This window comes from Yersinia sp. FDAARGOS_228 (genome assembly GCF_002073315.2).
GTDB classification, from domain to species: domain Bacteria; phylum Pseudomonadota; class Gammaproteobacteria; order Enterobacterales; family Enterobacteriaceae; genus Yersinia; species Yersinia intermedia.
This window is the reverse complement of record NZ_CP020409.2, coordinates 3,748,647-3,806,317: the sequence shown is the minus strand read 5'-3', so window position 1 is coordinate 3,806,317 and position 57,671 is coordinate 3,748,647. Positions and strand designations below refer to the sequence as shown.

Here is a 57,671-nt window from a genome sequence, read left to right as displayed (position 1 = left end):
TGCGGTTTGGTTATATCTCATTGCGTACTGGCTACCATTCGCTGGCTATGTTGGTGAGTATGCTATTTACCCGCGTGATGATCCGCTATCAACAGATGGTTATCTCGCTGGATATGAAACTTTATCAGGGTGATTTCCACCTGTAAGGCAGGATTTGATGTTAGCCACCAGGCAGTTAGGTTTCAGCTATCAGGATGAGCAGGTATTGCAAGATCTGACGCTGGATTTCAGTCAGCACGCGGTCACCGGTGTCTTGGGTGCCAATGGTTGTGGCAAATCCACCTTGTTTATGAATCTGACCGGTATTTTGCAACCCCAGCATGGCAGCGTGCTGTGGCAAGGCGAGCCGCTGAGTTATAAAAAGGCCAGCCTGCGTGAGTTACGCCAACGGGTGACAACGGTATTTCAAGACCCAGAACAGCAGATTTTTTATACCGACATCGACAGTGACATCGCGTTTAGCCTGCGCAATCTCGGCGTAGAGGAAGCAGTGATCGCCGCACGAGTGGATCGGGCGCTGACACTGGTTGATGCGCAGGGTTTTCGCCATAAATCTATTCAGCACCTCAGTCACGGCCAGAAAAAGCGGGTGGCGATTGCCGGTGCACTGGTGATGGAAGCGGAGTATCTGTTACTCGATGAGCCGACTGCCGGGCTGGATCCGGCGGGGCGTCAGCACATGATTACCATCATTGAACGCATTGTGGCGGAAGGGAAACGGGTTATTCTCTCCAGCCATGATATCGATTTGGTCTATAAGGTTTGTGACTATCTGTATGTCTTATCTCATGGTCGCCTGATGATGGCCGGTGAAACGACCGAGGTGTTTCTGCAACAGGATAAACTGCGTGCTGCCGGGCTTATCCAGCCATGGTTGGTCAAAATGCACTGCGAGCTAGGGTTACCGCTGTGCAAAACGGAAGAACAACTTTTTGCGTTGATGCGTCAGCGTGAAACCGAGGAGGCGCAATGAGTTTATCGGTGATGGTGCAAGGTACCGCATCTGATGTAGGTAAGAGCGTATTGGTGGCTGGGCTATGCCGTATTTTTATGCAGGATGGCTATCGTTGTGCACCGTTTAAATCGCAGAACATGGCGCTCAACTCAGGTATTACGCCGCAGGGTGAGGAAATGGGGCGGGCACAGATTTTTCAGGCTGAAGCCGCAGGTATCGCCCCTGATGTGCGCATGAATCCGGTACTACTCAAACCCACCAGTGACCGTAAGGCGCAGGTGGTACTGATGGGCAAAGTTGCCTGCAATATGGATGCGGTGGAATACCATCAATATAAGCCGCAATTGCAGCAACAAATCAGCGAGGTTTACCACAGTTTAGCCAGTGAATATGACGTCATGGTGCTGGAAGGGGCGGGTAGCCCGGCAGAAATTAACTTGCGTGACCGCGATATCGTCAATATGGGGATGGCGGCAATGGCCGATGCACCGGTGATATTGGTGGCTGATATCGATCGCGGTGGGGTGTTTGCGGCTATTTATGGCACCTTGGCCCTGTTGCATCCGCATGAAAAAGCGCGGGTCAAAGGGGTGATAATCAATAAGTTTCGGGGTGACATTGCGCTGCTTAAACCTGGGTTGGAACAGATTGAAGCGCTGACGAATGTGCCGGTATTAGGGGTAATGCCGTGGTTGGATATTGATCTGGAAGATGAAGATGGTGTGGCGTTACAAAATGGCAAATATCAGCATGCGGCGGAAAAAGCGCTGGATATTGCCGTCATTCACTTGCCACACATTGCTAACTTTACCGATTTTAATGCGTTGGCGGCTCAGCCAGATGTGCGCCTGCGCTATGTTTCGCAGCCTTCAGCCTTGGGTCAACCGGATCTGATTATTCTGCCCGGCAGCAAAAATACCTTGGGCGATTTACAGTGGTTGCATCACAGTGGGTTGGCCGCCGCGTTATTGGCACAACATCAACATCAGGTACCGGTACTGGGTATCTGTGGCGGTTATCAGATGTTGGGAAAACGTATTATTGATGGTGTGGAATCTGGTCTGGAACAGATGGATGGCCTGGGTTTGCTGGATGTGGAAACGCAGTTTGCACAGGACAAAGTGACAACGCGGGTCAGTGGCTATTGTCTGGCGGGCCTGCCGGGGATGCTGGAAAGCTGCGGCGAGCAGCAACTGGAAGGCTATGAAATCCATATGGGTGCATCCCTGCTCGGGGCGGCAGCCAAGCCTTTCGCACAATTGACATTGCGTAACGGGCAAGTGGAGCAATGGCGGGAAGGGGCGGTGAATGCCGACGGCAGTGTGCTGGGCAGCTATATTCATGGCCTGTTTGACAGCCACAACTTCACGCGCACACTGCTGGACAATTTGCGCCAACGTAAAGGGCTGGTGGCATTTGACGGTATGGCGGTTAATTACGCTGAACATAAGCAGCAACAGTTTGATATTCTGGCAGCAAGTATGCGACAACATATTGATATTGAAAGTATTTATAAAATAATGAAAACACATCGACAGGAGAGCGCACAGTGATTTTGATTACCGGAGGTGCGCGCAGCGGCAAAAGTTCGCTGGCTGAGCGGTTAGCGGCACAGGCGGCTGAGCGGGTGTTTTATATTGCGACCTCAGTGGTGACGGATGTGGAAATGGCCGCGCGGGTTGAGTTACATCGTGCCAGTCGCCCGGCACACTGGCGTACCTGGGAAGGTTATCGGGATCTGGGGGCGGTGTTAGATCAGCAAGTGGAACCCGGCGAAGCGGTGATGTTGGAGTGTATTACCACCCTTATCACTAATCTGCTGTTTGAACAGGCAGGTGATACGCCACCGGAGCAGATGGATTTCACGTTACTTGAAGTGGGGATTCAGCAACAGATTACCGATCTGCTGGCCGCTTGTGCTCGAAGTTCAGCACCGATTTATTTGGTGACGAATGAACTGGGGATGGGCATTGTGCCGGAAAATCGTTTAGCACGGCATTTTCGTGATATCGCCGGTCGGGTCAACCAGCGCCTGGCCGCTGCTGCTGACCAAGTGTTTCTGGTTGTTTCCGGCATTGAGGTAAAAATTAAATGAGCTTGCGTCTATTTCTCGCCACCTTGCAGTTTATGACCCGGATTCCGGTGCCGGAGCGCTGGACGCAAGGATTGTCGATGGATCAGTACGAACGCGGCATTATCGGTTTCCCGCTGATCGGGCTGATTGTCGGTATCATCGGCGCGCTGGTTTTTACCCTGCTGGCCCCTTGGTGTGGCATTCCGTTGGCAGCACTGGGTTATGTGTTGGCACTGGCGCTGGTTACTGGCGCTTTCCACCTTGATGGCTTGGCAGATACCTGCGATGGCGTGTTTTCCGCTCGTAAACGCGAGCAGATGTTGGAGATCATGCGTGATAGCCGCCTTGGTACTAACGGCGGTTTAGCCTTGATCTTTATCGTGGTAGCGAAAGTGCTGGTTGTAAGTGAACTGGCACTGCGCGATGTGCCGATGCTGGCGATGCTAATGGCAGCATCAGTGGCCGGGCGCACGGTGATTGTGTTGTTGATGTACCGCCAGCGTTATGCCCGTGCAGGCAACGGCTTGGGTAATATTTACATCGGTAAAGTTACCGGCCGGCAAACTGCCGTCACATTAGTGGGGGGCGCAATACTTACCCTGTTACTGGGAAAAGGGACTGCGCTGCTGGCACTGGTGATTACCATGGCGGTAGTGCTGCTGTTGGCAACCTATCTGCGTAGCCGTTTAGGTGGGCAAACCGGTGATACATTGGGTGCGGCGGCCGAAATAGGTGAGTTAGTGTTTTTGCTGGCGCTGTTGTAGCTGCTTTGCAATGACGGCGTTATTTCCTGAATAATCTCAATATTGAGCCATTCTATGCGACTTTTTCTGGTACGCCACGGGCAAACCGAGGCCAATTTGCGTGGTGTTTTTTGCGGACTGACCGATTTGGCGCTGACACCACAGGGTGTGGAGCAGGCCGGATGGGTGGCAGGTTGGTTGGCGGATGTGGATTTTAGTCAGGGCGTCAGTAGCCAGTTGCTGCGCGCGCGCCATACCGCCGATATCATACTCGCTGGGCATCGGGTGAGCGCCGATAGCGACGGGCAATTAAATGAAATGAATTTTGGCGACTGGGAAATGCGCCATCATCATGATTTACAACGGGAAGACCCAGATGCATGGGCACAATGGGTAGCCGACTGGCAACTGGCAAGCCCCACCGGAGGGGAGTCATTCCCTCAGTTCTCTGCCCGGGTTGAAGAGGTTATCCAGCCACTGTTGTTAGCATCAGGCACTTCACCACAAAGTAGTGATAACAATCGGCTACTGGTTGCCCATCAGGGGGTATTAAGCCTGATGTTGGCTCGTTTGCTGGCCATGCCAGCGGCGGCTATGTGGCACTTTCATTTTGATCAGGGGGCATACAGCGTACTAGAGATCCATGATGGATTTGTCACGCTGCGTGCGTTTAACAGTCGGGCTGTTTGGCAGCCTGCAACACGAGGTTAAGTACATGCAAACACTTTCATCGATTCTGCGCACGATTGCGCCGCTGGATAGCAAGGCAATGGCCCGAGCACAAGTGCGCTTGGATGGCTTACTGAAACCACCGGGTAGCTTAGGCCGCCTGGAGCAACTGGCGGTTCAACTGGCCGGTATGCGGGGGTTATATGGGCATCAGGTTGAGCGCAAACAAATTATTGTGATGGCAGCAGATCATGGCGTCTACGATGAAGGCGTGGCTATTTCACCTCGAGTAGTCACTCTGGTTCAGGCGTTGAACATGGTGAAAGGCGTAACGGGTGTTTGCGTGCTAGCGGCTAATGCCGGTGTTGAAGTGAAAATTGTCGATGTGGGTATTGATAGCGATACGCTACCCGGTGTGGTGGATATGAAAGTGGCACGAGGCAGCGGCAATATCGCCCGTGAAGCGGCAATGACGCGCCAACAGGCGGAGGATCTACTTTGTGCCAGTGCGCTGTTGACATTACGGCAGGCGGCTGAAGGCGTGAAAGTGTTTGGCGTTGGTGAGTTGGGTATGGCGAATACTACGCCAGCAGCGGCGATGGTCAGCGTGTTTACTGATAGCGACCCCGAGTTGGTGGTGGGGATCGGGGCTAATTTCCCTAGCGCGCAGTTGCATCATAAAGTGGCGGTAGTGCGCCGTGCTATCGAAACCAATCATCCAGATGCCAGTGATGGTATTGATGTGTTGGCGAAAGTGGGGGGGTTTGATTTGGTAGGTATGACCGGCGTGATGCTTGGTGCGGCGGCGGCGGGGTTACCGGTGGTGTTGGATGGTTTCCTCTCATATGCCTCTGCGTTAGCGGCTTGCCGTATCGCACCGGGAGTCCGTGACTATTTGATCCCATCTCATCTATCAGCAGAAAAAGGTGCAGTCATTGCTCTAAGTCATCTGCAACTCGAGCCATACTTGCAAATGGGCATGCGGTTAGGTGAGGGCAGTGGTGCCGCAATTGCCATGCATTTAGTGGATGCCGCCTGTGCTATGTATAACAATATGGGGTTGTTGGCTGAAAGTAATATTGAATTACCCATTCCCCTTCGTCCTTGAAATTACAGGGGTGTTAGCTACGTTCATTACTCGGCCCATCCTTGGGCCTCGTCTCGTTGAGGCCGCCGCAAGCGGCGTTCAAATCGGTTCCTGACCGATTTGTCACCCGAATCACTTACATGAGTAAGCTCATCGGGGTTCTTTCTCTTGCTGCTTACCTGTAATCCCAATGACTTTGGGGGGCCTTAGTCCTTGAAATTACAGGGGGTGTTCCCTTCGTCCTTGAAGTTGCAGGGGATTCGCTATATCTACCTGCAACTCGAATGGCTTTGAATTGTTAAGGGGTTTTTAGTCGTTGAATAATCAGATAGTGTTATTATCAAAAAATAAGTTAGGTTACGCATTAACATAATTGGATAGTGACATGCAGAAGCTTCTTTTTTCCGGTCGTATCAATTTGAAAATGATCCGCTATTTCTTAGCCGTATCAGAAGAACTGCACTTTGGAAAAGCCGCTGAACGCCTTCATATCTCGCAACCACCGTTAAGCCTGCAAATTAAAGAGCTGGAAGATGCTTTGGGTTTCCCTTTATTTATCCGGGACAGCCGTAATGTGGTATTAACTCTGGCGGGTGAGATGATGCAGGCTGAGATGAAAGAAGTCTTTGAGAATATAGAAAACTCACTAAGCCGCGTGTCTTATATTGCCCGCCATGAGCAAAGCCACCTCAATATAGGCATTATTGGTTCGGCGCTTTGGCACCAGTTATTAGAGAAATTCAAACTTTTTAAAACGCTTAACCCTAACACCACGTGGTCTTTGCATGAGTTTCCGCCTAGCAAGCAGTATGAAGCGCTATTAAGTAAGAAGCTTGATATCGGCTTCTGGCGTTGTGCTTCCCTGGAGCAGAGCCCGGCGCTGGTCTACCAGTGCGTTGAGAAGCAGCGGGTTGCGGTTGCGGTGTCTAATGAGAGCGCGCTGGCAGATAAAAAAATGCTCTCGTTGAAAGAACTCTCCGGCCAGAATCTAATATTCCTCACTTTTGCTAATTCTGGCTACTCCAAGAATTTATATAATAGTTGCCTCGCCGCAGGTTGTAAGCCGCTGACTATTTATCAATTTGATGAGCCGCAAACCCAATTGGCTTTCGTAAACAGTAATCTTGGTATCGCTCTGGTGCCTGAAAGCATGCAGGAAATCCCATGGCCTAATATTAAGTTCATCCCGCTGATAGATAATCTCTCTGCCGATCTGTTTGCCGTTTATCATCCCGGCAGCATGACGCGGCCACTGGAGCGGTTGCTTGCGTTATTTTAATGCCGCTGTCACTCAGCCTTAACCAACATGACCATGGCAATAACCACTAAAGTGGCCCCTACGGCGATCTCCTGCCAATTTATTGCCTGCCCTAGCACCACATTGGTCGCAATCACCGACAGCGGTATCAGATACACATAACCTGATACTTTGGCCGGAGAGAGCACACCGCAAGCTTTTTGGAACAGGAAGAAACTTAACGCGGTGGCAAAGGTAGCGAGATAGAAAACCCCACTCCAGGTTATAACGCTAATATTTCGCCATTCAATTTCTGGCAGTTGATAGGCGACAACTGCGGTTAATAATAGTGTGGCACAGATCAAACTCCAGCCAGTGAGAACCAACGCCAGTTCGCCACGATGCAACTTTTTCACCACGATGGGATTAAGCGCCATTCCTAAGCAGCCGAACAGGAATAAATAATCAGACGGCATAAGCGACAAATGTAAAAGTTGAGACAAATCGCCCTTAAATATAATGAGCAACGCACCTAAAATCCCCATTAATAAAGCCGCCAGCACTGACCATGTCGATTTCGATTTAAGTAACAGCATGCTCATTATCAGGCTCATTAAAGGCACTGTGGTGTATAACGCACTCGAATTTAATGCGCTGGTGGTTTGAAGTGAAAATATCATGCAAGCAAAATAGAGTAATGGCGGCAAACTAATTAGCGTGTAGCGGCCTAAATCACGCAGTTTAGGTAATTTCAATAACCCCTGGCTTACCAGTAACACCATAAAAAGCAGGCTGGCAATGGCATATCTTAACCAGGTGATAACCATGGGAGGCAAGGCATTGCTGATAGTGGCGCTGGCAATAAAAGAGCCTCCTAGCAGGGCGGTAAACCCCAGCATTTGCAAATGTGCTTTAACTATTTTTGTTGTCATGTGCATACCTATTACCCTCTTGTGATCGACGATAATTGCGTGGAAATGCACCGTGAACCATTACCTTTTCAGTATGGATAAGCGGGATTTTAGTATTGGTTGTGTCATAACCCACTACATATGATGGAGAAGAATATCTATCTCTCTACCTATTTATTATTTAGCCGATTTATTGAATAACCCGGTTACTTGATAAATAAAAAATAATTAAGGGGTTTTATTATGACGACAGTAAATTCAAACAGTAATGCTGGTTTCAGTGAATTACCCTTTCAGGCTGCCGCGTATATTCAGAAAATAAAGCCCGGATTTAAGCCTCAGGCGGCGTTTATTTTAGGCTCAGGCTTGGGCGATTTGGTGGCACAAATTACCAATGAAACCACCCTCAGTTACGCCGATATTCCCGGTTTCCCGGTCAGTTCAGTGCATGGGCATGCGGGGGAGCTGGTTCTTGGTGATCTGTTTGGTGTCCCTGTGATGTGTATGAAAGGCCGTGGCCACTTCTATGAAGGGCAAGGCATGAGCATCATGACCAATCCGGTACGCACATTTAAACTGATGGGATGCGAGTTTTTATTCTGTACTAACGCCGCTGGTTCGCTACGGCCAGAAGTCTTACCGGGTTCGGTGGTGATGCTTAAAGATCACATTAATACCATGCCGGGAACACCGCTGGTTGGTCCTAATGATGATCGCTTTGGTCCACGTTTCTTTAGCCTGGCGAATGCCTATGATAAAGGCTTGCGCGCCGATATGGCTAAGATTGCCCAACAGCTTGATGTCCCTCTGACCGAAGGGGTGTTTGTCTCCTATCCTGGTCCTTGCTTTGAAACGCCAGCCGAAATCCGCATGATGCAAATCATAGGGGGTGATGTGGTGGGGATGTCGGTGGTGCCAGAGGTTCTGTCTGCGGCCCATTGCGGCTTAAAAGTGATTGCGTTAACCGCAATTACCAATCTGGCAGAAGGCTTGTCTGATGTGGTTCTGTCTCACGAACAAACCTTAAAATGCGCCAAATTGGCCTCGGTTAATTTCACCAAACTGATTGAAGCTTTCTTGAAAAGCAAAGCCTCAGCCGCTCGATAAATAAACTATTAACCTTTTGGTCAGTCCCCTACTGGCGTCATTGCGGCTCGCGGGCAGTAGGGGATACCGCTGAAGAGGGAAGTACCCTACAGACTCAATAAGCAAATAATATTCCCTCGACACCTTTGTATCACGGAGAATAAAAATGATAATAAAAAAACGGCTTAAAGTTATGTTCTTCCTCCAGTTCTTTATCTGGGGTGCCTGGCTGGTGACCTTGGGTGCCTATATGATGAATACCCTCCATTTTACCGGTGCGCAGGTGGGGCTAGTCTATGGTGCGAAGGGAATTGCCTGTATTTTAATGCCAAGTATTATCGGTATCATTGCTGACCGCTGGATTAAAGCCAATATTCTCTATGCCTGTTGCCACCTATTGGGTGCTGTTGCGCTGTTAATTGCGGCCAATGTTTCCGACCCTACTGTTATGTTCTTAGTGATGCTGTTTAATGCGATGGTTTATATGCCGACAATTGCATTAGCGAATACGATTTCTTATATCTGTCTGGAAAAGGCCGGGCTGGATACGATTAAAGATTTCCCTCCGGTACGCGTTTTTGGCACGGTGGGGTTTATTTTTGCCATGTGGGCTATCAGTTTATCCGGTTTTGAATTGAGCAATATTCAACTCTATATTGCTTCAGGTGCGGCGCTGGTATTGGCTATGTATGCACTTTCATTACCCAGTTGCCCCACCTCTAATGCTAAGAAAGATCGCTCATGGGTTAACCTTTTAGGGCTTGATGCTTTTGTTTTGTTTAAACAAAAGAAGATGGCTATTTTCTTCTTATTCGCCATGTTACTGGGTGCTTCATTACAGATTAGCCATACGTTTAGCAGCCCATTCCTGCACGATTTTGCCAAGAATCCACTTTATCAGGATAGCCTCGTGGTGCAGTACCCGTCGCTCTTGTTATCGATGGCGCAAATTGCCGAAGTCTTTTTCATTCTGACCATTCCCTTCTTCTTATCTCGCTTTGGTATTAAGCGTGTGATGATGATCAGTATGATTGCCTGGACTCTGCGTTTCACCTTGTTTGCCTATGGTGACCCGTCCGCCAGCGGCATTGTTTTATTGCTATTATCCATGGTGGTCTATGGTTGCGCCTTTGATTTCTTTAATATTTCAGGGGCGATTTATGTCGAAAAAGAAGTCGATCACAATATCAGAGGTAGTGCACAAGGCTTGTTTATGACGATGGTAAACGGCGTCGGGGCGTATGTTGGCGCGATAAGCAGCGGGCATGTGGTTGATTACTTTACAGTCGATGGCGTAAAAGATTGGAATAGTATTTGGTTATCCTTTGCTGCGTATACTGTCGTGCTGGCGATTGTTTTTGTCTTCGCTTTTCACTATAAACATGATCCGACCGAGCTGAAAGAACGCCAATTATCTCATTGATTATATATTATATTTTAACTATTCCTGGCTCTGATTGAGGTGCGTGGAATAGAAAAAAACCGCCAGGTAGGCGGTTTTTTTGTGCTGGTCAGGTAAGCGGCCTTTCCAGCAGGGCTTTGTTAGCAACGTAACGCAAGCGCAATCTAGTGTCGATATTTTGTCTGATTACCACTCACTGTCAATTTTAGTTCAAGAGAATAATTACTTACTCTTGTTCTGAATCCCGCGTGCACCTAAGTTGTTATTATCAACTTGTGGCAAACCAGTGGTTGCTGAAGAGGATAATAAACCGGTTTCAACATAGTTAAACAGCTTTTCACGGGTGTCGGTGATATCCAGGTTACGCATAGTCAACTGACCGATACGATCGTCAGGTGAGAATACGGAATCCCCTTTCTCCATGGTCAGGCGCTCTGGTTTGTAGGTCAGATTGTCAGATACAGTATTGAGAATCGAATAGTCATTGCCACGGCGCAGTTCCAGTGTCACTTCACCGGTAATTTCGCTCGCAACCCAACGTTGCGCAGAATCGCGCAGCATCAATGCTTGTGGATCAAACCAACGGCCCTGATACAGCAGACGACCCAACACCCGGCCATTGGCATGATATTGCTCGATAGTATCTTCGTTATGAATACCGGTCAGCAGACGCTCATAAGCGATATGCAGCAACGCCATCCCTGGGGCTTCATAAATGCCACGGCTCTTGGCTTCGATAATACGGTTCTCAATCTGGTCGCTCATCCCCAAACCGTGACGGCCACCAATACGGTTGGCTTCCATCATCAGCTCAACACTGTCGTCAAACACCACGCCATTTAGAGCAACCGGATACCCACGTTCAAAACGGATAGAGACTTCTTCCGCTTTCACTACTACGTTTTCATCCCAGAACTTCACGCCCATAATCGGGTTAACGATTTTGACGCTGGAATTAAGGAATTCGAGGTCTTTGGCTTCGTGAGTGGCACCAAGCATATTGGAGTCAGTGGAATAGGCTTTCTCAGTCGACATTTTATAGTCGAAACCAGACTGAATCATAAACTCAGACATTTCATGACGACCGCCCAATTCATCAATGAAATCAGTATCCAGCCACGGTTTGTAAATTTTCAACTCAGCATTGGTCAACAGACCGTAACGATAGAAACGCTCGATATCGTTACCTTTATAGGTACTGCCATCACCCCAGATATTGACACCATCTTCTTTCATGGCGGCAACCAGCATGGTACCGGTGACAGCCCGGCCCAGCGGCGTGGTATTAAAGTAGGTCACACCAGCGGTGGTGTTATGGAATGCACCACATTGAATGGCTGCGATACCCTCAGCAACCAGTTGTTTCCGGCAATCAATCAGACGGGCTTTCTCTGCACCATACTCCATTGCTTTACGCGGAATTGCATCGTAATCCTCTTCGTCAGGCTGCCCCAAATTGGCGGTATATGCATAAGGAATTGCGCCTTTTTTCTGCATCCACAACAGTGCTGCACTGGTGTCCAGGCCACCAGAAAAAGCAATACCAACACGCTGATTAATAGGGAGGTGTTTGAGAATAGTTGTCATCAATTAAATCCTGTATGAATTAGGTCTGTCTGGCAAAGGTTTCAATGCCTACATTGATATCGCAAAACCCCTATTCTAGTCAAAGACATTTTGCATATTTATGTATGTTTCATTGCATAAGTATTTCATCACCACTTTGGTGAAATGATGTTTCACTAAAATTTATCGCATGTTCTATTATGAGATCTGCAAGGGTTTTTTACCGAGGACAAAACGTTAAAATTTAACGCGGGCAATCACCATTGTAAATCAGCGCATCGGGATGTTTCACCATAGTGGTGGAAAGCGCTGATGTATGCAAATGGACGTGATTCCAGGGGCAGTTAAGTTGAAAATCTTTCACGCAAACGCGTGGTATAAAAAGCGAAAATCCTATCGGGTGCTGTTTTGGCGTGAGATAACGCCACTGGCTATCCCACTGTTTATTGAAGGGCTTTGTGTGCTGCTGATGGGGGTGTTTAGCACACTGCTGGTGAGTTGGTTAGGTAAAGAGGCCATGGCGGCGGTGGGGCTGGCGGATAGCTTCAATATGTTGATTGTGGCCTTTTTTGCCTCTGTTGCGCTGGGAACATCGGTCGTGGTGTCATTTAGCCTCGGTCAGCGCAAACGCAAACAAGCACAAACGGCAGCACGTCAATCGATCTCTCTACTGGTGCTCATCTCATTATTTTTAGTGTTGCTGGTGCATTTTACCGGTGAGACGATTATTAATCTGATGGCCAGTCAAGCCGATCCCTCCGTTAAGGCGATGGCGCTAACCTATCTGCACTTGACCGTCTGGAATTATCCCGCAATGGCCATCACCTTGGTGGGTTGTGGTGCACTGCGCGGAGCCGGTAATACCCGATTACCGATGTTCATCAATATTATGATGAACATTCTCAATATTGCTATCAGCAGTGTATTGATTTACGGCCTATTTAGCTGGCAGGGCTTAGGCTTTATTGGTGCCGGTATCGGTATCACGCTTTCTCGCTATATTGGCGCGCTGGTGGTGGTGCTAATGCTGATTTTTGGTGCCAATCACACCCTGCGCATCCCGTTCAAAGCGTATTTTATGCCGTTTACCTCGGCGATTATGTTTGAGGTTTTGAGTATTGGTATTCCCGCGAGTGTTGAGTCAGTGATGTTTAGCATTGGCAAACTGATTACTCAGCGTTTTGTGGCGGGGATGGGGACTGAAGTGATCGCCGGTAATTTCATCGCATTTTCAATTGTCGGGCTGATTAACTTGCCGGGCAATGCATTGGGCTATACCTCGACGATTATTATTGGTACGCGGTTAGGGAAAGGGCAGATTTTACAACCGATCCGCCAACTCAAGCATATCTTCTGGTTATCGACGGTTGGAGTGTGTTTTATCGCGCTGTTATCGATCCCCAGCGCAGGTTTTCTGGCTTCGTTGTATACCAACGAGCCGGGCGTCATTACTGTTGTTAAGCATCTCATCTGGATAAATGCACTATTTATGCCGATTTGGGCCGCCTCTTGGGTGTTACCGTCCGGCCTAAAAGGGGCGAAGGATGCCAGTTACACCATGTGGGTGGCACTGGCCGGGATGTGGGGTTGCCGGATTATCGCCGGTTACATTTTGGGGGTGACGCTGGGATTTGGCGTTATTGGCGTGTGGATGGGCATGTTCCTCGACTGGATAGTGCGCGGCGTGCTGTTTTATCGGCGAATGTCCTCTGGCCGCTGGCTATGGCGTTATCGGCCCACAGCCTGACCACTAAGGTTCATCTGCGCCCGTTTGCGGGCCAAGGCACGGCGACTATTATCGTTTTTTAGTGGCCGCAGGTGGCCGGTAAATGATGTGCAATAGCGATGCCAGGCAGCGCTCGGTAACGCACTTTTATCTTAAGTCGAATTATTAAGCATTTTCTCCCGCGTGCCGATAACACTATAAGTTCCACCATGGTGAGAATGAGAAAAGGCAATGGACAGGCGTGGGACGAGAGGGCACCGTGCGTACTGTACTTTCCTGTTCCCGAATGAAAGGGTGAAGCATTAGTTGCCGCTGAGCAGAATGTTATTCCTTATTTTCCGAATGGCTGATATCGCCTTGTTACTGCACATCAACAATTATTTGCATTGGGGAAAGTATGGATAATTTTCAAAAAGAGATTGAAGAGAGAACAAATCTCACCTCATCAAACCGATTTGAACTTTTGCTGTTCCGACTGGGGGTATCTCAAGAAGAAGAAGAGAAATCCGAATTATTCGGCATCAACGTGTTCAAATTGCGTGAAATTGTACCTATGCCTACGTTGACCAAAGCAGCGGGTATGGCATCGCCAATGATGGGTATCGCGAATATTCGCGGAGAAATCATCCCAGTGATTGATCTCCCGTCTATCGTCGGTTGCGTGCCAAAAACCGGATTAAATATCCTGCTGGTGACTGAGTACGCGCGGAGTACACAGGCTTTCGCCGTGGAGTCCGTTGACGATATCGTGCGCCTTGAATGGAGCCAGGTACTGGCCGCCGACGCAGGTGTTAAAAGCCGCAATATTACCAGTATCGCGCGTTTGGATAACGACTCTGCGAGCAACCGACTGGCGCTGGTACTGGATGTTGAACAGATTTTATATGACATTATTCCCGCGAATCGCAATGTTCAAATCGATACTGAGAAAACCAAGGCATTTCAACTTAAGCCAGGTTCAGTCGCGATTGTGGCTGAGGATTCTAAGGTGGCACGTTCGATGCTTGAACAGGGCCTGAATATGATGAATATCCCTGCCGTGATGCATATCACTGGTCTGGAAGCGTGGAATAAGATCAAGAAAATGGCCGATGAGGCGCGAGCCGAAGGGGTACCTATCTCGGATAAAATCGCCTTTGTCTTAACCGATTTAGAAATGCCGGAAATGGACGGTTTTACCTTGACGCTGAATATAAAACGCGATGAGTTTTTGAAAAATATTCCGGTGATAATCCATTCGTCATTATCGGGTAGTGCCAATGAAGACCATGTCCGCAAGGTAGGGGCAGATGCTTATGTGGCAAAATTTGAAGTCAATGAATTAGAAGCCGCTATTCACAGCGCTCTGGATTCAAAGAAAGCGATAAACGCGTAACCGCGATTATTCTTGCGGCCTGTTCCTGCATGCTTACATGAGCAGGAACAGGCCGACTGATCACGCTTGCCTAAAACCGTGATGGCATAGCGCTATTTAGCAACCCGCGATACTCTCCTCGATCGACAATTTTAACTCTCGCACATCTTCCTGTTGCGCTTTTTCCTGCGTGGTGACGAAGAAATATTTCCCACCCGGTAGTGCCATGTTAAACGGGGCGGTAAAGATCTGTTTATCGATAAAATCTTTCGCCAGCAAACTGCTGACAATGGCCACACCTTGCCCGGCGATGGCGGCTTGAATCGCGTGGGTTTCATCGGTAAAACGCAGACCCATCTCGATATTCAGCGCTCCCTTGGCATAATCCGGTGCGGAGAAGATCCGATCCGCATTCATCGTTTTCCCCACGTTTCTTTTCTCGCCAGAAATAGCCAATGGCAATAGTTTGAACTTCATCACGAAAACAACAAAACAAACAAAAACAACAAAATGCCAATTTGCAAAATTTAATCACTCAGTATCTTAGTTTAAAGGAATATTAGTTTAACTTTATGATTATTTAATTAAATTACCAGCATTAATCACTATCATGTTAGTGGAATTAATGGATGGTTTTATGTTGTTTAATGTTGCTTTGAATTGTTATTTCTGTGATGGTGAATTGCAGTTAAAAACATAATAACACTTTCTAACATTTCTTATCTTTTGAGGCCCGACATGAAAAATGTAGCAATACTCGGAAGCAGCGGGGGAAATCTGTTCAATCTCGGTGGTGCCTACCCCGAAAGACTTCTACAAGAAATCTATACCCAACTCCACTCCGCTGGGTTAGGTGTCAGTGCGGTGCAATTTATTGCTGCGGAAGAATCGATGGATGTGGCAAAGCCGACCACCGCCGCTGCTGTTTATTCAATAACCGCGGAGGAAGGGGATAAACCACGGATTAGCTTCCAGGGGAAACTCTCTGAGGTGAATGACGCGGTAAAATCATCGGATGCGGCCATTGCGGCACAAATCCGAGCTGGTGATATTGATGGCATCATTATCATGAGTGCAGACCCCGAACGCAGTAATAAAGACGCTATCTTGGCGGCGATAGAAAAGAAAATCCCCATTGTAGGCACTGGCGGTACCTCGATGGCGATTATCACTTCCAAAGGTGCCAATGTGATTGCCACTTCTGGCACCACTGGCACCAATAGCCGCACACGGGCCATCTCTTTTACCGCCTCGCTATGTAAACACTGGCAAATAAAATATACCCCAGTGCTGGGCAGTAGCGAGGCCAACATGCCAGGCAGTGACAAGAGCCTGCTAAAAAGAATCAATATCCGTAGCATCATGATCCCGGCGTTGCCTGGTTTTATCGCCATGGCCATTGTGCTGGCGCTAAGCCATATCCCAGGGTTGCAATCACTGAATGCCATTTTTGAACTGCTATTGAAGGGGTTGCCGGTTATTGTCGCGGTTATTGCGGCTAAACAGGTTTCTGAGCTAGATGAAGTGTCAATTGTGGCGGGGGTTGTTGCCGGGGTGCTATCGGTAGAAGGTGGCTTAATTGGCGGTATTTTGGGTGGGATCGGTGCCGGTATTATGGTGCGTTATTTGTTTGGGCTTTGCCTGAGATGGCAATTCCCAATGACCACCATCAATATTGTGGCGGGCGGTTTGTCCGGTTTATTCTCCGGTTTGGTGATGTACTACCTGCTTAGCCCATTGGCATTAGCCGCAGGTGACTATATTAAATTAGCCATTGAAGCCACTCTGGCCTTTAGCCCGATTTTAGCAGGATTACTGGCCGGTCTGGTTATTTGGCCAGCCATACTGGGTGGGGTCTATCACGCAGTTATATTGCCACTGGTATTACTGGAAATGGAAAAATCCGGTGTCAGCTTCCTCGGTGCGGTCGATATGGTCGGGCTGGTGATGGTGGCAGCCGGTATTAATCTGGCTAACGTGATTGCTCCGCGAGAAAAAAGTGAAGCTGCGGTAGCCGCCCCAGGGTTGTTAATTAACCTCGGCTTTGGGACGTTCGTCGAATCTGCTTACCCGTTCATGTTTTCTAATAAAGTCGTCTTTGCTGGTGCAATATTCTCCGCCGGCGTTGGCGGCATGTTGCTGGGATTATTAAATATTAAAGGCGTGGCATATGTACCTGCATTCGCCTCTCCATTCTTGTCGAATAACGCTTTTTATATGGCGATAGTCATGGCGGTAACACTGGTGTTGACCTGTGTAATCACCCTATTAGCCAACAAGTTTGTAGCAATTAAAAAAGCAGTACCCGAATCACCAACACCAGGGATATCGGGCTAAGAGTTAACAATTAAAAAAGCCGTTTTATATAAATCAAGTAGAGGTAAATATGTTCAACGCTGATATGAGTAAGAAACGTTCCGTCGCTATGGATAAAGTACGAAATGCAATTTCGTTACATGGCGGTCAAACTATTCTCAGTACTGGAATAACCGGAGATGATGCTCGCTTAGCGAAAGCAGTATGCGATTCAGGTGTTAAATTATTGGAACCTAATCACCCAGCGTTGGCGTTGGCTCGCGGCCATAATGGTGTGACGAATATGCATGCTGCGGAGCGTATTCGTCATGAGATAACCATCGACCAAATGGCACAAGCTGTGCGGGGGGTGCGTAATGTGGTGGCTGACGATATTTTTATTACCGTCGGGATCGCCGGAGGCTTTACTGAAACTGTACCTACACCCGTGACGGAACAAGATATTTTATTGATAGCTCAATCAGGTGCTGATGGTTTACATACCCATAAGTCCAGTTTTGAAGATTTAAAGGAACTGGTGGATTTAGCCCATAAATATGGTTTGACGGTAGATGCTTATATTGGCCACCCAAGTGATTTACATACCTTCGGCATTGCGGCTGAAACCCCCGCTGATGTTGCACAAGTGGCTAAAACGATGGAAATGCTGGGTGTTGATATGATTGGTTTAATGACTGGCATGAGCTACGAGGGTGTCAGCGCGGGTGATATTCCTGATGCTATCAAACAGCGGCTTCTGGCGTTAGTTGGTGCGGTTTCGGTACCAACATTAGCAGAAGGGGGGATCAATCTGGAAAATGCCAAAGCATTTAAAGATACCGGTGTAAATATTCTGGTGGTGGGCACTGCCATTGATAATGTTGTCTGCAATGCGGCAAAGGATGTGGTGTCACGCTTTATTACCCACTGATAGTATGATGTGAGCAAGGAGGGAGAGTGTATTAGCAATAATCTATTCTCCCTTTTTTATTGGAGTCAACGTATGTATAAGTTATTAGCGCTTGATCTTGATGGCACTTTACTCGATAAGGAAAACCAAATATCAGCTCAGAATATTAACGCGATAAAACGTATTATTCAGCAGCACTGCATGGTTGTTTTATGTTCAGCCAGGCCGGTTAAGGCTATTGCGGCCGTCATTTACAATACTGAATTAGAACATCTTATTCGTTACTTTATTTCATTTAATGGCGCATGGATATATGACGCTGTTGAGAGGGCAGATATTCGCTTTACACCACTCAGCCGCAAAGAGGTACAAACTGCCATTGCCATGCTGGCAGAAAATCAATTTCCACATCACTTTTTTACTCGCACTAACATGATGATTTGTTCACCGAATATCAGCTACTATACTCGCTATGAATCTGATATTTTTGCTATGGAAATAGTGTTTACTGAGCCGGCTTATATTGCTCAGAGAGATGATATTGTTAAAATCTCTATGGTTGGCTCAACCGATTTTATTGATAATATCGCCAATAAAATAGATGAGCAGTTTCATCTTCAATACTCACTCAGTAAAACCAGCAACCATTATTATGAAATAATGAAACATGGCATCAATAAGGGGGATGCATTACATTATTTATCTCAACACTTAAATATCAGTGCTCAAGCCGTGGTCAGTATTGGCGATCAGGAGAATGATATCAGCATGTTTCAGTTTTCTGCTGTGGGTGTGGCAATGGGTAATGCCAGTGATTATGTCAAATCTTGTGCGGATAGGGTAAGTCAGGATAATAACCAACATGGAGTTGCTTTTGCCATTAATCAACTCTGGCCGGTGTGATGGAATCGCCTTTTGTTTCATAAAATTATTGCGTAGAATGGCACTATGTATCGCACAGCTTCGGGCAGCTATTCTTATGAATCAGATCAAACGTAAACAGTTTATTTTAGAAAAGCTGGATAGTCTTGGTGAGGTTTCTGTTATTGGTCTTTCCGAGGAGTTGGGTGTGACGTCTGAAACCATCCGCCGGGATCTTTCCTATTTGGAAAAAAGCGGTGAGGTCACTAAAGTCCATGGCGGTGCGATAAAAGTTCAGAATATACAAGAGGGTAGTTTTGCCCAACGAATGGATTTAAATCGCCAGGAAAAAATACTAATTGGTCAATATGCTGCATCTCTGGTGACTGAAAACGATACTTTATTTATTGATTCTTGTACCACCACACTTATTTTTGCTTCATTCTTGCCATTAGTGAAGTTTACTGTTTTTACCAACTCATCATTAATTGCTGATCAAATTAAAAGTAAAAATAATATGGCTGTCGTGCATGTATTAGGGGGTGAATATAATTATACCTATAAAGCTAACTTAGGCATTCAGACCATTGAGCAAATGAACGATATTCATACTGATTTCACTTTTGTTGGGGTTGGCGGAATAGACAGTGATTTTGGCGTGATGGTAAAAAATCTGGATGAAGGGCGTATTGCCAAGAAAATGTTGGCGATGGGCAGGCAGAAAGTTATTTTATGTGACACCAGTAAATTTGGCCAAAGTGGGTTAATGAAAATAAGTGACATCAATGATATTGATATTATTGTCACCGATAAAAAGAAGAATATTCATAAACAAGCAATTGAAGCTATCTATTCAGATAAAATCATTTATGCCAATTAATATGGTATGGCCCTTGATGCACGATATTATGCCTAAATTTCGGGTATTTATCGATTTTCTTCGTAACAGGCTATTTGCGGGCAAATAGCCACTTAACCGATAGGCGAAACGTTTTTGCAGAACGAGAGCTAAAAAAGCCACTTTGTGGTGACTTTTTTACATCTTTATTATGCGAAAATAATACTCGGCAGTTAATTCTAATTAATTGAATTATAGAAAATTATCTACCCGCAGATTCAGTCTACCCAAGGTGATAGCGTTAATGACTGATAACTATTTTGCCCACGTTTTGGCGTGAATCAAAACGCAACCAGGCCTGTTTAGCTTCGGCAAAAGGAAAAACGCTATCAATGACGGGTATGATTTTATGCTGCACCAACGCCCGGTTCATTTGTTCGAAATCTTCACGTGAGCCCACACTGATCACCCGAAAACGCGCGGCACTTTTAAACAGGCTGAAGAAATCTATTGCCACCGCATCCCGAGCGATAAATCCGATCAGCGCCAGTTCACCACCAATGCAAATGGAGCGAATGGACTGATTCAGCGTTCCAGGGCCACCGACCTCGACCACTCTATTAACCCCTTGCCCAGAGGTTAAGCGCAGAACTTCCTCACTCCATTCAGGGTGTTGAACATAATTGATGACTTCATCAGCACCCAGTGTTTTCAACTGCGCGCTTTTGGCTTCACTCGACGTGGTGGCGATAATCCTCGCACCCATTGCTTTTGCTAGCTGGATAGCAAACAAGGAAACGCCACCTGAGCCTAAAGTTAAAACCGTCTCACCGGCTTTAACGGGTCTATCGCCGTTAAGTGCTGCCCACGCGGTCACTGCTGCACAGGGAAGCGTTGCGCCTTGTTCGAAGTTAAGGTAGTCGGGTAATGATAATAGTGATTCCTCACTAACCACTTTATATTCAGTCAGCCAGCCGTCGCGATCACTACCATAAAGTTCATCGCGTGCTGAAGCCTGAAAAGCACCGCCAACCCAGCGTGGCATAAAGGTATTCACCACCCGATCGCCGACCTTAAAACGTTCGACCCGCTTGCCAATTTGAATCACTTCACCGGCGGCATCGGAGAGTGGAATATGCCCCGAGCTGGCAGGTAAGGTGTATTCACCATTCATAATGGCCAGATCACGATAATTCAGCGACGTGGCGCGCACCCGAATGAGTACTTCTCTGGCCTCAGGTACGGGCATATCTTCCTGATAAAGTTCTAAGTGTTCAAGATTGCCAAACTGGCTGAAACGATAACTTTGCATATGGGTATTTCCTATTAAGATAAACGTGATGTTTATAATCAGACGAAATTTAAATCTCGATCAGATACATGGCCTTAGATAAATAGCTTCAGGACAACCAGTGAGAAATTCTAGACAAGGTTGATTAATGAAACTAGATTGATAAATTCAATCTTAAATTCCGAATATGAAATTATGTTGGACGAATTAGCCCTATTTGTAAGTATTGTAGAAACGGGAAGTTTGCGGGCGGCAGCGGAAAAAGCCTCGATTCCAGCTTCTACGTTGACGCGACGTTTACAGAAGTTAGAGCAACATTTAGGTTGCCGCTTGCTGCACCGCAGCGCCCGGCGCATGACACCGACGAGTGAAGGTTGGCAATATTACGAACAGTGTCGCCCGCTAGTACATTCTTTACAGCAAGCAACGGCGAAGCTTGACGTTACATTGAATCAGATCAGTGGCCTGATCCGAATACTGGCTCCGGCGGATTTAGCCAATGATAATCTGGCTCCCGCGTGGGTGTCGTTTTTGACACGATACCCCGAAGTTAGGCTTGAGCTAGAACTGAACAATTACACCCAGGATCTGATTGGTAGCGGCGCTGATGTGGCGATCCGCGTGGGGGCTCAGCCGGATTCATTACTCAATATGAAAAAGCTGGGACACAGCAAGGAAATACTGCTCGTTGCCTCGCCTGATTATCTGGCGAAAAACGGTGTTCCTGAATCTATGGATGCGCTGAGGCTACGTGACTTAGTGATCAGTGCGCCACTATCAACCTGGGTGATACAACACAGTCAGAATGGGGAAACCATACGTTGGCAACCCCAAGGGAAATTCTGTGTTAACGGTATTCATCTGGCGCTACAGGCGGCGCTGGCCGGATTAGGGATCCTGTTTTGTCCATTGAGTTTGTGCCATAACCCACTTCAGCGCGGCGAACTGGTCAGGGTATTACCTGAGTGGCAGGGGGCCCCTCGGGAAATTTATGCGGTATGGTCGCAGCAACGGTACGTTCCGGCCAGAGTCCGGGCGCTGATTGATCATCTGGCCGACTTTTGTCAGCAGGACCCTTATTTGATGATGTGAGTCTTTTGCTTCATCACACTATCGATTAGCAGAATCGACTATTGGCAACCCTAGAGATAGTTTGCCGAAGCTTATTATTCTCGGCAAACTTAATGGCTGGCCTGATATTCGAGCGCCTGTTCCCCCAACAAAATGCTATGTTCATTAGCATGATACTTGATCCTGACATTCGTCATTTTTTCTAAACCCCGTCCGATTTATTGATCCACATAATCGATTTCACAGACTCATTTTATGACCGTATTTTTACGGGTGCTGACACTGGGAACAGTAAGTTCTGCGCAGACAGGGCTATATTCAAACATAATATTCTGCCTGCATTCATTAAATATTGGAGAGTCCGTTTCTCAACGTGAATGGGTTCATCTACATAAATTTACCGCTCACCTCTCTTGGTGGATTGACTGTAATAGCAATGTACAATGATATTATATATCGATAAGCCATTATTACGTTATTAACGGTTAACTGATTCATGGCAGTAATAGTTGGCTCTCTCTCGATCCTTTCTTGTTATAAAATACTTTTGATCCAGATCACACTCTTAAATAAATTAATTGTAGGACCTGGCCTACAGTGTATTTCGCTAATTCTTAGTTTAACTTTAATGATGATTTTTAACATGCTAAGGCACAAGGTTTTTTTTCTGGCATGCAAGAAAGTTCTTATTCTTCAATGCGATGTTGCATTTTTTCTGAAACAAAACTAGTTACACTTTGTAACATTTAACCCATTGGTGTTGCCTGGCTAATGTTTTTACACTGCCGCCACTGGGTATTTAATAGATGCGTTTATGTGTGTGAAAAATACCTGTCAGATACCGTATTATACCATCCTGCGAATGCGAAGGTTATCTACGAACAATTGTTTTCTTATTTCATTGCACCCGAATCATTGGTGAGTGATAGCTATTGTGTCAGGTAATGTAGATTATTTTACGCAGCTTTTCAGGAATGGATTTCCTAAATTCTCGTCCTCTAACAAGGAAAGTCAATGGCCTCGTCAAGCTTCCAAAATGAGATACCCAAAGCGCGTATTAATATTAAATTAGACCTCCATACCGGCGGTGCCCAGAAGAAAGTCGAGTTACCTTTAAAACTTCTGGTGATGGGCGATTACAGCAACGGCCAGGAACAGCGCCCACTGTCTGAGCGTGAGAAACTCAATATTAACAAAAACAATTTCAACAGTGTGTTGGCCGAGCTCCAACCGAGCCTGAAATTAACGGTGCCTGATACCCTGGCCGGGGATGAATCCGATACCGCAGTATCCCTGACCTTCAACGACATGAAAGATTTCGAACCGGAAAGCGTGGCTCGCCAAATTCCACAACTGCGTGCCTTGCTGGCAATGCGCAATCTGCTGCGTGACCTCAAATCCAATCTGCTGGACAACGCCACTTTCCGCCGTGAGCTGGAAAACATCCTCAAAGACGAGGCACTGAGCGATGAGCTGCGTGCTGAACTGGCGGCATTGGCCCCCAAAGACTGTTAATCGCCAGATTGGCTGCTTGTAGAAAGAAGAAAAGGAACATGCTGATGTCTGTACAGGAAAACAGTGCGCAGGGTACTGCGACGACCGTATTAGAAAAGAATAACCCCGTAGTTCAAGGCGTTTATGCCTCTTTGTTTGAAAAAATCAATCTGAGCCCAGTCTCCTCATTGACGGGTCTGGATGCTTTCCAGAATAACGATACCATGGCGGAAGCGACCACTGATGAGCGTGTCACCGCCGCCGTCAGTGTCTTTTTAGACCTGCTGAAGCGATCGTCGAAAAAAGTGGAAAAGCTGGATAAAACCCTGCTGGATGGCCACATTGCGGCGCTGGATGATCAAATCAGTCGCCAATTGGATGCGGTGATGCATCACCCTGATTTCCAACGGGTGGAATCGACCTGGCGCGGCGTAAAATCCCTTATCGATCAAACCGATTTCCGTCAAAACGTGCGTATCGAACTGCTGGACATCAGTAAAGATCATCTGGTGCAGGATTTTGAAGACGCCCCTGAAATCGTGCAAAGCGGTCTCTACACCCAGACTTACATTCAGGAATACGACACCCCCGGTGGCGAGCCGATTGCAGCCGCTATCTCCAACTACGAGTTTGACCGTAGCCCGCAAGATATCGCCTTATTGCGCAATATCTCCAAGGTGGCCGCAGCGGCCCATATGCCGTTTATCGGCTCAGTTGGCCCAGAGTTCTTTGGTAAAGAGAACATGGAAGACGTGGCGGCTATCAAAGATATCGGTAACTACTTTGACCGTGCCGAATACATCAAGTGGAAAGCTTTCCGCGACTCCGATGATTCACGTTATATCGGCTTGACCATGCCGCGCGTGTTGGGGCGCTTGCCTTACGGCCCGGACACGGTGCCAGTACGCAGCTTTAACTACGTAGAGCAGGTGAAAGGGCCGGACCACGACCGTTATCTGTGGACCAATGCCTCGTTTGCTTTTGCCGCCAATATGGTGAAAAGCTTCATCAAAAACGGCTGGTGTGTGCAGATCCGTGGCCCGCAGGCCGGTGGCGCGGTGACTAACCTGCCTATCCACTTGTACGATCTAGGTACCGGTAATCAGGTCAAAATCCCGTCAGAAGTGATGATCCCGGAAACGCGCGAATTTGAGTTTGCTAATCTGGGCTTTATTCCACTGTCGTACTACAAAAACCGTGATTACTCCTGCTTCTTCTCGGCCAACTCTACGCAGAAGCCCGCGCTGTATGACACTGCTGACGCGACTGCCAACAGCCGTATTAATGCCCGTCTGCCGTATATCTTCCTGTTGTCACGCATTGCGCATTATCTGAAGTTGATCCAGCGCGAGAACATCGGTACTACCAAAGACCGCCGTCTGTTGGAGTTGGAGCTGAATAACTGGATCCGCACGCTGGTGACGGAAATGACTGATCCGGGCGACGATTTGCAGGCTTCCCATCCACTGCGTGATGCGAAAGTCACGGTAGAAGATATCGAAGACAACCCAGGTTTCTTCCGCGTGAAGCTGTATGCCGTACCGCACTTCCAGGTTGAAGGCATGGACGTGAATCTGTCATTGGTTTCGCAGATGCCGAAGGCGAAAGCCTGATTGCCCTTTGTCCTTGAAGTTGCAGCGTTGTTGGCTGCCTTCTCTCCCCAGTCATTGGCGTTAGTCAACGCCTGGGGATTCGTTTAGTTGCCATCTAGCTGCAACACCAATGACGTTGGGCATGATTGTACGCAAGGAAGTACCGATGAAGATTTATCGTCCGCTATGGAATGAGGGAGCCTTGCTGTCTCCTCAGCAGTTCCAGCAACAGTCAGAGTGGGAGTCCTTCAGAAGTGCTGGCGTGTCAGCGCTGGCCTCCCCGTTCCCATGGGGTGTGGAAAAGGTGGAGTTTGATGACAATTTACTGTCTTCAGGACTGATACAAATCCGACAACTTCGGCTGTGGCTTGCTGATGGCACACTGGTTGACACACTCAACAGCGATTTACCCCCTGAGGCTCGCGAACTTGATCCCGGACAACTCGCGGGTCAGGAATCGGTAACTGTCGTTCTTGCACTACCGCTGATGCAACCAGGGACGTCTAATGTCCAGCAGGCGGGCTCGATTTCTGAACGTCCGCTCCGCTACCGTGAAGAATGGGTTACCGTTTCGGATGCATTTGGACCTGAAGAAGAATCTATGGCGGTGGCACATTTTAACCTGGCTATCCGTTTCCAGCATGAAAACAATGGATCATGGAAAACTTGTGCAGTTACCCGCCTGGTGCGTGACGGACAGGGTGGATGGCGTCAGGATCCCGCATTTATTCCTCCGATGGCGTTATTTTCCGCCAGCCCAGTGTTGCGTGAACGTCTCGTCCTACTGAACCGCCAGTTGCGCTCCCGCCGTCAGCGTCTGATGTCGATGCGCCGTGAGAGTAACGAACGGTTGGCTGATTTCGCGGTTGCTGATGTTTCCCTCTTCTGGCTGCTCAACGCACTTAACTCTCATGCCCGTGTATTGACGGAATATGAACGTTTTCCTGCGCGTCATCCTGAGCAGGTTTGGGCCGAGCTGGCGCGTCTGGCCGGGAGTATGTTGACCTTCTCGCTTGACAGCGATCTTGATGCCATACCTGGGTATAACCATGCGCAGCCGGGTAATACGTTTCCACCGCTGTTTGATCTTATTACTGGGTTATTGGAAGCCAGTCTGCCATCACGTGTCATTGCTCTGGAAATGTCACGCCCTGATGAACAAACATGGAAGGCATCGCTGCATGATGTGCGCTTGCGTGAGGAAGCCGATCTCTACCTCTCCGTACGCTCTGATATTCCAGCCTGGCAGATTGCCGAACGATTCCCGGCGCTTTGTAAAGCGGGATCTCCAGATGAAGTGAATGAAATCTACAGTGTGGCGCTTAAAGGCATTCCGCTGATTGCCGTGAATCGCGTTCCTGCGGCACTACCCGTTCGTCTGGAGAATCAGTATTTTGCGCTCGATATGGAAAGTGTGGCTGCCCGCGACATGCTTGAGCAGGGGGTATGCATGTTCTATGTTCCTTCTCTTCTGGGGGCTCTGGAACTTGAGTTATTTGCGGTGTTGCGCTCATGAAACAAGAAATCGATATTGACCAACTGATGGCAGAAACCTGGCTAACGGTCACCCTGCTGCGACATGGTGCCACCACGCCTGATGGTAAGGCCCTCTATCAAAATTGCCTAAAACAAGTTGAAAACGTTCGTGACGCACTGAAAAAAGCGGGCTACGACGACAGTAGCATTGAGCATATCTCATATGCCCAGTGCGCTCTACTTGATGAAACGGTGATGAGCCGTAAGCCAAAGGAGGCTGAAGCGGGGGAGGTTATCAATGCGGACGAGGGGCAGCGAGCTTGGCGATCAGCGCCGCTTCAGGCACGTTTTTTCGGCTCTCTGCACGCGGGTGAGGCTATTTGGGATCGTATTGCTGAAGTGTTGCGTCAAACTGCGCCGCCCACTGCTGTATTGACGTGCTATCACCGGGTGCTATCTCTGGGCTTTCAGGGGCTGTACAGCGTGAAAAGCGTGAGCCAGACCCAGCGAGATGAAACACTCAAAGCCCTGAGCGAACGGGTTTCACCGCCTGATATAGGTCTATCTCTGATAGTTAACAAAACCGGTCGTCGTCGTTACAGCCTGCTACGTTCGGTCTGGTTTTGGGTCACCTTTGCGGTCGTACTGACCGGGATCGTCTGGTGGGGGGGGCATCATTGGTTGCAGACGTTGCTATCCGCTCAACTCCCGGAGTTACGACACTAATGCGTAAATCAGCCATCGTCTCTGGGGTATTTCACGTCTTCATCAGTGCTGCTGTGTTGCTATGGTTGCTGTGGTACTTCTTCCCGGTTGCAACTTGGGCCAAAGGACTGCTCACGCTGATGATCGTCATGGTCGGCGGTGCGTTCGTATGGCGTCGTCGTCCGGGGGCAGCCGATACCCTTGCCACACCAGATTTACCGCTCATTGAAAACCAGAGCCCTGTGGTGCTGGTGTGTGGTGATGGGCTGGATGCGCTATTTCCCGACTTACCACTGAGAAAAACCGGGCAAGGTTGCTGGCTTCGCGTCGGCGATGTTGCTGCACTCACCGATGTTGTGCACAACATCCAGGCACAACAGCCCCACCAACTGGGGCAACTTTCAATCATGTACGCCTGTCTGCCGGATCAGCATCAGGATGAGGCTGTTTTGCGGGCATCGCTGAAAGCACTGCGTCAACAGGTCAGGCACCTGAGTTCGCTGACGGGTTTCCGACTACCGGTGGTTCTGAACTGTCAGTTTTCTGGCCCTGAAACACCGTGGAATATCGTTCGTGGTGGCGATGCTTTGGTATGTCCGATTGATGACGCGCCTATTCCACTGCATGAATGGCAACTCATTGCCGGTCATATCACGGCCCTTCCTGTTCTGAGTGAGGCATTCACTTTTATCCGTGAGATCTTACTTGATGAGCTATCGAAAACGGATCGGCTTTGCCCCCCAGTGCATCCTTTTGCGGTAGCACTGCGAACCGGTTATCCGAGAGGCGGAAACCATTCTCTTTGGGCTAATTGGTTACATCGTCGAACCTGTCTTCAGCTTCCTCAAACACGGGGGCAGTCTGAAGCATCGGATCGCTTTCCTGATGTTGTGCTTTCGCTGCTATCTCCTTATGCGGTACCAGCACAAGGCGGGCAAACTTCGCGCCGTCTGGTGTGGCTTCTGATGTTGTGTGCTTTGTGCGCAATAGGATTCTCTGTGGCCAATAACCGGAGCCTTATCCACCAGGTAGGGACAGATTTGCAACGCTGGTACGCCATCCCGATGACTCACTATACGCCCAAAGCACAGGCACTCAGCGCCCTTCAACAGGATGCTTTACTGCTTGAGCGCTGGCAGCGGCAGGGGGAACCTTTGAAATACAGTTTGGGATTATATCCCGGACAACGTCTGTGGTTGGCGCTTCAACAGGCAATTGATACCTATGTCCCGCCACTGTCTCCTGTAACACCGAAGGAGAAAAGTACGGCAACAACGGTACGCCTCGATGCGTTGTCGCTATTTGATACGGGCAAGTTCCAGCTCAAACCAGACAGTACCAAAATGCTGGTCAACGCGCTTATCGACATCAAAGCCAAGCCGGGCTGGCTGATAGTGGTTGCAGGGCACACCGATATTACGGGTGATGGTGATGCTAATCAGACGCTATCACTTAAACGCGCAGAAGCACTACGCGACTGGATGCTCTCAACCAGCGACGTTTCACCTACCTGCTTTGCGGTTCAGGGCTACGGGGCGACACGCCCCATTACAACGAATGACACTGCGGAAGGCCGTGCGCTCAACCGTCGTGTCGACATTAGTCTGGTGCCGCAGGTTGATGCCTGCAAGGCACCAGCCCCCAAGACTCATCAAATGATTGATGAGTGATTAACCTAGAAATGGAGATTTACCCATGGCAATTCCAGTATATCTGTGGCTGAAAGATGATGGCGGTGCGGACATTAAAGGTTCCGTAGATGTTAAAGATCGCGAAGGCAGCATTGAGATCGTGGCGCAGGAACATAACCTGTATATCCCGACAGACAACAACACGGGCAAGCTGACCGGCACCCGTATCCATACCCCGTTCCTGTTCACCAAGGAAATCGATTCTTCCAGCCCGTACCTGTACAAAGCGGTAACCACCGGCCAGACCCTGAAATCCGCTGAGTTCAAATGGTATCGCATTAACGATGCGGGCCAGGAAGTGGAATATTTCAATACCAAGCTTGAGAACGTGAAGCTGGTGAAAGTGGCACCGAAGATGCACGACATCAAGGATCCGGCCAAAGAGAAACACAATCACCTCGAAGCCATTGAGCTGCGTTACGAAAAAATCACCTGGACTTACAAAGACGGCAACATCATTCATTCCGATTCTTGGAACGAGCGTACTACCGCGTAATTACCCGTCATTCTTCGCGCCGCAGGTGCGTTGGCGACGTTCGCTCACCCTGGTCACATAGTTATCTATGCTCCCAGGGATTCGTTCACTTGCCGCCTGCCTGCAACACGAATTATTTAGGGTAACCCGCAGCAGCAGGCGGTTCGCCGTCTGCTTTTTGTGTTTTTAGCTGAGCATCGGGGCATCGGTATTCAGCCAAACGCACTGACATTTTATCAGATGACCTTATGGGCCTTGGTTGACGGCTATGGGCGGTAGCGTGCCCGACGCCAGCTTCATCTGGCTATTTTACTTGCCATTTTGCACCTGGGCAGTGCTCGGCGCTGTCCGTGTACAAACTGACGGCGACAATAACGCCAGTTGAAACCGGCTAACGTACTAGGTTTCGCATACAAGGAAGAAAATTTATGACAACGCATTCAGCACACTTATTACGTCGGTTAAATCCCTATTGCGCGCAGGCACTGGCCGGTGCTGCAACCCTGTGTCAGACCCGCGCCCATGCCGAGATAACCGTTGAACACTGGTTATTGAAATTGCTGGAACAGGGTGAAGGCGATATCACGGTGATTGCCCGGCGTTATGAGTGGGACATGGACAGCCTGTGGCAGGGGTTGCTGGCCCATCTGGATACGTTGCCGCGCACGGTGCAGGGCAAACCTCAGTTGTCAGCCGCGTTACAGCAACTGATCAAAAGTGCCTGGCTGGATGCCTCGTTGCAGGAAAATGCTGATGCGGTGCGTTCCGTTCATCTGTTATCTGCCCTGATAAATTCGCCATCATTATTGACCGCAGAGGCGGGATGGCCGTTGCTCAGCCTGAGCACCACCCAGTTACACCGCCTGTTACCGTTGCTGGACAGCCAATCCGACGAGCGCCCTGAAGTTCAGCAGGCTGCGGCACTGGCAGACAGCCCGGTCAATCTGACCAATGAGGCAGCGACTACTCCCTCTACCAGCGGCCAGCCGCAACTCAATGACGCCCTGCAAGCGGCGCTGGATAAATTTACGTTGGACGTCACCGCCAAAGCGAAAATCGGGCAGATTGACCCAATTTTTGGTCGCGATACCGAGATCCGCCAGATGGTCGATATCCTGTCGCGCCGCCGTAAAAACAACCCGATTCTGGTCGGTGAACCGGGTGTGGGTAAAACCGCGCTGGTTGAAGGGCTGGCGCTGCGAATTGCCGAAGGTAACGTACCGGATAGCCTGAAAACCGTCAGCCTGCGCACCCTGGACTTGGGCCTGTTACAAGCTGGGGCTGGGGTCAAAGGCGAGTTCGAACAGCGCCTGAAAAATGTTATCGAGGCGGTACAACAATCACCGACGCCAGTGCTGCTGTTTATCGACGAAGCCCATACCATCATCGGTGCCGGTAATCAGGCCGGTGGCGCAGATGCCGCCAACCTGCTGAAACCCGCACTGGCGCGTGGTGAACTGCGCACCATCGCTGCTACCACCTGGTCGGAATACAAACAGTATTTTGAACGGGATGCCGCTCTGGAACGCCGCTTCCAGATGGTGAAAGTTGACGAGCCGGACGATGCCAAAGCCAGCCTGATGCTGCGCGGCTTAAAAGGCCGTTACGCCCAGCACCACGGCGTGCACATTCTGGATTCTGCTATTACCGCTGCGGTTACCTTATCGCGGCGCTTCCTGACTGGCCGCCAACTGCCGGATAAAGCGGTGGACCTGCTCGACACTGCCGGTGCCCGCGTGCGGATGAGCATCGACACCCTGCCAGAAGCGCTGATGGAAATTAACGCCGAACTGGCTGCATTGGCGATGGAGCAACAGGCCATTGAACAGGATTTACTCCTGCTGCCGAACATCGGTTCAACGCGCTTATCTGAGATTGATCAACGCCGCACAGCACTGCTGGTTGGACAGCAGCAGCTTGCACAGCAATATGAAGCAGAGAAACGCCTCACCACCCTGATTATCGACGCGCGTCAGGATATCGCCAACGCGGCACATCTGGCCACGTTGCAGACAGAACTCAGCCAGATTCAGGGCAATGCGCCGCTGCTGTCGCTGGATGTTGATGTGCGTACTGTGGCAACGGTTATCGCCGACTGGACCGGCGTGCCGCTGAGTAGCCTGCTGAAAGACGAACAGACCGATTTGTTGCAACTGGAAAACCATCTCGCGACCCGCGTGGTCGGTCAGGATGCAGCGCTGGTTGAGATGGCGCAACGCCTGCGCGCCGCCAAAACCGGCCTGACGTCCGAAAATGGCCCGCTGGGGGTGTTCCTGCTGGTCGGGCCAAGTGGGGTGGGTAAAACCGAAACCGCGCTGGCACTGGCCGACACACTGTTCGGTGGCGAGAAATCGCTGATCACCATCAACATGTCCGAATATCAGGAGGCGCACACCGTTTCCCAGCTCAAAGGCTCGCCACCGGGCTATGTCGGTTACGGTCAGGGTGGCATTCTGACCGAAGCAGTGCGTAAGCGCCCGTACAGCGTGGTGCTGCTTGATGAAGTTGAGAAAGCGCACGCCGATGTCATCAACCTGTTCTATCAGGTGTTTGACCGTGGCTTTATGCGCGACGGTGAAGGGCGCGAAATTGATTTTCGTAACACCGTGATCCTGATGACTGCCAATCTGGGCAGTGATCATCTTATGCAATTGCTCGATGAACAACCGGAAGCGACTCACAGTGATTTGCACGAACTGCTGCGCCCGATCCTGCGCGACCACTTCCAGCCTGCCTTGCTGGCCCGCTTCCAGACCCTGATCTACCGCCCACTGGATGCCACCGCGTTGCGCACCATCGTTGAAATGAAACTGGCACAGGTCGCTAAACGCCTGAACAAACATTACGGCCTGCAATGCACTATTGAAGAAAGCCTGTACGACACGCTGGTCGCTGCCTGCCTGCTGCCCGACACCGGCGCGCGCAACATCGACAGCCTGCTGAATCAGCAAATTTTGCCGGTGCTGAGCCAGCAACTGTTAAGCCGTATGAGCGAGCAACAGCGCACTACCTCGTTGACGTTGGGCTGGGATGAAGCCGAAGGGATCACCTTGGCGTTTGAGGGAATGAATGATGAGTGATTCGATACTGAATAAGGCAGTCGATCAGTTGAAACAGCGCTTGGGGCAGTCACGTTACCATGTGGGTGTACATGATTGCCCACACTTTCTGGATGTGTTGAGTTTTCATGCCGAAGAGTCTTTCAGTCACCCCTGGCAATATAATGTCTCACTTACTTGTAGCGAGTCGGACATTGCCTGCGACACGCTGCTGCTTAAACCGGGTTCCTTTACGTTCCAGACCCCCGTATTTACCGGTGGACCTGCGGTGCCAGTACGAACGGTCTATGGCGTAGTGCAGTCTTTTCGTCGCCTCTCTACTTCGGCCGATGAAACCCGGTATTCACTGACGCTGGTACCCCGGATCGCGCTGTTAAAACACACCAAAAACAATGAGATTTACCTTAACCAATCCGTGACGGAAGTCGTAGAACAGGTTCTGCGCAAGCACGGTTTTGAAGGCCCGGACTTTGAGTTTCGTCTATCGCGTGAATACCCGCCACGGGAGTTGATCACTCAGTGGCGTGAAACCGACCTGGCATTTATACAGCGCTTGTTGGCAGAAGTCGGCATCTTCTGGCGTTTCGAAATGGACAGCCGCGTTGAACAGGATGTTGTGATATTTCAGGACTCTCAGGAGCAATACCAGTTTGATGTCCGGCTTCCACTACGTAACCCAGCAGGTATGAGCGACAATGGGCAGGAGAGCTTGTGGGATATCCAGACAGCCTACAACGTGGTGAGCAGCAGCGTCGCCACGCGTGACTATAATTACCGCCAGGCCCTGACCCCGCAGGACAGTTGTGAAAGCATCAGCAGTGCGGAAGGCATTACAACGGGTGAGGTCTACCACTACGCGGAGCCGTTCCTGTCGGAAGGTGATACGGAAAGCACCGAAACCGGTGCATTTTATGCCCAGATACGCCATGAGCGGATCCTTAACGGCCAGTTGACCGTCAGCGGGCGTTCAACCAGCCCACAGTTGTGCCCCGGCCAGGTGCTGGAAACAGATGGTGTGCTACCCGACGGTTTGAAAGATGGCATTGTTGTGACAACGGTGCGCAGCCATGGCTCACGTAAAAGCAGCTTCCGTTTGGAATTCGATGGTATCCCTTACAGTGACACCGTTTGCTACCGCCCCGCGCTACTTAACCGCCCGGTTATCTCTGGCTCACTTCCTGCCCGAGTAGAAAGCGCGGAGAAAGGCGATACCTACGCCTGGCTTGACGACCAGGGTCGCTACCGCGTGAAGCTGGACTTCGACCGTAACAGTACAGAACAGGGATATGCCTATCTGTGGCTGCGCATGGCAAAGCCGTATGCCGGTGATACTTATGGCTGGCATGCCCCATTGCTCGACGGAACGGAAGTGTCAGTGGTGTTTGACAGCGGCGACCCGGACAGACCGTATATTGCTTATACACAGCACGATTCCGAACATCCTGATCACGTCACCAGTGATAATCATACTCGCAACATCTGGCGTACTCCGGCAAATAATAAGTTGAGGATGGAGGACCTTCGTCAGCAGGAGCACATTAAGCTTTCTACGGAGTTTGGTAAGAGCCAACTGAACCTGGGTCACTTGGTCAATGCACAACGTGAACAGCGCGGAAGTGGGTTTGAGCTACGTACCGACGAGTTTGGTGCAGTGCGCGCGGCTAAGGGTATTTTCCTGACAGCGGACGACCAACTGAAAGCGCAGGGGCAGGTGCTGGAGATGACGCCCGCGGTTAACCTGATTAATCAGGCCAACAGCGAAATGCAGGCACTGAATTCGGCGGCTGAACAGGCCGGGGCGCTAGTATCGGATATTCAGACCCAGATTAACCTGGTAAAAGACCGCCTGTCAGGTTTGCAGTCGGCTGTCGTATTGGCGAGTGCGCCGCTGGGGATTGCCGTCACCTCTGGCGAGCATTTACAGATGACCAGCACCCGCAACACCATGATTAATGCAGGCCAGCACCTCGATATCGGCGCGATGAAAAACCTCTCCATCACAGTTGAAAAGGCGCTGGGACTGTTTGTGCATAAAGAGGGGGCTAAACTGGTGGCCAATCAGGGCGATGTGGAAATCCAGGCTCAGCATAATACGCTGGCACTTTTCGCTAAACAGCAGGTCACCATCACCAGCAGCGAGGATGAAATCATCATCACAACCCCGAAAACGCTGACACTCAACGGCGGGGGATCCTATCTGAAGCTGAGCCAGAGTGGGATAGAGCATGGCTCGGCAGGGGATTACATTGTGAAGGCTCCGCGCTACCAAGTGCCGATGAGTGGCGCGTCATTGAATACAGAAGTGCCTGTCTTTGACAAAACTTCCCTTGAACTTCTTCCCCCTGAAACAGATGGCAACATGTCACGCTAAGGATTGCTGGAATGAAAATATGTTTCCCGGTACGTAAACAGAATGGAAGTGAGTACACCACTCTGGACGAAATGATGGGGCTGATCGGCCGTGAGCCTCACGGTTCCTGGCTGGCGGGTGCTAACTGCTTATGGCATGGCGGAATTCACGTCAGTGCCGTATCTGCCCCCGGTTCGGTACTGACGCCGGATAATGTAGAAACAGCAGTCCCTTTGCAGTGTATGGCAAAGGGAGAGGTGGTGGCATGGCGTCTGAACAAGGATTATCTGACAGCAGATTACAACGGCAAAGAGCTGCGTTACTCCACTACATTTGTGTTGGTGAAGTCCATTTGCAAGCCCGATCCGGAAAAAGAGAATAGCTGGCTGGAGTTTTATTCGTTGTATATGGGACTTGCGCCCTTGTCTGCCTTTCCAAAGGGGAAATGCTTTAAAGCGAAAACAACGGTTGCACAGCGTAAAGCGGATAAATTTGAGAGTAGCGCCTCAGCTGATGGGGTCTCTGTTGCTCCGACAAAGTCCGGACAAATCAAGAAAGACCAACGGATCATTGTGTTGCAGGAAAAACAGTTTCGTAATGGTGATAAGACTCAACCTTTCGGTCTCGCAAAAAAACTGAATCGCGATGGTCAGGCTGAAGGGGATACATTTTGGGTTACGGTAATGCCTGAATACATGGAGCCGGATGGCGAGCAATATTTACAGATGCCCGTGTGGATGCAAAAGGCGGTGGCTCATGGAAAATTTGATGAGGTAGTGAAACCGCCGACAACGCTGGGAATAGAAGCGGGCGATGCCATTGGTTTCCTGGGTGAAGATATTGCGCCTGTCGGCAAGAGCAATGTAGATTCCTGTCACTATGCCCATATTGAGGTTATCAGTACCGACCCGCGGATGTCGAATTTTCTGAATAATCCAGCTCAGGTTACCCACGGAAAACAATATATTCAGGTCCTGTCAGGTAAGTCACTTTATCAGAAAACAGGAGAAGGGAAGGAGAGTATATTTAAATCAATGTCGTGCATTGTTTTAAAAGATGGAGGGATAATTCTCCCGCGCGATAAGTGTAATCCGCTTGAAGATAAAGACGGTAAAACATGGTTTGAAATCAGTCCGCATAGCTGGATTGCACAGGCAGATGTAAAAGAGCTGCATCAGTATGACCTGAAAGAATTGGGATTCACCACTTTGGAAGAAGGCCCCTCGCCCGATGTATCGAAGTCTATGAGCGAGAGCTGGGTAAAAGGAGCATTTGACTGGTTTTCTAAGCAACTAGGTCAGGATCGGGGCATACAACAAAAGCAGGTATCGACCTTTTATAACAATCTGGTCAAAAAAATAGATGCAGACGGTGACGGCGAAATTACAGGAAAAGAGCTGTATAACGCGGTACATCACCCGGAAATGGGCGTCAGGGACATCGCGGCCCGCCTGATAGTGAAGCACGACAGTGAATGGTTTGGTGGTAGCAGCCATCACCGTTGGAGCATATTTTTCCAGAATTATGACCCGCTACGTATTGCTTATGCGAAAAAATGGCTGGACGATATGGAATGGATGAGCAAGGTGGATGCATTCAAGAGCGGAGCGCCAGTGTGGCATTTTCATCCGGTGATGTTTATGAATGCATTGGAAGATGTGTTTGAGGATATTATTACATTAGAAATGATCGTTGCTGCAAATTTGGAATTAGATATAGTGCAATGTCAAGTAGTCCTCCCTTACGTAAATAAATATGCACGTAGTTACAAAATGACAGATAAAAAGGAAATCGCCCATTTCTTGTCACAAATAGGGCATGAAAGTGGTTTTAAGATAGTTGAGGAAGATTTAGGAAGGTATTCCGCAAAACGGATGAGAGAGATCTTTGGATGTAAGGGGGGGAAAAAGAATTATAATTCCTCGACGGATTCTTGTTCACTGGGGCAGTTAAGGGCTAAATTATGGACACAAGAAAGCCATTATGCAGGGAATGCCAGTAATTTAGGTAGTTATGTTTATGCTAGTCGAATGGGTAATGGTGATGAAGCGAGTGGAGATGGATATACATATCGTGGCCGAGGTATGATTCAATTAACTGGGAAAAGTGCCTATCAAGATTTTACTCGGACCCACAATAAAATGAATCCCTCTGATTCCAAGGATTTTGTAACTAATCCTGAGCTTATTATTACTGATATTGAATATGGAGTAGAGTCAGCATTTGCATTCTGGGTAAAGAAAACTAATAGTAGTGGCGAGCATTTAAAAGAGCTAGCCAAACACTCAACAGTTTCTGTTGTTACGCAAATTGTAAATGGCGGACAGAATGGATATGCTGATAGACTTAAGAGATATAATAAAGTAGCCCCTCTTCTTGGCCTTAATATAGAGTTGGAGTGATTGTTTATGATTAAGCATTTCATTATTATTGTTTTTTGTATACTATTACCATGTCAAGCAGCTACCAATGTTGTTCAAGGGCCATTTTCTCTAGATAAAGCTAGTAATATAACCATCTCTTTTATCAGAGAGAAGGATGAGTCTATTTCATTGGTTAAACATAGTGGATTAAAAACAAAGCCCATTGATAGTTATCAGGTGTATGATGGAGTGCCTGAGGTCGAGACGGTTTTTTTTACACCAATAGATGATATCAAAAATGTGATTGTTCTTGTGTCTTGGGATGAGGAAAATATAAATGCTAAGCATTATAAAACCTTTGCATATAAATACTATAATGGTGAACTTTTAGCAAATGAGAAGGTATTAAATGATAAAAACCTGTCTGGCTATGATGGGTACAATTCATCAGGTCTTATCTTTAACTATAAAAACGCAGAGTCTATAAAGGAATATTTAAAAGGGACAGTATTAAATTGAATGCAGTGGTGTTGCTTGATGTTAATGAGTTTTTATTCATTGGTATTTAATGTTTATAATGCCTTCTTGTTTATGTATTTATGTTTTCACAGTTGGCTTTAGCGACAGAGATTACTTTTCCTAGTAATTCCACAAATTAGTAGAACATGTATTTCTCAATGAAAGCACCTATGACTTTTTCATGAAGCTCAATCGAGCGTGAGAAACAGATTGTTTTACGCGTGAGGCATTTGATGCGGGTACGCAGTGTCAGGTTGTTGCGCTCAATGCGCTGGGTGAATATTTTGCCCGTCAGATGATTATCTTTGGGCACTTCTCTGGCATAACTATCCCAGTTATCACAGGTTATCATGCCAATACTGAATGGCGTCAACAGCGCTAGCAATTCCCGGCAGGTTTCATCAGTACGAGGACCAAAGGTGTGGGCCACCACACCGCCTGTTTTCGTATTGTAGGCATACCAGAGCCAGTGTTGCCGGGCCTTGCTACCCACAAAGGCCCATTGTTCATCCAGTTCACAGATGAGCGCGACATACGCATGGGTGACTGGCGAGGTCGTTATTCGCTTTGGCTAAAGTACGGATAACAATATTGATGCCGATTTTCAGCACTCTTGCACTATCCCGAACGCCAGCACCGTTGAAAGCCATTTAGGTAATCTGGTCTTTAACTCCAGGTGTTCTGGCCTCATACGTATAAGTGAGCAGGAATACGCGATGGCACTCACGGCATCGAAAGCGGTTACGGCCTTTAGGGTTCTGCCCATGACGGTAAACCAAGGCTGACTGACAAACGGGGACAATGAACTGTGATAGTGGCCAAAGGAGTACCTTAAAAGCCCGTATTATTCATGACGCATCAACCAATTGGAAGCATTACCACATCACTTTAGTAAGTACACTCATGGGGTATATGATTCTCAATCCGATATTTCTAATCCTGAAGCAGGTGGCTATGGTGCTATATCAGTTCAGTATCCTAAAATGATAAGTGCTTACGGATTAACTAAAAGAGCAGTATTAATGTCTGCGTCATGGGGGAAGTTTCAGATACTAGGTTATAATTATTCTGCCTCTGGCTCTTCGTCTCTAGCAGCGTTTATAATGGCAATGTCTGAATCAGAGAGAAACAATTAAAAGCATTTGTCGACTTTATTAAGTTTGATGCCACCGAGCTAAAGTCTATAAGAGATAAAGATTGGTTAACGTTTGCGCGGACGTATAGTGGTAAGGTGCAATATGATATGACAGAAGAATGGAGAAAAACTATGAGACTAATAAAAAACAAAATTAATTTTTATGTTTTCTTATTGATGGTCTTTTCCACTCCATTGCTGGCGCAAGATGAGTGTTTTTCTTGCAACACTATAAAAGTTGTTTCAACGTTAAGTATGGAAAAAACAATTAATATACAGGATGGAGGGTAATAAAGGCCGGTTTGAATTTGGCTCAAATGCTCCTGCATATAGTGAATTTCTATTCAATCATTACTCAAGGTTTCAAGTTGATTGTTTAATAATAAGTTTTATTAATGGTGATTGTGAATATTCAACATTTGGCAATTATGAGAGTGGCAAAGAAGAAAACGGTATTTCCGTGCTAAATATAAAATAAAAAAAGGAATATAAATACAATCGTATCAAAATTAAGGCTTATAATCTTAGCGATTTGACCGAGAAATTACAATGTAATAAATCCAATGTTTTTGGTTGTTAGGGCGGTATTTAACTAAAGGTTAAAGATACGCACCAGAATAATTATTGTTTATTTGAACTTTGTGGATTCGCATTAGGATATGAAAAGTGAGACCGAAGCTATTAAAAATAATATGTCTCAATGATGGCTCAGTTGGAAAAAATACCTGAGCGAGTTATAAAAAAAATGCAGTCAACATTGCTCTTCTTAATAATCACTGAGTTTTTTCAGTTAAAGGATTTATAATGCAAGGAATTATCCGTATCGGTGATAAAACCACTCATGGCGGTGCCGTTCAGTCTGGTTCCGATGCCATGATTTTTGGCGGTCTCGGTGTTGCCCGTAAAGGCGATAAAGTCTCCTGCCCGATCCAAGGCCATGGGCCGACGACGATTGTGGAAGGTAATCCGAACTATCTGGACAATGGTATTCCTGTCGCATTCCATGGCCATAAATGTGCTTGTGGCTGCACACTTATTACGTCACTGCCGGATGCGCTGGTCGGTTAATTATGCCTGTCAATCTTGATGCAATCCCGGATAAAGCACCGGATATTACCCGACCTGCCACCGCTCGCTGGATAATCGCTGGTATCGTGATTTTTCTCATCGGTGTGGGTATGACGCTCTGGTTCTGGTCAGGTGACAGCGCCGGTTTCAAATTCTGGTTTATTGCAACCTGTCTGCCCACCCTGGTTTGGGGCAGCGCTTTTGCATTACGCCGGATAGCTTACAAACTGGAGCGGATCGGTACGGACTCATGGAATAAAGAACGGGAAAAGTTGATTGCATCAGAGACAACTCGGGGGCAGCGTTCTACCTGGCTTGTTGGTGAATACCTGATTAATGCGCTGGAAACTGACGGGATGAAAACGCATCTGGTCGCCGTCAAAAGGTCCCCCATTCTTGAACCTGTCCTCGCGAGAGATAACATGAGTGTTCTACGGCATTCAGCCTTACCCGATAGAGGAAAACCTGCTGATATTCTGGATAGTTATGTGGCTGATATTTGTGGCCATGCCGCGAATATGTTGGCGCGTCTTCCGACTGATATGCCGTGTTATATCGCATTCGACGCCTGTGACAGTGTTGCAGATATCACGGATACGTTGATTTCAGGTATTCAATATCCGTTGCGCAGGATCCGTAACCTCTCGGGTTTTCGCATTCTGGATTACTGGCTTGACCGGCATCATGATATTCCCAGCGCACTGCTGGTTATCAGTGCACAACTTTATGATATTCCGCCACAAGACAGTGGTGAGTCTATCACCATCATGTTAGTGAGCAACCGCCGACTTCCAAAGATGTCTTCATCCTCAGTCCGGATCCATCGCCCACAAATCAGCAAAGACGGCGACCTCCCCGGCGCTCTGAACAACGCGATGCTCTGGGGGAAACTGGCTAAAACTGCACCGCTCAGAGGCTGGATCACCGGGGGAAAGATGGCAAGTGAAGATACCTGGAGTCAGGCCTGTGCGACTTATGCCCCAGAGCTCACGGCACAGCGTAATGTCAATATTGATACTGTCGCCGGTTATGCCGACACGGCAGCCCCATGGCAGTCCGTGATCCTGGCTGCCCGCCAGTGCCATGCTGACGAAGAACCGCAAATAGTGGTCGTGGAATCAGCACCTTCTTGTCACCAGTTATGTGCTGTGACGCCAGAAAAATCATCAGGAATTGTGTAAATCAGTCATGAAACTCTCATCCGTTATTGGCTCTGTCGCTCTATTTTTAATATGTATTATCCTGATTACTGCCGGTATTTTCTGGTACTGGCCGGAGGCAGCGGCGCATGTGACGGGATTCGGTCCTTACGACGCCTCGGGGATCGCCTTGTATTGTGCGTTACTCGTAATCGTTATTGGGAGTATTGCCTGGGCGGTGGAACGCATGTTCGAACGCGCAGGAAAAACCGGTCTGCATGTCCGCTGGCATAAAAACCAGCAGGCAGACAAAACAGATAGCCTGTCTGAATATCACACCGATGAAGGGGGGGCACAGTTTGCCCCAGAATTACTCACCGAACACCTTCACCTACGCTATGGCCGCTTCTGGAAAAGTAAAGTTCGTATCCTGCTGGTACAGGGCGACAGTGCTGACATTGAGAAAGCTGCGCCGGGGTTAACCCGTGATGTGTGGCAGGAAGGCGATGGTATTGTTCTGGTTCACGCAGGGGATGCGCAGTCGCTGCCGGATGAGATGTTTTTGTCCGCACTTAAACAGGTGCGACCACGCCGCCCGCTGGACGGCATTGTCCACGTCCTCAATACCGGCTCACTCCCCTCTGTCGCTGAATGTGATGCTTTTTTACGCAACCGCCAAAGGGCCGACAAATTGCTGGGCTGGAAGGCCCCCGTCTGGCTGTGGCTGACAGATAAAGCATATGGCGCACAGGAAGCCGGAGAGCTAACGGCAATAGGTACGCTACTTAAGCCGGGCGTGATGCCAGAAGAGGCACTTTCTTCTCTTGATGAACTGGTTCCCCGGTTGCGTAATGCCGGGATGGCGCAGATATTGAACGACACCCGTCATGACTGGCTGTTGCGACTCTCTTCCCGCCTGCAAGGTGAATTGAAAGCCCGACTGACCGTTTTATTGAACGGGCTGATGCAAGGCGCTGCCTCCTACCGTCTTCGTGGCATTATGCTCAGTCCGGAACTGGCGGGTGCTGATATGGCACCACATGTCCGGCTGAGCAGCCCCGCGTGGCAGGCCGTGGTAGAAGACAGTCAAAATGCTGTCGCAAAAAAAACCACTTTCGACGGGCTGAAAGTGCTGCGTCTGTTGCTTCTTGCTCTGGCTGCTCTTTGGGCTGCCGGTACGCTGTTGTCTCTGAGCGTAAACCGGACGCAAATTTATCAGGCGCAGGAAACCGCGCGTATTGCTGCCGATACGCAACAACCGTTGCTCGAGCGTCTGCGTAATCAGCTTATTCTCCAGCAAGCCATCGCCCGCCTGCAAAATCGCGAAGTCAACGGGGCTCCTTGGTATACCCGCTTTGGACTTAATCAGGACCACGATACGCTGGCCGCACTCTGGCCGCTGTATACCCGCAATAATAATGAACTGATGCGCGATGCCACCGCACACCATCTTCATCAGCAACTGGATGCCTTTGTAAAACTGCGTCCTGCCAGTGAGGGCAGGATGCAGGGCACGCAGCGTGCCTACGACCTGCTTAAAGGCTACCTAATGTTGTCTCACCCAGATAAAGCAGATGCGGTTTGGTTGTCGAAAAATATGATGGAGTCCTGGCCGACGCGAGAAGGCGTACCGCAGGGGGTTTGGCAGTCATTGGCACCCAAGCTACTGGGCTTTTATGCCCAGAACCTCCCGATGCATCCTGAATGGAAAATAAAACCTGACACCGAACTTATTAGTACCGTACGCCAAATCCTGCTCAAACAGATAGGGCAACGTAATGCCGAGGCGGGGTTGTATCAGGAGATGCTCAAGCGTATCTCCAGTAACTGGCCTGACTTAACGCTGGCTGACATGACGGGTGACACTGACGCGTCAACCCTGTTCAGTACGGATGAAGTCGTACCGGGCATGTTCACCCGCCAGGCATGGGAAGATCAGGTTCAGGGTGCCATTGATGAGGTAGTGAAAACCCGACGCAATGAAATTGACTGGGTTCTGACGGATAAAACGCATCAGCCGGACAGTGAAATGTCACCGGAAGCCTTGAAAACACGACTCACCGAACGTTATTTTACCGATTTCGGTAATGCCTGGCTGAATATGGTTAACAGTATTCAATGGCATGCGGCAAGCTCACTTTCCGAGGCCATTGCCCAGTTAAATTTGGTAGCTGATGTACGTCAGTCACCGTTGGTTGCCCTGATGAATACGCTCTCCTGGCAGGGGAGAACCGGCCAAAAAAGTGAAGCACTGGCGGATTCTATTGTGGATTCAGCCAAAAAACTGATTAAGCGCGAAAAGCACGCACAGCAATTCATACAGCAGGCTCAGGGGCCTCGTGGTCCACTGGACGGTGTATTTGGCCCACTGTTAGGTGTTATGGAAGGAAAAGACGGCACCGGTAATAACGGTAACCTGAGTTTCCAATCGTGGCTTGCCCGTGTCACACAGGTGCGCCTCAAGCTTCAGCAAGTCACCAGCGCACCCGATCCACAAGCTATGTCACAGATGTTGGCCCAGACCGTCTTTCAGGGAAAAGCCATCGATCTGACTGATACCCGCGACTACGGCAGCCTGATGGCAGCCAGCCTTGGGCAGGAGTGGAGTGGCTTTGGTCAGGCGCTGTTTGTGCAACCACTGGATCTGGCATGGCGTCAAGTGTTGGCTCCGGCTGCGGGTAGTCTGAATGTCCGTTGGCAGAGCACAATTGTTGACCAGTGGAATAAAGCCTTTGCGGGTCGTTATCCTTTCAAATCGACCGGCAGTGATGCCTCGCTGCCGCTACTGGCTCAGTTCTTGCGCAGCGATTCCGGGCGTATTACTGCATTCCTAAAAACCAACCTCGGCGGCATCCTGCATCAGGAAGGTAACCGTTGGGTGGTAAACCCGGCGGCCAGTCAGGGAATGAGTGTCAATCCGACGTTCCTCACCGCGATTAACCAGTTGGCTGAGCTTTCAGACATCGTTTTTGCTCAGGGTGATGCCAATGTTCATTTTGAGCTGATGGCGCGTCCGTCCAGAGATATTGCCCGAATGCAGATGACGATTGACGAACAGAGCCTGGATTACTTCAACCAGATGGAAAGCTGGCAGAGCTTCACCTGGCCTGGGAATAGCTACTATCCGGGCGTGCAGTTCAGTTGGCGCAGTGTCAGCACCGGCATGCGGTTGTATGCCAATAATCAGGGAAACTGGGGCTTGATTCGTTTACTCGATAAAGCACAGATCACACCACTGGACAGCGGTCGCACCCAACTGGTGTGGAAGACACCGGACGGCAATACACTCAAATTTATTTTGCGCAGCGAACTTGGTGACGGCCCGCTTGCGCTACTGAAACTTCAGGGATTCCGCTTGCCGGAGTCGATCTTTAATGTTGCTCCGGGTGAAGAGAGCGTGGACCAAGCGGCGAAAGAGGGTGAATAACCGTGATGATGAGCTACAGGTCGAAGGGAAATTGATGAACGAGATAAACCGACGAGGGAAAGTATGAGTTCACCGGAAGCACTGTTATCCGTATGCGCCACCGATGAGGCTGATCAGCAGCAGTTGCTCAGCCGAGCGAAAAGCGCCTCATCACTCTGGGATAACTGGTTACTGCCAATCAGTTCCGAATCAGAGACCGGTGAAGACCCTGCTTATAATGATGATTTTCAGTCGATGCGAGAGGAGATCAATAAGCTCTCAGGGACTAGCCCTGAATTATTGTGCCAGTTAGCAGAGAAACTCCTTTGCCAGACCGCCAAAGATATCCGCGCGGTGACCTGGTACATTCAGGCCCGCCTGCATCGTGACGGAGAGAAAGGGCTGGCAGAAGGTTTGACTTTGCTGGCCGCGATGATAACTCGCTTCGGTTCCCTCTGCCATCCCCTGCGCCCGGCGGCCCGTAAAGGCGCGCTGGAGTGGCTCAACAGCGCCAAGGTTCTTGACAGTCTCATGCTCTGGCCGGAAGTGGCGCGTGAGGATGCCGGATTGACGGCCGGTGCCCTTAGCCTGCTGCATACGGCAGTCAGTGATTGGCCAGAAAACGAACAACCTTCTTTTGTGGGCTTGTGCTCCGCACTTGAAACTCGTCTGGCGCGATCCGGCGGCCTGGATGTCATTATTCCGCAAAACAGCAGCATTCAGGATTCAGTATCCACTCCGGGTACCCGCAATTCACCACAGTTGTCAGCCGTTCAGTCTGGCCGTGATTTGCTGGATCAGGCTAAATTACTTTCCCGCTGGCTCGGAGAGCAACCGCAGGGTTGGCTGGCATCCCACCGTTTGATGAAAACGGTACGTTGGGATACGGTCGACCAAATCCCGCCGCTGGATGCCAGTGGTCGTACCCGACTTCTGCCGCCAAAACCGGAGTATCGTGCCCAGCTTAAACGCCTGTACCGTCAGCAAAGTTGGGCATCTCTGGTCGAACAGGCCAGTCAGATGTACTGCGAAGGTGTTAACCACTTCTGGCTCGACGTGCAATGGTACCTCTGGCAGGGACTGAGCCACGCGGGGCAGCCTTGGGATGCATGGTCTGAATACATTGTCCTTGATCTGCGTTTGTTCCTGAAGCGTCTATCTGGCTTGGAAACGTTGGCCTGGAATGATGGTACCCCGTTTGCAGATGAGGTCACGTTGAGCTGGATAAACGAGAAAGTACGCGAAGATACCCTGGTCTTCCATGATGAATCAGCAAGCGTTGCCAGCAGTCAGGCTGAGGATGTGCTCACGTTAGAAACTGAGGCGATGGAAAAGGGCGATAGCGAGGGGCCTGAGTCGGCAATTGCCTGGCTTCAAACACGCCCTGGTCTGGAGTCTCCTCGTCACCGCTGGTTACTGCGGCTGCTGATGGCAAGGGTGGCCGAACAATACGGGCGTAACGACATGGCGTTGCATTTACTTGGCGAGCTTGCGGTAACAGGCCCACACCTGACGCTCAATGACTGGGAACCTGCCTTACTGTTTGAAGTGCAGGCGCGCCGCCTGAAATTACTGCGCATGAAAGCCAGTCGCAGCGAGTCTGATAAAACCCGTCTGACACCGGAAATGGATGCACTAATGGCGGGTCTTATCTCCATTGATCCTGCCCGGGCTATGGTGCTCTGTGGCTGACCTTATTTTTTCTCTGATGATTTCCAGGAGCCTCGTGCATGGATGATTTAACGCTGCGCTACTATGAGGCCGAAATGCGCTATCTGCGCGAGGCCGGTAAAGAATTTACTCGCGCTCATCCAGATCGGGCAGCCATGCTCAATCTGGATAAACCGGGCGCACGGGACCCGTATGTGGAGCGCCTGTTTGAGGGCTTTGCCTTCCTGATGGGGCGGATGCGCGAAAAACTTGATGACGACCTACCGGAATTGACGGAAGGGCTGGTCAGCCTGCTCTGGCCACATTACATGCGCACTATCCCGTCTCTGGCGATTGTAGAGTTTGCACCTGACTGGCGTAACCTGCGCCAGACCGAATCCTTGCCAGAGGGCTTTTCTATTTTGTCCCGTCCAGTGGGGCCGCATAAAACAAGTTGCCAATACCGCACAACTCGAGAAATCGCGCTTCAGCCGTTGTATCTTGCCGATGCCCGATTGCATACGGAAAACGATGGGCGCTCTGCTATCCGGCTACGCTTTGAATGCACGGAAAAGGTGGACTGGACTAAAGCGGGGATAGATAAGGTTGCCATCTACCTTAATGCAGAAAGTCCGGTCAGTTCTGCTTTGCATCTGGCGTTAACCCGTAACGTGCATGCTATGCACGCCCGCCATGCAGGGACGCGCACCGAGCGTCGAACGTTTGATGGCTGGTGCAAACCGATGGGCTTTGATGATAAGGACCGGCTGTGGCCAAAAGCCGAGACTGCCTTCAGCGGATATCAACTGTTACTGGAGTATTTCAGTTTCCGGCCGAAGTTTATGTTTGTGGAGTTGCACGGGTTGGACACTATCGGCCTGACGCCGGACAGTAATTGGTTTGAAATTGACATCGTGCTCAACGAAGCCTGGTCGTCTGACCTGCCGTTTGAAACCGAGAGTTTCCGTCTGCACTGTGCGCCGGTTATCAACCTTTTCACTCTGGAAGCGGACCCGCTGACACTCAACCCGCTTGATAATGAATACCTCCTGCGGCCGCTGCGCCTTCAGGATGGCCATACCGAAATCTACAGTGTGGACAATATCCACGGTGCGGTAAAAAACGGTAAACACGCTTATGTGCCCTTTACCAGTTTCCGTCATCGGGGTGGCATGATGCGTCACGATGCGCCAGAGCGTTATTACCATACTCGAGTAAAACGGGGGGCATCTGGGTTGTATGACACTTGGCTTATCCTCGGCGGACGTTCCTTTGAAGTGGAGCAACTGGCAGAAAAACCGGAGTCACTCTCCATGCGTATCACGGGCACCAACGGTCAACTCCCGCGTAAAGCGCTGGAAAGTACCCTGCTGGACCGGGCGGTAAAAGCCGGAAAGGTGCCGGTCAGAGTGCTTAATCTCTCAGCACCGAGCTTGCCGCTGTACCCCCCGGCGAATGACCGTTTTCACTGGCGGGTGATGAGCCACCTGGGCTCAAACTTCCTCAGCATGATGGACAATCCCGAGGTGCTGCGGGGTACTCTGGCGCTGTATGACTGGACCGATGATGAGATGAATCGCCGCCGTTTGGAGGCGATTGTGGCGGTGAAGCATACCCTTATCCGCCGCTTTGAACAGGGATTTATGCTTAGGGGGGTGGATATCGAAGTGACCCTTAATATGGATAATTTTACCGGCGAGGGTGATGTGAATCTGTTTGGTGAGATGCTGCATCGCTTCTTCGCACTCTATGCCGATATTCATCTTTTCAACCAGCTCACACTGGTGCTGCAACCTACAGGGAAACGATTGAGATGGCGCGAGAACCACAGTCAGCACGTACCGGGCTGACACAGGCATTAAGTAACAATATCTGGCGCGTCAACTTTTACCGGTTTTGCCAGTTGTTAGAACAGGATTCGCCGAACTCGCCTTTATTGGGTACGACCAGTCATCCGGGAACCGATCCAGTGCGCTTTCGCCCGTGGCCGGGAATGGGGTTTCCGGTCAGCGAACTGAAACAGATTGAAATTGATGAAGATAATCCAGACCTACCGCCCACCGTGCGCACCACCTTTCTCGGGATGTACGGTGTGGACTCTCCTTTGCCGGGTACCTATCTGGATGATATCTCTCAGCGTCGGGAGGGGCATGAAGTCCTAACCGCATTTCTGGATATCTTCAGTCACCGCATAACCACCCAGTATTACCGTATCTGGAGAAAGTACGCGTATCCCGCCACGTTCGAGGCCGGTGGCACCGACGCAACATCGCAGTGTTTGCTGGGGCTGGTGGGGTTAGGCATTCCCGGTACGGCTGAACACGTCGCCACGCCGGTCTCCCGTTTTCTGGCGCTGCTGGGCACCATGCGGTTACCCACGAGAAATGCTGAGGGGATCCGCGCCTTGGTCAACCTGTTGGCCCCGAATACTGAGGCCACGGTTATCCAGCATGACCCGGTAAAAATCCATGTCACCCGACGCAGTGGTCTGGGGCGGGAAAATCGGGTTTCGCTGTCGCAACGGGCGACGCTGGGCAAAACAGCCAAAGAGGCTAATAGCCGGGTGCGGGTCACGCTGTTCACCCGTAACCCGGCTGAGGCGGATGGCTGGCTCCCTGGTGGAGCGCTGCATACCGACCTGCTGGCACTGATGCGGGTCTATCTGGGCTATCGCAGTGATGTGCGATTGCGACTTACTGTCCCCGTCAAACTGCTGCCTGAGCCCCGGCTAGGAAAGGGCCGACGCATGCAACTGGGGCGTACTGGTTTGCTCGGTTTGAAGGACGGAAAACTCAGTGATAACAGACAATTGTTGACTGTCAGCTTGGGCAGCTATGAAGGGCTAACCTGCGAACTTTTACCTCCAGCAGAAGACGGTCATTACCGTTTTGAATAACCCCAATTTTCATTAGTTAATATACCCAAAATAATTCGAGTTGTAGGAAGGCGGCAAGTGAGAGACAAATCGGTCGGGAACCGATTTGAACAGCATTTATGCTAGCCCGCAGCCAACGCACATGTAGCTTGAAGTATGACGGGTATAAATAAAAGGAATTCCTGAATGGCAACAGTAATCGGCTGGCGGATATTTGTGCTTACCCTCTGTAGCCTGCTTGCAGGCTGCGGTCTAACCCAGACAGTCAAGGACGGCACGGTCAGTATGACGAAATCTATTTTTTACAAACAGATAAAAACGCTTCACCTGGACTTTTCCCCTCGTGCGGCCATCAATGCCGATGGTGAACAGACGCCGCTGGCGACCATGGTTCGGGTGTATCAGCTTAAAGACCGCAAAAATGTGGATTCGGCTGACTACCAGACCCTGCTGCGTCAAGCGGATACGGTACTTAAAGACGACATTCTGGCCTCTAAATCGGTGTTGGTTATGCCAAAGGGCAACGTCATGCTGGATATGCCGATGGATGAGAACACGCAGTTTGTCGCCATCATCGGGCTATTTAACCGCCCAGATATGAAAGATGACACCTGGCGTCTGGTGCTGAGCCGTAAAGACCTTGACCCGGATAAACCGCGCATCATTGAACTGGGTAATAGCGGGTTCGTTCTGGTTCCGCTGAAGGAGTAATGTAATGGATAATGGATTACCACTTTTTAACCGGCAGTCCCGCTATGTGCTGGACATTAATAACAGCACAGTGACACCTGACGTGTTGCATCTGCGGGGCCGTGAGGCACTGAGCCGCCCCTTCTCTTGGGATATTGAATTTACCACTGAGCAGGCGAATATTGCCCCTGAGCAGGTACTGATGAAGTACGCCACATTGCGGATGCGTTACGGCAAAGTGGTTCACGGTATTCTCACTAGACTGGAATGGCTCTCCAGCTCTGCTGACCAGTCGCACTACCGTGTCACTCTCGAATCACGTTTGGCGCTGCTCTCCCGCAGCCGGAACTGTGCGATTTTCCAGAACCAGTCAGTGCCTGACGTGGTTGAGCAGGTTCTCCGTTACCATGGGTTGGAAGGCGCGGATTTTGAGTTTCGCCTCGAACGCACCTACCCACCGCGTGAGTTGATCACCCAATGGCGGGAAACAGATTTACAGTTTATTCAGCGACTACTGTCTGAGGTCGGTATCTGGTTCCGCTCTGAAATGGTGGATACGACAGAGCAGGAAACGGTGATATTTGCTGACAGCCAGCTTCATTACCAATTTGATGTGCGCCTGCCTTACAGTGAGCCGTCTGGGCTTGATGATGGTGCTATGGAATCCGTCTGGGAAGTGCGCAGTTGGCACGACGTGGTCACCGGGAGTGTGAATACCCGTGATTATAACTACCGTATGGCTGGCATGCCGCAGGATGCGACAGTCGCCGTCCGTAACGATGCCGTGATGAACGGCGAACACTATCGCTATGCCGCCCCCTATCGGCAAGCCGGTGATGACACTGACCCAGAAGCAGAAACCGAAAGTGGCGCATTTTATGCGCGAATTCACCACGAGCGTGAGCTGAATCAATCCGCCCGTATTCATCTGTTCAGTAACGCCTCCGCTCTGACGCCGGGCATGGTGCTGGAGCCACAGGGAAAGGTGATTGAGGCACTGAAAGAAGGCGTGGTCATCACACTCACTACTTTTCGCGCGTCCCGTGATTCCCGCCTGCACGTCTCGGTGTGGGGTATGCCGTATACCGAACGTTACTGCTTCCGCCCGCCGGAAATATCGCGCCCGGAAATTCACGGCACACTTGTGGCAAGAGTAGAAAGTCGAGAGAAAAACGACCTCTATGCCTGGCTCGATGATACCGGTCGTTACCGGGTAAAGCTGGACTTTGACCGTACTGGCACAGAGCAGGGATATGCCTATCTGTGGCTGCGAATGGCGAAGCCGTATGCCGGTGATACCTATGGCTGGCATACTCCGTTGATTGAGGGGACGGAAGTGGCAATAGCCTTCAGCAATGGTGATATCGACCTGCCGTATATTGCTTATGGGCTGCACGACTCCGAACACCCTGACCACGTTAACCGTGATAACCACAGCCGCAACATCCTCAGGACGCCGGCGAACTCGAAACTGCGGATGGAGGACCAGCGTGGTGAGGAGCACATCAAGCTCGCCACAGAGTTTGGTAAAACGCAGTTGAATACCGGTCATCTGGTGGATGCTCAGGGTAAATCACGCGGGACAGGCGCAGAGTTGCGAACCGATGAATACGGAGCAATACGCGCCACGAAAGGGTTGTTTGTCAGTGCGGATGCGCAACAGAAAGCCGCCGGTAAAGTGCTGGATATGGATGGCGCACTAAAAGAAATTGACCATCTTCAACAACAGATTACACAACTGGAAGCCGCAGCCGGGCAGGCCGAAGCGCTGAAGGCAGATATTGACAGCCAGATAGCGATGTTTGCGCAGCGGCTGAAACCGTTAAATGAGGTTATCCATTTTTCGGCTCCACAGGGTGTGGCGTTTGTCAGTGGTGAAGATATGCAGCTTACGGCAAGCAAGAATGTGGTGGTTAACGCCGGAGGCGATATCAGTGCAGGGGTTATGGGCAATATGACCGTGCTGACCGGTGAGAAACTGGGGTTGTTTGCACGCAGCGGGCAACTGAGCCTGAAATCGGGCGAAGGCCCGGTTGAGGTACAGGCCCAGAACGGCAATATGCGTCTGTTTGCCGAACAGAAACTCACCCTCACCTCGGCAGATGACATCTTATTTGCGGGTAAAAAACGCATCACCCTTAACGGTGGCGGCAGTTATCTGAAAATCGAGCCGGGGAAAATAGAGTACGGCACGACAAGCCAGTATGTGCGGAAGGTGAAAAGGACGGCGATGACGGCGACAGCGACAATGCCATTTCAGGCGGTGGCAGGGAGTGGTATTTGCCTCAGTTGCCTGATGAAGGCTGCGATGAATGGAAATGCTTTTGTGATAAGGGGGAAATAATGAATATCAGTGCATATGACTTCATCATGAGAGAATTAATGACTCGTCCTGATTGTTCTCTATTTGCTCTGGTTGACGGGCTACAATATGAACGTTATTTCGGTGAGGAAATTCAGAATGAAAAGGGTGTGGTCGTACCTTTTCTAAATATCTGGCCTGATTCACGAATCGCTTTTGCCGGTCCATGGTTGTACCGCCTGAATGCATCGGAACATCATCGAGAACAGCTAAAGCAACTGTCCGAGTTTTTGCCTGCTGTTTCATGGATTATTTCTAGAGGTTCTCTGGAGGATCTAGCTATCCACTTCAAACCTTTTCTGACCCTACAACTTCCGGACGGTCGCTGTGCATTTTTTCGGTTTTATGATCCACGTATTCTGGCTGAAATTGAACTTCTGCTGAATGAACCTGATTACGGTCAGTTTGTCAGAGGAGTTGAAGAATGGGTGTTTCAGGCGGATGGTGGAATGGTAAATGTGAAAGATAAGGCTAGTTATTACTTATGATAATAAAGATATCGCAGGAGCAGATTGCGCAACTTACGCAAAGAGAAAGTAATAATTATATAAATCGACTTTACCAGGTTATTGTCCAAAACTCACCTTCACTTAGCGGTGATAATGAATTGATGACAAGGCTAAAAGATGCGGATGCTTTCGTTAGTCAGCACGGTTTTGAAAACGAACTGGTGAAAACTGATTTTTTAATTATGAACGCTTTTGAACCCAACTTCTATAAAGCGGATGCAATGAAAGACTGGTTATTGAATGGCACAGAAAGCGTCGAGAACGAGTATATAAAGTACCAACAAATTAGGGAGAACCTCATGAAACGAGGAGGTGTATATGAGTGATATTGGAGGGACATTCCCTGTACCTGCAGGCAGAACAGGATCGTTTCCTCGAGCTGGGGGAGGCCGGCTGGGTGGCGTAATTGGTATCATTCAAAACCTAGACTCCGCCAGAGAAGCATACCTTGCACGGATGGAGGAAATAGAGAAAGTGAAGGCAGAGGCTGCGGCACTGACTAAAGAGTTAAGTGAGGAGGGATGCGAACAATGTGCATATACACAGGGGGAAGTAACCTTACAAAACATTGAGGGGTGGTCAGATGTAAGTATTGCTTACCAGTTTTATATCTGTCAGTTTCCAATTCATTTCTCTGCTATGAAAATACTGGAGTGGACATATGGTGTGGCCTTTGATGGTTTTGTTCCAAAGGAATGTGTACTAAAAGAAAGTAAGGCAAATTATGACCAGTTTTTTGATAGTAATGGGGATGTAAAATTTTTTATGACTATAAAAAATTTTGGAGATGGCCTTTTTATGAAGCAAGCAAGAGCACAAAATGTCAGTGCTTTTAAAGGAATGCCACCAGGTAAATTAGAGTGGTATTTCATGCAACCAATAAGTGCTAAGTATGCCAGGATTGAGTTTGCGGAGGAAGATTTAGCTATAAATGTCATATACAAACCAATGCCTTTAGATTATATAAAAAACATATTCCCTAATTAAGGAGTTGATATGCATTACAAAATTCAATCTTTACTCTACCGAAAGAATAATTTAACCTCATATCAATTATTCAAAGAGTTAAAGTATTTGATCGATGTCCTACCTACTTGGCAAGAGAAAAAACACAACTGGTTAATTGCTCATCCCTCAAGACGAATTATAGCTATTAATGAAATGGGTATTATAGAAGATGCATTATCCTATGTGGATTATTTAATTAATAATAATAAACCCATAAACATTGTTCTAGCTGATGAGAATGAAGATGATAGTATCATTACCATCTGCTATAAAAATACGCCAACAGTTTCGAATGAAAGATATTTATTGTCGGTAACTATAAAATATTTATCCAACTACAATGATGTCGATAGTTTTATCTATGTTTTTGATAAGATGATAAAGTATGACGGGTGGGCATTTAAATATATACTGTTAGATACTGAGCAGTATAGATTTAATCAACGCGAGGTTTTTGATGATAGATTACCAGTGGGCTGGATGCTATATTTACCATTGAAAATCACACGTGAGGATACACCCTCAGCATATAAATTATTTGATGTCGACAATGGCATTGGAACAATAGTTGTATCGAAAGATGAATTTAATGGTAAAAATAAAACTGATATAGCTTGTGCAAATAATGTGGAAATGGAGTTGGCAGCTAATGGACTGTTGCCTTTGATTAAAGGGATGTAACTATTATACATATGAAATATGATAATTATTTTTCTGCTGAGGACTTAAATGACGTTGTGGTTACATAATGCGATAAGTGATTCAGCGAATTTTATACCAGTATTGTCAGAGCTTAGTAGTATAGATAGGCAGACGTTTCATCAGGTTATGGAATGATTGTTTTTTTTGACTATGCTGGTGGGTTATGAAATATCAGTATAAATAAAAATATTAAATAATAATGAAAATTATTGTAATGATATACATTACTTATTAAGTCGTATACATCTGCAATGATATAGTTTTTCGCGTCATAATTTTCCATTGAGTAGAGTTATTGGTTGGTTTTCTGAAGGAAATATTGGATGTCATGATGTTATTTTATCATCCTACTCATGCATTAGGTCTGGTCATCATTAATAAAAATTAGAACTGTTGGCTGCTTATGAATAAATAAACTACCAGACACGCATTTGTGGCACTTTTTATAATCTGGAAACGCAGCAGATACAGGAGTTTAAGTATTGTGGTGTTTCATTTGATGGCTGGAAAGATAAACTGTGTCAGTTCTGGGAGGCGAAGGCACGATATGATCAGTTTTTCAGGGCTGATGGTACAAAAAAAGAATGGTGGAAAGGTGATGGAAGTGCAATTAGTCAGGCATCACGCCATCAAGCTGTTGCGACAGTAAACCAGCCGTTGAAAGTTGTTTGGATATTTATGCAGCCAATGAGTTATAAATATTTCTCTACTATTTTTTTTACATTGAAAGATATCATCGTTAGATGGGAGCCATTAATAATGGACACTAGATTTATTGTGAGATTTGATTTTCGAAGCCAAGTAGATGATATCGAATTCTCTGAGGTGTTGAGGCAATTTAATTTCATTGTAGAGGAAATTGATGATCTCTTTCAGACTAAAAAAAAATGGTATGAGCAGGGATATTCAAGAAAACAAGCCTTAAGCCAAGTTGCATTTGAAGATGGGACTATATCCGAACGAACCCATTCTAAATGGACTCGTAATTTTAATAAAGATAAACCGTTATTCATTGAAGGGGTGTGGGATGCAGGTGATGATGATCATAGTTGTGGAATTAGTTATAGAAAGATGTTTTATGATGAAAGAAACCGAGTTAGTGTAGAACTTAGTTTAGTACCGCAAAGTGAAAAGGTTACTTATTCGAACTTTGTGGTGTTTATATCACGTATAGCCAGTTTCTTTAACTGTTCTTATGTGAATGTAGATTCTAAAGGATATGGAGTATTAGGGAAGAATGTATTTCCTGATAGACTATATGTAGGTTGGATGCTGTATGTTCCTCATTTTATTTTGCCAGAGTTAATTCAGGAGGCAGCTAAGGTTATTCCTGTTATGGATGCTGATAAACCAAAAGGAACTATCATTGTTTCAACTGAAGATGTTTTTGATGGAAATAATAAAGAACATATAGGCAAGGCTAATGATGTTGAGATCAAACTTCTTGATCTGGGTTTTCTTCCTTTAATGACTGAACTTTAAATTTAGATTAATTAGCACTTCTGGGAGAAAGTATATCGAAAGAGGTGTTAGATCAGTATGGTGTCTGGAATCAACAATAAGTTTATTTTAAAACTAGTAATTTTTTACCTCGGTAATTATTGTTATAGCTTAGATTCGGCCTTGTACAATAGTACTCTAGATATTATCTTTCACAATATTGCAGGGTGATATTCATTTTTTCTATTTCATTGATTGCTAATCCTATTTAGCCTGTAAAGTTGCTTGCAATACTTATAATTGGTTTGTTTTTTTGAAGGGTAGGCTATTTACTTATTGTTGATGACACTCATTACGCCCTGTTAGGGTTATCTCTATAGGGATAATTGTAATGATTAGATATATTTTTGTGATTGGCTATTTATCCTTTTTTATATGAAGCTAAATTATATTAGGTAAGGTTTACTACTTAAATTTTCTTATTTTGAGTTTTTATGATGAAGTGTTCTTTCTTAAAAATAATGATAGTGAAAATTACTTTCTATAAGTTTAGTTGGTTATTATCTTGTTGTACTAATAATGATTAACGTAATATATTTTCAGTCAGGTAAATATATGGACCAAAACTCCCCCTCTCTATATGAAACTCTCACCGGTAATTTCACCGGTGATTTGCCACTCGACGTCGTGAGTGAAGAAGAACAGGTCATATTGTCGGTGCTGGATAATATCCAACGGATCCTGAACTCCCGGGCCGAAACAATTTCTCATTTACCTGATTTTGGGCTTCCTGATATGACCAAAATATTACAGGGCATGCCGGGGACAGCTCATCAGTTAATAGATACTCTCTCCGCTACACTGCTGAAATACGAACCGCGCCTGAAAAGTTTGCAGGTGCTGCTGCTGCCGCAGACTGCCCCCGGACATCTGGAGTATGCCATTGAGGCGGAACTGAAAGGGCTGGGACTGGTGCGTTACGGCACCGCATTTATGCCGGAAGGCAGGGTACTGATTCGCCATCTTAAACAACAACATTATCTCAATCCGGGCGACTCATTTTAACGCCTATTCAGGGAAGACAAACACATGATATCGAATACCGAGCGTACGGTTAAAACCGGCGGAGATCCCCGCCATTTTGCTGAATTTAGCGCCTTACGTGACGAAATCGGCAAATTACATCATCCCGCCCGCCCGGATGTTGACTGGGGGCGGGTCGAGCAGCTTTGTTTGGCGCTGTTTCGCCAGAATGGGGTTGAGTTGCAGACCACGGTAGATTTTACGTTGGCACGTACGCACATTGCCGGTCTTGCCGGGCTGTGTGAAGGGCTGGAGCTGCTGGCGGGGTTACTCTCCCATCAGTGGAGTGCATTATGGCCGCCGCAAACGCATGCCCGGGTGGCGTTATTGGCCTGGTTGAGTGACCGGTTGCAGCAAGTTTGGCGTACTATGACGCTGTGCTACGGTGACCTGGCTATGGTGTATCGGGCAGAGCGTGCGTTGGAACAACTGTGTACGCAGTTGCAAACGTTGGAACTTAAGCATCTAAGTAAATTGGACGGTGTGCGCCTGATGTTGCATAACGCCGCATTGCGGCTGGAAAGTGCCGAGGCCGCTACCGATACACCAGACCGATTAAGTATTCCGCTACGGCACACCACTCTCTCTGAACCCCAGCCACAACCGGCATTCGCGTCGGCTGCGGTCAGTGAACCACTGGTTTATATTGTCAACGAACCCGCCCCAACGCGTGTTCAGGTTGAATTGTCGCCGCCTTCGCCACCCCCACCACGTTGGAAGGCGGGCCACGGTTTTGTCGCCGGATTATCACTGATGGCCGTGCTGATGGCAGGGAGTTTCTTTATCTGGCAGTCGCTGTCATCT

47 protein-coding genes and 3 pseudogenes (2 of these 50 cut by a window edge) are annotated in these 57,671 nt (G+C 48.6%); 45 read left to right on the top strand and 5 right to left on the bottom strand.

Annotation, left to right across the window (positions count from 1 at the left end; all coding sequences use genetic code 11):
- The 8 genes from A6J67_RS17645 to A6J67_RS17610 all read left to right on the top strand — a co-directional run.
- Positions 1–146: the 3' end of an energy-coupling factor ABC transporter transmembrane protein gene (locus A6J67_RS17645; protein WP_032906397.1), read on the top strand. The gene continues 532 nt to the left of window position 1, outside the view; 146 of the gene's 678 nt are visible here — the last part of the coding sequence; its start codon lies beyond the left edge, outside the window; its stop codon occupies positions 144–146.
- An 11-nt stretch (positions 147–157) separates the two neighbouring features.
- Entirely contained in the window at positions 158–973 is an 816-nt protein-coding gene (locus tag A6J67_RS17640) for an ATP-binding cassette domain-containing protein (protein ID WP_080608307.1), read from the top strand.
- Positions 970–2,508: a cobyric acid synthase gene (locus A6J67_RS17635; protein WP_050297514.1), complete on the top strand. Its 1,539-nt coding sequence runs from the start codon at positions 970–972 to the stop codon at positions 2,506–2,508. Before A6J67_RS17640 ends, A6J67_RS17635 begins: the two co-directional genes overlap by 4 nt.
- On the top strand, positions 2,505–3,050 hold the full coding sequence (cobU, locus tag A6J67_RS17630; RefSeq protein WP_032906402.1) for a bifunctional adenosylcobinamide kinase/adenosylcobinamide-phosphate guanylyltransferase: 546 nt from the start codon (positions 2,505–2,507) through the stop codon (positions 3,048–3,050). Before A6J67_RS17635 ends, cobU begins: the two co-directional genes overlap by 4 nt.
- Positions 3,047–3,793 carry an adenosylcobinamide-GDP ribazoletransferase gene (gene cobS, locus A6J67_RS17625; protein WP_032906404.1) on the top strand — a complete coding sequence of 249 codons (747 nt, stop codon included), beginning with the start codon at positions 3,047–3,049 and terminating at the stop codon, positions 3,791–3,793. The genes cobU and cobS overlap by 4 nt, the downstream gene beginning before the upstream one ends.
- A gap of 54 nt (positions 3,794–3,847) precedes the next feature.
- Positions 3,848–4,483 (top strand): adenosylcobalamin/alpha-ribazole phosphatase, encoded by a 636-nt coding sequence (locus A6J67_RS17620; RefSeq protein WP_005185380.1) that lies wholly within the window; start codon positions 3,848–3,850, stop codon positions 4,481–4,483.
- Positions 4,484–4,487: 4 nt separating this feature from the next.
- On the top strand, positions 4,488–5,549 hold the full coding sequence (cobT, locus tag A6J67_RS17615) for a nicotinate-nucleotide--dimethylbenzimidazole phosphoribosyltransferase (RefSeq protein ID WP_050072918.1): 1,062 nt from the start codon (positions 4,488–4,490) through the stop codon (positions 5,547–5,549).
- Positions 5,550–5,913: 364 nt separating this feature from the next.
- On the top strand, positions 5,914–6,807 hold the full coding sequence (locus tag A6J67_RS17610; RefSeq protein WP_005185386.1) for a LysR family transcriptional regulator: 894 nt from the start codon (positions 5,914–5,916) through the stop codon (positions 6,805–6,807).
- Positions 6,808–6,815: 8 nt separating this feature from the next.
- On the opposite strand, the gene A6J67_RS17605 is transcribed toward A6J67_RS17610, so the two are convergent.
- A complete protein-coding gene (locus tag A6J67_RS17605) occupies positions 6,816–7,664 on the bottom strand; it encodes a DMT family transporter (protein WP_050297563.1) in 849 nt (282 codons plus the stop codon).
- 255 nt (positions 7,665–7,919) lie between these two features.
- On the opposite strand from A6J67_RS17605, the gene xapA reads away from it, so the two are divergent.
- The gene (gene xapA, locus A6J67_RS17600; protein WP_050297513.1) at positions 7,920–8,783 is read left to right on the top strand and encodes a xanthosine phosphorylase; all 864 of its coding nucleotides are present in this window, start codon (positions 7,920–7,922) and stop codon (positions 8,781–8,783) included.
- Between the two features lie 145 nt (positions 8,784–8,928).
- Positions 8,929–10,185 carry a nucleoside permease gene (locus tag A6J67_RS17595; RefSeq protein ID WP_005185393.1) on the top strand — a complete coding sequence of 419 codons (1,257 nt, stop codon included), beginning with the start codon at positions 8,929–8,931 and terminating at the stop codon, positions 10,183–10,185.
- A 201-nt stretch (positions 10,186–10,386) separates the two neighbouring features.
- On the opposite strand, the gene argG is transcribed toward A6J67_RS17595, so the two are convergent.
- Positions 10,387–11,751: an argininosuccinate synthase gene (gene argG, locus A6J67_RS17590; protein WP_005185395.1), complete on the bottom strand. Its 1,365-nt coding sequence runs from the start codon at positions 11,749–11,751 to the stop codon at positions 10,387–10,389.
- 328 nt (positions 11,752–12,079) lie between these two features.
- Between argG and A6J67_RS17585 the strand changes: the two genes are divergently transcribed.
- Both A6J67_RS17585 and A6J67_RS17580 read left to right on the top strand, forming a co-directional pair.
- Complete coding sequence (locus tag A6J67_RS17585) at positions 12,080–13,477, top strand: EmmdR/YeeO family multidrug/toxin efflux MATE transporter (RefSeq protein WP_042570132.1); 1,398 nt, start codon at positions 12,080–12,082, stop codon at positions 13,475–13,477.
- 376 nt (positions 13,478–13,853) lie between these two features.
- Positions 13,854–14,831, top strand: coding sequence for a chemotaxis protein (locus tag A6J67_RS17580; protein ID WP_005185399.1), 978 nt, complete (start codon positions 13,854–13,856; stop codon positions 14,829–14,831).
- Between the two features lie 96 nt (positions 14,832–14,927).
- Here the strand turns inward: A6J67_RS17580 and A6J67_RS17575 are convergent, their stop codons facing one another.
- Positions 14,928–15,287: a hypothetical protein gene (locus A6J67_RS17575; protein ID WP_226967853.1), complete on the bottom strand. Its 360-nt coding sequence runs from the start codon at positions 15,285–15,287 to the stop codon at positions 14,928–14,930.
- A gap of 261 nt (positions 15,288–15,548) precedes the next feature.
- On the opposite strand from A6J67_RS17575, the gene A6J67_RS17570 reads away from it, so the two are divergent.
- The 4 genes from A6J67_RS17570 to A6J67_RS17555 all read left to right on the top strand — a co-directional run bounded on the left by A6J67_RS17570 (position 15,549) and on the right by A6J67_RS17555 (position 19,756).
- Positions 15,549–17,147, top strand: coding sequence for a PTS sugar transporter (locus tag A6J67_RS17570; protein ID WP_005185406.1), 1,599 nt, complete (start codon positions 15,549–15,551; stop codon positions 17,145–17,147).
- Positions 17,148–17,196: 49 nt separating this feature from the next.
- Positions 17,197–18,036 carry a hypothetical protein gene (locus tag A6J67_RS17565; RefSeq protein ID WP_005185409.1) on the top strand — a complete coding sequence of 280 codons (840 nt, stop codon included), beginning with the start codon at positions 17,197–17,199 and terminating at the stop codon, positions 18,034–18,036.
- A gap of 72 nt (positions 18,037–18,108) precedes the next feature.
- Complete coding sequence (locus A6J67_RS17560) at positions 18,109–18,918, top strand: Cof-type HAD-IIB family hydrolase (RefSeq protein WP_042569511.1); 810 nt, start codon at positions 18,109–18,111, stop codon at positions 18,916–18,918.
- 76 nt (positions 18,919–18,994) lie between these two features.
- Positions 18,995–19,756 carry a DeoR/GlpR family DNA-binding transcription regulator gene (locus tag A6J67_RS17555; protein ID WP_050297562.1) on the top strand — a complete coding sequence of 254 codons (762 nt, stop codon included), beginning with the start codon at positions 18,995–18,997 and terminating at the stop codon, positions 19,754–19,756.
- A gap of 259 nt (positions 19,757–20,015) precedes the next feature.
- On the opposite strand, the gene A6J67_RS17550 is transcribed toward A6J67_RS17555, so the two are convergent.
- Positions 20,016–21,026: a zinc-dependent alcohol dehydrogenase family protein gene (locus A6J67_RS17550; protein WP_050297511.1), complete on the bottom strand. Its 1,011-nt coding sequence runs from the start codon at positions 21,024–21,026 to the stop codon at positions 20,016–20,018.
- Between the two features lie 174 nt (positions 21,027–21,200).
- On the opposite strand from A6J67_RS17550, the gene A6J67_RS17545 reads away from it, so the two are divergent.
- The 11 genes from A6J67_RS17545 (at position 21,201) to A6J67_RS17490 (ending at position 37,800) form a co-directional block, all read left to right on the top strand.
- Complete coding sequence (locus A6J67_RS17545; protein ID WP_005185417.1) at positions 21,201–22,097, top strand: LysR family transcriptional regulator; 897 nt, start codon at positions 21,201–21,203, stop codon at positions 22,095–22,097.
- Between the two features lie 993 nt (positions 22,098–23,090).
- Entirely contained in the window at positions 23,091–23,591 is a 501-nt protein-coding gene (gene tssB, locus A6J67_RS17535; protein ID WP_005185419.1) for a type VI secretion system contractile sheath small subunit, read from the top strand.
- A 38-nt stretch (positions 23,592–23,629) separates the two neighbouring features.
- Positions 23,630–25,183 carry a type VI secretion system contractile sheath large subunit gene (gene tssC, locus A6J67_RS17530; RefSeq protein ID WP_005185420.1) on the top strand — a complete coding sequence of 518 codons (1,554 nt, stop codon included), beginning with the start codon at positions 23,630–23,632 and terminating at the stop codon, positions 25,181–25,183.
- A gap of 145 nt (positions 25,184–25,328) precedes the next feature.
- A complete protein-coding gene (gene tssK, locus A6J67_RS17525; RefSeq protein ID WP_050297509.1) occupies positions 25,329–26,678 on the top strand; it encodes a type VI secretion system baseplate subunit TssK in 1,350 nt (449 codons plus the stop codon).
- Positions 26,675–27,364: a type VI secretion system protein TssL, short form gene (gene tssL / locus A6J67_RS17520; RefSeq protein ID WP_050297508.1), complete on the top strand. Its 690-nt coding sequence runs from the start codon at positions 26,675–26,677 to the stop codon at positions 27,362–27,364. The genes tssK and tssL overlap by 4 nt, the downstream gene beginning before the upstream one ends.
- Positions 27,364–29,013, top strand: a complete 1,650-nt coding sequence (locus A6J67_RS17515; RefSeq protein ID WP_080608306.1) for an OmpA family protein — start codon at positions 27,364–27,366, stop codon at positions 29,011–29,013. Before tssL ends, A6J67_RS17515 begins: the two co-directional genes overlap by 1 nt.
- A 25-nt stretch (positions 29,014–29,038) precedes the next feature.
- Positions 29,039–29,530, top strand: coding sequence for a type VI secretion system effector Hcp (gene hcp, locus A6J67_RS17510; RefSeq protein ID WP_004711812.1), 492 nt, complete (start codon positions 29,039–29,041; stop codon positions 29,528–29,530).
- A gap of 407 nt (positions 29,531–29,937) precedes the next feature.
- Positions 29,938–32,589, top strand: coding sequence for a type VI secretion system ATPase TssH (gene tssH / locus A6J67_RS17505; RefSeq protein ID WP_080608305.1), 2,652 nt, complete (start codon positions 29,938–29,940; stop codon positions 32,587–32,589).
- Positions 32,582–34,939, top strand: coding sequence for a type VI secretion system Vgr family protein (locus A6J67_RS17500; RefSeq protein WP_050297505.1), 2,358 nt, complete (start codon positions 32,582–32,584; stop codon positions 34,937–34,939). Before tssH ends, A6J67_RS17500 begins: the two co-directional genes overlap by 8 nt.
- Before the next feature lie 11 nt (positions 34,940–34,950).
- Positions 34,951–37,320 carry a glycoside hydrolase family 19 protein gene (locus A6J67_RS17495; protein ID WP_050297504.1) on the top strand — a complete coding sequence of 790 codons (2,370 nt, stop codon included), beginning with the start codon at positions 34,951–34,953 and terminating at the stop codon, positions 37,318–37,320.
- A gap of 6 nt (positions 37,321–37,326) precedes the next feature.
- On the top strand, positions 37,327–37,800 hold the full coding sequence (locus A6J67_RS17490) for a hypothetical protein (RefSeq protein ID WP_050297503.1): 474 nt from the start codon (positions 37,327–37,329) through the stop codon (positions 37,798–37,800).
- 136 nt (positions 37,801–37,936) lie between these two features.
- Here the strand turns inward: A6J67_RS17490 and A6J67_RS17485 are convergent.
- Positions 37,937–38,622 (bottom strand): annotated as a pseudogene (locus A6J67_RS17485) (IS1 family transposase).
- Between the two features lie 44 nt (positions 38,623–38,666).
- Here A6J67_RS17485 and A6J67_RS17480 point away from each other — a divergent pair.
- The 18 genes and pseudogenes from A6J67_RS17480 to A6J67_RS17395 form a co-directional block, all read left to right on the top strand.
- Positions 38,667–38,971, top strand: a pseudogene (locus tag A6J67_RS17480) (N-acetylmuramidase domain-containing protein); the annotation flags it as partial.
- 72 nt (positions 38,972–39,043) lie between these two features.
- Entirely contained in the window at positions 39,044–39,226 is a 183-nt protein-coding gene (locus tag A6J67_RS23530; RefSeq protein ID WP_050297500.1) for a hypothetical protein, read from the top strand.
- Positions 39,227–39,739: 513 nt separating this feature from the next.
- Complete coding sequence (locus A6J67_RS17470) at positions 39,740–40,003, top strand: PAAR domain-containing protein (protein WP_050290038.1); 264 nt, start codon at positions 39,740–39,742, stop codon at positions 40,001–40,003.
- A gap of 2 nt (positions 40,004–40,005) precedes the next feature.
- Positions 40,006–41,184, top strand: coding sequence for a hypothetical protein (locus A6J67_RS17465; RefSeq protein WP_050297606.1), 1,179 nt, complete (start codon positions 40,006–40,008; stop codon positions 41,182–41,184).
- A gap of 7 nt (positions 41,185–41,191) precedes the next feature.
- The gene (locus A6J67_RS17460) at positions 41,192–44,569 is read left to right on the top strand and encodes an ImcF-related family protein (protein ID WP_050297605.1); all 3,378 of its coding nucleotides are present in this window, start codon (positions 41,192–41,194) and stop codon (positions 44,567–44,569) included.
- Between the two features lie 63 nt (positions 44,570–44,632).
- Complete coding sequence (gene tssA / locus A6J67_RS17455; protein WP_050297604.1) at positions 44,633–46,240, top strand: type VI secretion system protein TssA; 1,608 nt, start codon at positions 44,633–44,635, stop codon at positions 46,238–46,240.
- Positions 46,241–46,278: 38 nt separating this feature from the next.
- On the top strand, positions 46,279–48,048 hold the full coding sequence (tssF, locus tag A6J67_RS17450) for a type VI secretion system baseplate subunit TssF (protein WP_050297603.1): 1,770 nt from the start codon (positions 46,279–46,281) through the stop codon (positions 48,046–48,048).
- On the top strand, positions 48,012–49,094 hold the full coding sequence (gene tssG, locus A6J67_RS17445; protein ID WP_050297602.1) for a type VI secretion system baseplate subunit TssG: 1,083 nt from the start codon (positions 48,012–48,014) through the stop codon (positions 49,092–49,094). The genes tssF and tssG overlap by 37 nt, the downstream gene beginning before the upstream one ends.
- Before the next feature lie 165 nt (positions 49,095–49,259).
- Positions 49,260–49,784, top strand: coding sequence for a type VI secretion system lipoprotein TssJ (gene tssJ / locus A6J67_RS17440; protein ID WP_050297601.1), 525 nt, complete (start codon positions 49,260–49,262; stop codon positions 49,782–49,784).
- Positions 49,785–49,788: 4 nt separating this feature from the next.
- Positions 49,789–52,107 (top strand): type VI secretion system Vgr family protein, encoded by a 2,319-nt coding sequence (locus A6J67_RS17435; RefSeq protein WP_050297600.1) that lies wholly within the window; start codon positions 49,789–49,791, stop codon positions 52,105–52,107.
- Positions 52,107–52,613, top strand: a complete 507-nt coding sequence (locus A6J67_RS17430) for a DUF4123 domain-containing protein (protein ID WP_050297599.1) — start codon at positions 52,107–52,109, stop codon at positions 52,611–52,613. Before A6J67_RS17435 ends, A6J67_RS17430 begins: the two co-directional genes overlap by 1 nt.
- Positions 52,610–52,960, top strand: coding sequence for a hypothetical protein (locus tag A6J67_RS17425; RefSeq protein WP_050297598.1), 351 nt, complete (start codon positions 52,610–52,612; stop codon positions 52,958–52,960). Before A6J67_RS17430 ends, A6J67_RS17425 begins: the two co-directional genes overlap by 4 nt.
- Positions 52,953–53,621, top strand: a complete 669-nt coding sequence (locus A6J67_RS17420; protein ID WP_050297597.1) for a restriction endonuclease fold toxin 5 domain-containing protein — start codon at positions 52,953–52,955, stop codon at positions 53,619–53,621. Before A6J67_RS17425 ends, A6J67_RS17420 begins: the two co-directional genes overlap by 8 nt.
- 9 nt (positions 53,622–53,630) lie before the next feature.
- Positions 53,631–54,323, top strand: a complete 693-nt coding sequence (locus A6J67_RS17415; RefSeq protein WP_050297596.1) for an Imm52 family immunity protein — start codon at positions 53,631–53,633, stop codon at positions 54,321–54,323.
- A gap of 432 nt (positions 54,324–54,755) precedes the next feature.
- A pseudogene (locus A6J67_RS23810) lies at positions 54,756–54,971 on the top strand (Tox-REase-5 domain-containing protein); the annotation flags it as partial.
- Between the two features lie 132 nt (positions 54,972–55,103).
- Positions 55,104–55,826: an Imm52 family immunity protein gene (locus tag A6J67_RS23715; RefSeq protein WP_226967852.1), complete on the top strand. Its 723-nt coding sequence runs from the start codon at positions 55,104–55,106 to the stop codon at positions 55,824–55,826.
- Between the two features lie 573 nt (positions 55,827–56,399).
- A complete protein-coding gene (gene tssE / locus A6J67_RS17400; RefSeq protein ID WP_050297594.1) occupies positions 56,400–56,849 on the top strand; it encodes a type VI secretion system baseplate subunit TssE in 450 nt (149 codons plus the stop codon).
- 24 nt (positions 56,850–56,873) lie between these two features.
- On the top strand, positions 56,874–57,671 hold the 5' portion of the coding sequence (locus tag A6J67_RS17395; RefSeq protein ID WP_050297593.1) for a VasL domain-containing protein. Its footprint extends 600 nt past the window's final position; 798 of the gene's 1,398 nt are visible here — the first part of the coding sequence; its start codon is at positions 56,874–56,876; its stop codon lies off the right edge, out of view.

Coding starts and splice junctions, on each gene's coding strand:
- A6J67_RS17490 (WP_050297503.1), top strand. CDS start 37,327: ATGATTAAGCATTTCATTATTATTGTTTTTTGTATACTATTACCATGT.
- A6J67_RS17420 (WP_050297597.1), top strand. CDS start 52,953: ATGAGTGATATTGGAGGGACATTCCCTGTACCTGCAGGCAGAACAGGA.
- tssK (WP_050297509.1), top strand. CDS start 25,329: ATGAAGATTTATCGTCCGCTATGGAATGAGGGAGCCTTGCTGTCTCCT.
- A6J67_RS17515 (WP_080608306.1), top strand. CDS start 27,364: ATGCGTAAATCAGCCATCGTCTCTGGGGTATTTCACGTCTTCATCAGT.
- A6J67_RS17560 (WP_042569511.1), top strand. CDS start 18,109: ATGTATAAGTTATTAGCGCTTGATCTTGATGGCACTTTACTCGATAAG.
- tssL (WP_050297508.1), top strand. CDS start 26,675: ATGAAACAAGAAATCGATATTGACCAACTGATGGCAGAAACCTGGCTA.
- A6J67_RS17460 (WP_050297605.1), top strand. CDS start 41,192: ATGAAACTCTCATCCGTTATTGGCTCTGTCGCTCTATTTTTAATATGT.
- A6J67_RS17550 (WP_050297511.1), bottom strand. CDS start 21,026: ATGCAAAGTTATCGTTTCAGCCAGTTTGGCAATCTTGAACACTTAGAA.
- A6J67_RS17415 (WP_050297596.1), top strand. CDS start 53,631: ATGCATTACAAAATTCAATCTTTACTCTACCGAAAGAATAATTTAACC.
- tssG (WP_050297602.1), top strand. CDS start 48,012: ATGGCGCGAGAACCACAGTCAGCACGTACCGGGCTGACACAGGCATTA.
- xapA (WP_050297513.1), top strand. CDS start 7,920: ATGACGACAGTAAATTCAAACAGTAATGCTGGTTTCAGTGAATTACCC.
- A6J67_RS17570 (WP_005185406.1), top strand. CDS start 15,549: ATGAAAAATGTAGCAATACTCGGAAGCAGCGGGGGAAATCTGTTCAAT.
- tssB (WP_005185419.1), top strand. CDS start 23,091: ATGGCCTCGTCAAGCTTCCAAAATGAGATACCCAAAGCGCGTATTAAT.
- hcp (WP_004711812.1), top strand. CDS start 29,039: ATGGCAATTCCAGTATATCTGTGGCTGAAAGATGATGGCGGTGCGGAC.
- A6J67_RS17605 (WP_050297563.1), bottom strand. CDS start 7,664: ATGCTGGGGTTTACCGCCCTGCTAGGAGGCTCTTTTATTGCCAGCGCC.
- argG (WP_005185395.1), bottom strand. CDS start 11,751: ATGACAACTATTCTCAAACACCTCCCTATTAATCAGCGTGTTGGTATT.
- tssE (WP_050297594.1), top strand. CDS start 56,400: ATGGACCAAAACTCCCCCTCTCTATATGAAACTCTCACCGGTAATTTC.
- A6J67_RS17595 (WP_005185393.1), top strand. CDS start 8,929: ATGATAATAAAAAAACGGCTTAAAGTTATGTTCTTCCTCCAGTTCTTT.
- A6J67_RS17620 (WP_005185380.1), top strand. CDS start 3,848: ATGCGACTTTTTCTGGTACGCCACGGGCAAACCGAGGCCAATTTGCGT.
- A6J67_RS23530 (WP_050297500.1), top strand. CDS start 39,044: ATGACAGAAGAATGGAGAAAAACTATGAGACTAATAAAAAACAAAATT.
- A6J67_RS17575 (WP_226967853.1), bottom strand. CDS start 15,287: ATGAAGTTCAAACTATTGCCATTGGCTATTTCTGGCGAGAAAAGAAAC.
- A6J67_RS17580 (WP_005185399.1), top strand. CDS start 13,854: ATGGATAATTTTCAAAAAGAGATTGAAGAGAGAACAAATCTCACCTCA.
- tssC (WP_005185420.1), top strand. CDS start 23,630: ATGCTGATGTCTGTACAGGAAAACAGTGCGCAGGGTACTGCGACGACC.
- A6J67_RS17425 (WP_050297598.1), top strand. CDS start 52,610: ATGATAATAAAGATATCGCAGGAGCAGATTGCGCAACTTACGCAAAGA.
- cobT (WP_050072918.1), top strand. CDS start 4,488: ATGCAAACACTTTCATCGATTCTGCGCACGATTGCGCCGCTGGATAGC.
- A6J67_RS17635 (WP_050297514.1), top strand. CDS start 970: ATGAGTTTATCGGTGATGGTGCAAGGTACCGCATCTGATGTAGGTAAG.
- A6J67_RS17610 (WP_005185386.1), top strand. CDS start 5,914: ATGCAGAAGCTTCTTTTTTCCGGTCGTATCAATTTGAAAATGATCCGC.
- A6J67_RS17430 (WP_050297599.1), top strand. CDS start 52,107: ATGAATATCAGTGCATATGACTTCATCATGAGAGAATTAATGACTCGT.
- tssF (WP_050297603.1), top strand. CDS start 46,279: ATGGATGATTTAACGCTGCGCTACTATGAGGCCGAAATGCGCTATCTG.
- A6J67_RS17640 (WP_080608307.1), top strand. CDS start 158: ATGTTAGCCACCAGGCAGTTAGGTTTCAGCTATCAGGATGAGCAGGTA.
- A6J67_RS17495 (WP_050297504.1), top strand. CDS start 34,951: ATGAAAATATGTTTCCCGGTACGTAAACAGAATGGAAGTGAGTACACC.
- A6J67_RS17470 (WP_050290038.1), top strand. CDS start 39,740: ATGCAAGGAATTATCCGTATCGGTGATAAAACCACTCATGGCGGTGCC.
- A6J67_RS17565 (WP_005185409.1), top strand. CDS start 17,197: ATGTTCAACGCTGATATGAGTAAGAAACGTTCCGTCGCTATGGATAAA.
- A6J67_RS17435 (WP_050297600.1), top strand. CDS start 49,789: ATGGATAATGGATTACCACTTTTTAACCGGCAGTCCCGCTATGTGCTG.
- A6J67_RS17465 (WP_050297606.1), top strand. CDS start 40,006: ATGCCTGTCAATCTTGATGCAATCCCGGATAAAGCACCGGATATTACC.
- tssA (WP_050297604.1), top strand. CDS start 44,633: ATGAGTTCACCGGAAGCACTGTTATCCGTATGCGCCACCGATGAGGCT.
- tssH (WP_080608305.1), top strand. CDS start 29,938: ATGACAACGCATTCAGCACACTTATTACGTCGGTTAAATCCCTATTGC.
- A6J67_RS17545 (WP_005185417.1), top strand. CDS start 21,201: ATGTTGGACGAATTAGCCCTATTTGTAAGTATTGTAGAAACGGGAAGT.
- tssJ (WP_050297601.1), top strand. CDS start 49,260: ATGGCAACAGTAATCGGCTGGCGGATATTTGTGCTTACCCTCTGTAGC.
- cobS (WP_032906404.1), top strand. CDS start 3,047: ATGAGCTTGCGTCTATTTCTCGCCACCTTGCAGTTTATGACCCGGATT.
- A6J67_RS17555 (WP_050297562.1), top strand. CDS start 18,995: ATGAATCAGATCAAACGTAAACAGTTTATTTTAGAAAAGCTGGATAGT.
- A6J67_RS23715 (WP_226967852.1), top strand. CDS start 55,104: ATGGACACTAGATTTATTGTGAGATTTGATTTTCGAAGCCAAGTAGAT.
- A6J67_RS17500 (WP_050297505.1), top strand. CDS start 32,582: ATGAGTGATTCGATACTGAATAAGGCAGTCGATCAGTTGAAACAGCGC.